Below are 44804 nucleotides of genomic sequence, written 5' to 3'. Positions count from 1 at the left end.
ATGGCGGGGCGTGCGGGAGCCGCCGGTGTCCCGGGCGGGGCTCCCGGCGGCTTGCCGGTGCTGGGGTCGGAAGGCTGGGACATCGGCGTCTTCTGGCGGGCCGCCTACTGGGCCACCGCGGGCAGGTCGTTGGTGTTGTGACCGGCGAGCCGCGTGTCCCGGTTCGCCTGGATGGACTTCTGGATGTCGGCCTCGGTCATGCCCGAAGACAGGGTGATGGTCGTCGACGTCTTCTGGCCCGTCTCCGTGTCACACGCGGACACGTTCACCAGGCCGTCGGTGTTGATCTCGAACGTCACTTCGATCTTCACCTCGCCGCGGTACCCGATGCGGAAGCCCGAGAACTCGAACTCGCCCAGCATCTCGCACTCGTCCGCGCGGTTGGACTCGCCCTGGTACACGCGGATCTTCACCTTCTCCTGCCCGTCGCGGCTGGTGGTGAAGGTCTTCGACCGGTCGATGGGCACCGGCGTGTTCTTGTCGATGATCTTCTCCGTGTACCCGCCCACCGTGCCGATGCGCAGCGTCAGCGGCGTGACGTCCACCAGGAACGTCTCCGTCTTGCTGTCCAGCAGCGCGTGCGACTGCAGCGCCGCGCCCATGGCCACCACCTGGTCCGGGTTGATGCCCTCCAGCGGCTCCTTCTGGAAGTAGTGCTTCACGGAGTTGCGGATGATGGGCAGCCGCGTGGGCCCGCCCACCAGGATGACCGCGTCGATGTCCGCCGCCGTCAACCGCGCGCTCTGCAGCGCCTCGTCGCACACCTTGAACGTGCGCTGCACCAGGTCCATCACCATCCGGTTGAACTGGTCCTGGTTCAGCGTGCCGCGCAGGTCCATGATGTTGCCCTGCGCGTCCTGGCAGATGCCCTGGCAGACGATGTCCGCGGTGCCCGTCTGGCCCACGTCGATCTTCGCCTTCTCCGCGGCCTCCTTCAGCATCTGCAGGCAGTACTTGTTCTGCCGCACGTCCAGCCGCGTCTTCGCCAGGAAGTCGTCCGCCAGCCACGTCATGATGCGGTCGTCGAAGTCGTCGCCGCCCAGGTACGTGTCGCCCGCGGTGGCCAGCACCTCGAACACGTCCTTGCCAATCTCCAGAATCGACACGTCGAACGTGCCGCCGCCCAGATCGTAGACGACGATGCGCTGGTTGACGTCCCGGCCGAAGCCGTACGCCAACGCCGCCGCGGTGGGCTCGTTGAGGATGCGCAGCACCTCCAGCCCCGCGATGCGGCCCGCGTCCTTCGTCGCCTGGCGCTGGTTGTCGTTGAAGTACGCCGGAACGGTGATGACCGCCTTGTTCACCTCCCGCCCGAGGTACGTCTCAGCGACCGCCTTCATCTCCTTGAGCACCAGCGCGCTGATCTCCGGCAGCGAGTACGTCCGCCCCCCCACGGCGATGCGCACCGAGTTGTTGTCGCCCTCGACGATGCGGTACGGCATCACCGCCTGCGCCTTCTTCACCTCGTCGGAGAAGTAGTAGCGGCCGATGAGCCGCTTGGCGGAGTAGACCGTCTGCTCCGGGCTGGTGATGATGTTCTTCTTCGCCGCGTTGCCCACCAGCACGGAGCCATCCTCGAGGAAGGACACGCAGGAGGCATGCGTCGTCTCGCCCCACTCGTTGGGGATGACGATGGGCTGTCCGTCCTGGACCACTGAGACGCACGAATATGACGTGCCCAGGTCGATGCCGATTGCGATGTCGTCCGCCATTCCGTCTCCGGTGAAGACCTGCACTCCAGGCCCGTCGGTGAAGCGCGGAGGTTAGGCGGCGAACCCCAGATCTGTCAACGATTCGAATCACTCAAAGTCCAGCCATTTCAAGGACTTAGCGAGTGAGCGAGGGGGCGTGCCCGCTGGCTTGAGGGGGGGCGGTGACGTCATTATCTATCCTTCGGAAGGGGGTATTCACACCTATGTCCGTCGTCTTCGCCGCCCTGACGTCCGACCCGAACCTGCTGCGCTGCGAGCTGCACAGGCTCGGCGGGCAGGTGCTCCTGCAGGGGGAGCAGCGTTCCAACGCCGTGGGGGTGGGTGCGTATGCGCAGGACGAGGTGCTGCTGCGCCGCTTCGCCAGCAACGGGGAGCTGGGCATGGACTCGCTCGCCCCGCCGCACGAGTCCGACGCGCTGCTGTTCCACGGCGGCCGGCTGCCGGTGGGGCAGTCGCTGGAGGACAACACCCAGCCGTTCCGCGCCCGCCGCTGGCTGTTCGCGCACCAGGGCGCCCTCAATGACTTCGACGCGCTGCGCGCCCCGCTGATGGCGTCGCTGCCGGAGCACCTGCAGCGCCAGGTGCGTGGCGGCACCGACAGCGAGGTGCTCTTCGCCCTTTTCCTGCGCCACCTGCGGGATGTGGGCCGCACGGATGACCCGCGGCTGGAGGCGGACGTCACCGCGCGCCTGCTGGCGGACACCGCGCGCGAGGTCATCAAGGTCGCCATCGACCATGGCGTCACGCGCGCCTCCACGCTCAACCTCGTGGCCACCAACGGCTACGTCCTCGCCGCGTGCCGCTTCGGCCAGGAGCCGCTCTTCTATTCGCGGCTGGAGGGCTCGGCGGAGTGCGACCTGTGCGGCGTGACGCCCGGCACGCCCGAGACGCAGCCCACGGTGGGCGCGCACCGGCGCCGCCGCACGGTGGTGGTGGCCAGTCACCTGAAGCGCCCCGCCGGCTGGGTGGAGCTGCCCCAGGGCACCGCCCTCGCCGTCGGCCCGGACCTGCAGGTCCACCACTTGAACGGTGCGTGAAAACCGGGGCGCCCCGGCTCCGCCGCGGGCGCTTCCGTCGCTGTTCCGCCCCAAGAGCAGGAAACCCTGAGCTTCCCGACCCAGGTCGGTGAAGCCGGGAATCAATTCGCAAAAACTCCGCATTGTGCCCGGACCTTCCAGGAACTGGAAGGGAGCGTGGGGGGTGTCAAGTGCACCACTTTACATTTTGGACACAATGGTGTTCTATTTTTGGGAGTCGTATCGAAAAATTCCGCCCGAGATAGATAGTGCCGGCCCCACTTTCCATATTCTCAGGTCCCGAGGCACCACTCTGCGTGGAGGTCCGACTGAAGTCGGACGCCGCGGTGGCCGCCTCGCTGGGACGACGCTTCGCGCGGCAGATGGGACTGCCGGCGCAGGCCGCCGCCGAGGTGGCGGTGGTGGTGAGCGAGCTGGCCACCAACCTGGTGCGCCACGCGATTGCCGGCGGCACGGTGGAGCTGTGGTGTGAGGAAGCGTGGCTCTTCATCCGCTCGCGAGACAGGGGCCCGGGCATGGCGGACCCCTCGCGCCTCTTCATGGGCCGTGAGGGCCGTCCCGGCCCGCTGCCCGGAGAGAGCCTGGGCGAGGGCGGCGCGGCGGTGATGCGGCTGACGGACGGTGTGCACGTGTGCAACCGCGAGGGCGGAGGCCTGGAAGTGCTCGCCCGCAAGAAGCTGGTACTCGACGACAGGAGGCGCTGGTGAGCAGGGGCTCGATGTGCGCGGACGTGCTGCGCGTCCTGCAGCAGTTCATGTCGGACACCGCCGCGCGGCTCGTGCTTCGCGGCACGCTGGAGCCACTGCGGCTGTCTCTCGATTCGGTGGGCGCGGCGGAGCTGCCCCGCGTCATCGAGGCGCTGGAGCCGGCCACGCGTCACTTCGTGGACCCGGCGCGCCGGCCGCAGCTCGCCGCGCAGCTGCGGACGCTGACGCAGCCGGCGGCGGGGGCTCCCGGGGCGTCCGCGTCCAAGGCCGCCGCGGCGGGCCCGGCGCTGCGCGCCACCACCTATCTGGTGCGCACGGAGGCGGACGCCAGCCACGCGCGGCTCGCGGCGCGCGCCATGTGCGAGACGATGGGCGGGCGCGGCTTCGAGTGCCAGAAGGTGGCCACGGCCGTCAGCGAGCTGGCGCGCAACCAGATTTCCTATGCCGGCGGCGGCACCATCCAGCTCACGCCGGAGCAGACGCCGCGGCGCCTCTTGCGCGTGCGCGCCGAGGACCAGGGCCGCGGCATCCCCGACCTGGAGAAGGTGCTGTCCGGCACGTACCGCAGCAAGACGGGCATGGGCCTGGGGCTGCTGGGCGTCAAGCGGCTGGCGGACAAGTTCGACGTGCGCACCGGCCCCAACGGCACCCAGGTGGACTTCGAGGTGTGGCTGTGAGGTTGTCCGTCGCGCACCGCTCGCGGCCGAAGCAGGGCGAGGTGGCGAATGGTGACGCGGCGCTGGTGCGCGAGGAGGGCGGGCACACCCTGGTGGCGGTGGTGGACGCGCTCGGCCACGGGCCCATGGCGGCCCAGGCGGCGGCCGAGGCGGTCCGGTGTCTGAACTCGCTGCCGCTGGGCACCGCGGTGGAGCCCCTGGTGGAGGCGCTGCACGCCGCCCTGCGTGGCGGCCGGGGCGCGGCGGTGATGCTGGGCCTCTTCGATGGGAAGAGGTTGCACTGTGGCGGGGTTGGCAACGTGGAATTGCGCACCAGCGGCACGAAGGTTCCGGTGCTTCCCACGCCGGGGGTGCTCGGCCAGTCCATGCGCACGCTGCGCACCGTCTCGGTGGCGATGGCCCCCGGGGACCGAATCGTGCTCTTCAGCGATGGGCTGACCTTCCGGGTGGACCTGGAGCCCGCCCGCAGGCTTTCTCCCGAGAAGGCCTGCGAGCTGCTGATGGAGCGCTACAGCCGACCGACCGATGACGCCACCGTGTTGGTGGCGGACGTGGAGACCGTATGAGCCAGGATTTCCTCCAGGCGCCCCCGCGCCCGGAGCGTGAGACCTCCCGAATCCCCATCATCCCCCTCTGGGGCAACCTCATCGTCCCCCTGCAGGGCGACATCACGGATGCCCAGGCCGCGCAGTTGAGCTCGGACGTGCTGCGCGACATCCAGCGCACCGGCGCGCGCGGCATGGTGGTGGACATCTCGGGCCTGTGGCTGGTGGACAGCCACCTGTGCGCGGTGCTGGCCCGGTTGGCCGCCTCCGCGCGGCTGATGGGCACGCGCACCGTGCTGTGTGGCATGGGCGCGGACGTGGCCCTCACGCTGCAGAGCATGGGCATCCAGATGGAAGGCGTGGAGACGACGCTGGGCCTGGAAGAGGGCCTGGCGCTGCTCGGCGTGAAGGTGGTGGGCGGCCGCACCGCCGCCTCCGAGCGCGAGGCCGCCCAGAAGCTGGCGGACGAGATGCTCGGCCTGTCCTCTCCCACTCCCCCGAAGTCCGCCTGAGAGCCTCCCCACACCCCATGAGCGCCCAGCCCAAGCCGTCCGACCTGCTGTCCGTCAGCCCCGAGCGCATCAGCCGTATCATCGACGTGCTGTCGATGATTTCCGTGGGTGAGTACTCTCCCGAGCGCACCACCATCCCCGTCCAGGACGCGGACGAGCTGGCCGCCCTCGAGGAGACGCTCAACGTCTTCACCCGCGAGCTGGCCAGCACGCGCCACGAGCACGAGGAGATGCTCAACCGCCTGGCGACGAGCAACCGCGAGCTGGAGGAGAAGCTCGCCACCATCGACCGGCAGCGCGAGGCCATCCGGGATTTGTCCACGCCCATCATCGAGCTGTGGGACGACATCCTCACGCTGCCGATTGTGGGCGTGGTGGACACGCAGCGCTCGGTGGAGATGACCGAGCGGCTCCTGCACCGCATCGTCCAGGGGAAGGCCCGCTGCGTCATCATCGACATCACCGGCGTGGAGGTGGTGGACACGATGACGGCCAACCACTTCATCAAGATGGTCAACGCCGCGCGCCTGTTGGGGGCGTACTGCGTGGTGACGGGCATCAGCCCCCTGATTGCCCAGACGCTGGTGCAGATTGGCGTGGACCTGCGCGAGGTGAAGACGCTCGGCAGCCTCAAGGAAGGCCTGCGCGAGTGCTTCCTCTACCTGCGCCAGCACTCCGGCGGCACCCGGTAGCGCCACTCCTCATTCGCGACGAGTCCAAGGAGAAGAGTCATGGGAAACGTGTGGACGCTGGGCCCGCATAAGGTGTGGTTCGAGGAGCCGGACACGGTGTGGCTCGCCACCGACGGCGTGTACGACATGAAGCTGCTGCAGGAGATGCGCGTGCTCGTCCTGGAGCTCAAGAAGACGCACCCGGTGCTCCATCACATCGTGGACGCGCGGAAGGGGAGCGGGATGTCGCCGGACGTGCGCAAGCTCATGGGAGAGCACCCGGACACGCTGCCCTTCGACAGCTCGGTGATGTACGGCTCCAGCTTCGCCATGCGCACCATGGTCAACATGATGTCGCGCGCCCAGGAGCTGCTGGGACGCAAGGCGACCATCAAGTTCACCATGGTGGCCACCGAGGAGGAGGCGAGGTCCTGGACCGCCGAGCAGCGCGAGGCCGCGCGCGCGGCGAAGGTGTCCTGAGCCTCACCGGCCCGGCCGGACCCGCGAGTACCGCGAGGAGCATCGTCATGGGGGTGATGTGGACGCTGGGGCGGAGCAAGCTCTGGTTCGAGGGGCCGGACACCCTCCGGCTCGCTGTCGTGGGTGTCTTCGATTTGGCGCTGGTGGAGGCCTCCCGCGCCGTGACGGCGGAGCTGCTGGCGCGGCAGCCCACGCTCTACCTCATCGCGGACCTGCGGCAGAGCTCCGGGCTCAGCCCGGAGCTGCGCAAGGCCCTCGCGGCGCATCCGGACGAGAGCCCCTACACGGGCATCGTCCTCTTCGGCGCCAGCCTCCCCGTGCGCACCGCGGGTGGTACGCGGAGCCACGCGACGGTGGCGCGCGGCACCCTGTCCTTCGCCCTGGTGGAGACCGAGGAGGAGGCGAAGGCCTGGGTGGCCGCGCTGCGCGAGGACGCGAGCGTGATGCGGGCCTCCTGAGCGGCGGCCGCCGCCGGAAGGCTTCGTCAGGCATTGACCCGGTGGGGCATGTGGATGACCCCTAGTACCGCGGGGCCGGGTAGGCGTTGTCTGTCATGCCTTGAGTGTGTCCGGGGTGTGACTGGCGGCGATGGCCTGTGCTGTCCTGCCGGGCATGATCATCGCCATCCCCCGTGAGACGGTGCCGGGCGAAAGGCGGGTCGCGCTCGTGGCGGAGAGCGTGAAACGCCTCGTCGGCAGGAAGCACGAAGTGGTGGTCGAGAGCGGAGCGGGCCTGGGCGCGGAGTGCTCCGACGAGGAGCTGCGCGCCGCCGGAGCGCGCATCGAACCGGATGCCGCCGCCGTCTACTCCGCCGCCGACGTGGTGCTGAAGGTGCAGCCGCCCGGCCCGGAGGAGCTGGCGCTGCTCAAGCCCGGCTCGGTGCTGGCGAGCCTCGCGTATCCCCTGGCGCAGCCGGGGCTGGCGCGGGCGCTCGCGGACCGGAAGGTGACGCTGCTGGCGTTGGACATGGTGCCTCGCACCACGCTGGCGCAGATGATGGACGTGCTCAGCTCGCAGGCCACCATCGCCGGCTACCGCGCGGTGCTGCTGGCGGCGGAGGCGCTGCCGAAGCTGTTCCCCATGTTGATGACGGCGGCGGGCACCATTCCCCCGGCGAAGGTGCTGGTGCTGGGGGCGGGCGTGGCCGGCCTGCAGGCCATCGCCACGGCGCGCCGGCTGGGCGCGGTGGTGGAGGCGTACGACGTGCGCAAGGTGGTGAAGGAGCAGGTGGAGAGCCTGGGCGCCCGCTTCGTCAACATCGACATCGAGGACGCCGCGGGCTCCGGCGGGTACGCGAAGGACTTGAGCGCGGAGGCGAAGAAGAAGCAGGCGGAGGCGCTGGCGGTGCACGTGGCGAAGTCCGACGCCGTCATCACCACCGCGCAGATTCCTGGACGGCGCGCCCCGGTGTTGCTGCCCGCGGACATGGTGCGGCGCATGAAGAGCGGCTCGGTGGTGGTGGACATCGCCGCGGAGCAGGGCGGCAACTGCGAGCTGACCCGCCCCGGCGAGCGCTACCGCACGGACACCGGCGTCACCGTCATCGGCGAGAAGAACCTCCCCAGCCAGCTCGCCGTGCACGCCAGCGCCATGTTCTCGCGCAACCTGGAGAAGCTGCTCGCGCACGTCACCGACAAGGACGGCGCGCTGAAGCTGGATGCGTCCGACGAAATCGTGAGGGGAATGCTCATCACCCGCGGTGGGGACGTCGTCCATCCGGCCGTGGCGGACGTGGCCCTGAAGGAGGCCTCCTGACATGTCCCTGACGCTCATCTTCGGGCTGTACGTGTTCTTCCTGGCCGCCTTCACCGGCTACCAGGTCATCTCCAAGGTGCCGCACCTGTTGCACACGCCGCTGATGGCCTTCACCAACGCCATCTCCGGCATCTCCCTGGTGGGCTCGCTGCTGGCGGCGGGCGGCCACTACGGGACGCTGTCCACGGTGCTCGGCGCGGTGGCGGTGCTGGCCGCCACCATCAACGTGGTGGGTGGCTTCCTCATCACCGACCGCATGCTCCGCATGTTCAAGAAGAAGGGAGGCACGCGGTGACGCTCTCGACCACGGAGACGTTCGTCCAACTGCTGTACCTCGCCGCGTCCATCCTCTTCATCCTCGGCCTGAGGGATTTGGGCGACGCCCAGACGGCGCGCCGGGGCGTGCTGCTGGCGGAGGTGGGCATGGTGGCCGCGGTGGCCGGCACGCTGCTGTACGGCGTGGCGGTGACCGGCGTCATCGTCCGGTGGGAGTGGATTCTCGTGGCCCTCCTCATCGGCTCGGCCATCGGCACGGGCATGGGCCTGTGGATTCCGATGACGAAGATGCCCGAGCGCATCGCGCTGTCGCACGCCTTCGGCGGGCTCGCGGTGGGGCTGGTGGGCGTCGTCGAGTACCTGGAGCACGGCGGCCCGAAGATGAGCACGCTGCAGGTGACGGCCACGGGGCTGGAGGTGGCGCTCGGCGCGCTCACCTTCACCGGCAGCCTCATGGCCTTCGGCAAGCTGCAGGGCTTCATCACCGGCAGGCCCGTCACGTACCCGGGGCAGAACGCGTCCAACGGGCTGCTCATCGCCGGCACGCTGGGGTTGATTGGCCTCCTGGTGTACCAGCCGGGCGCGGCCTGGGCCTTCTACGCCGTCGCGGCGCTGGGCGTGCTGCTGGGCGTGCTGCTGGTGCTGCCCATCGGCGGCGCGGACATGCCGGTGGTCATCTGCCTCCTCAACTCGTACGCGGGCCTGGCGGCGGCCGCCACGGGCTTCGCGCTGGGCAACAACGTCCTCATCATCTGCGGCGCGCTGGACGGCTTCTCCGGCTTCATCCTGGGCATGATGATGTCCAAGGCGATGAACCGCTCCTTCACCAACGTGCTGTTCGGCGCCTTCGGCGCGGAGCCGGAGGGCAAGGCCGTGGCGGCCGGAGCGGCGCCCACGGGCCCCGCGCCCAACGTGGGCAGCGTGGAGGAGGCGGCCGAGGTGCTCCGCGCGGCGCGCTCCGTCATCGTGGTGCCCGGCTATGGCATGGCCGTGTCCCAGGCCCAGCACGCGGTGCGAGACCTGGCCAACGCGCTCCAGTCGCAGGGCTGCGACGTGCGCTATGCCATCCACCCGGTGGCGGGCCGCATGCCCGGCCATATGAATGTGCTGCTCGCCGAGGCGAACGTCCCCTACGACCAGCTCTTCGACCTGGAGGTCATCAACGACGACTTCGGCGCCACCGACGTGGCGCTCGTCGTGGGCGCCAACGACGTCGTCAACCCGGCCGCGCGGAGCAACCCGAGCAGCCCCATCTACGGCATGCCCATTCTCGCGGCGGACTCGGCGAAGACCTGTCTCGTCCTCAAGCGCTCGCTCAACCCGGGCTTCGCGGGCATCGAGAACGAGCTTTTCGTCCGCTCCAACACCATGATGGTGCTCGGCGACGCGAAGAAGACCATTTCCCAGTTCACCGCCGCGCTGAAGGAGTAGCCGTCCGCGATGATTCGTGAAGCAGTGTCGGAGGATGCCTCGCTGCTCGCACGTCTGCTGCGAGACGCGTTCGAGGAGTACCGGGGGCGGTTGGAGCCGCCCTCCAGCGCCCATGGCAAGACGGAGGAGGTCGTCCGGCGCGAGCTGCACGACGGCGGCGCCCTCATCGCCGAGTCTCCCGCCGGCCCGGAGGGCTGCGTCTTCTTCCATCCCCGGGGAGACCACGTGTACCTGGACCGGCTGGCCGTGCTGCCGCCCTACCGGGGCCGGGGCGTGGCTCGCGCGCTGATGGAGGCGGTGGAGGCGCGCGCTCGTGACATGGGGCCCCTCCCGGTGCGGCTCAACGTCCGGCTCGCGCTGAAGGACCATCAGGAGTGGTACGCCCGGCAGGGCTACGCCTTCCTCCGCCATGGCACCCACGAGGGCCATGCCGCGCCCACGTACGTCGTGCTCGAAAAACGATTCTGATACCGGATTGCGGATGGCCTCCATGACGACGCCCGGCTCCTCGCAGCCTCCCGCCTCTTCCCAGCCGCTCACCCACGCGGAGGCGGTGGCCCGCGCGAAGGCGCTCGTGCCCCGGGTGCGCGCGCTCGCGGGAGAGGCCGAGTCGCGACGCCGCGTCCCCGAGCCGATGATTCGCGACTTCATCGATGCGGGACTGGTGCGGCTCCTGACGCCGCGCCGCTTCGGCGGCCACGAGCTGGGGCTGGACGCGTTCATCGACGCCACGCTGGAAATCGCGAAGGCGGATGGCTCGATGGGCTGGTGCTTCTCCTTCCTCAACATCCACTCGTGGCTGCTGGCGATGATGCCGGAGGCCGCGCAGCAGGAGGTCTGGAGCGCGGACCCGGACGCGTGCATCGCCAACGTCAACGTGCCCGGCGGGCAGGCCACGCCCGTCGAGGGCGGCTACCGGCTCACGGGCGTGTGGCCGTGGGCGAGCGGCATCCAGCACTGTGGCTGGGCCATTCTCGCGGGCATCGTCCCAGCCGCGGCCGGCGGTGAGCCCAGCCCTCCGGACGTGCGGCTGTTCGTGGTGCCCCGGGCGGACTTCCAGGTGAAGGACACCTGGTTCGTCGCCGGCCAGCGCGGCACCGGCAGCAACCACGTCGCCGTCACCGACGCCTTCGTCCCCGAGCACCGCAACGCGCGGCTGGTCGACGTGCGCGAGGGCCAGTCGCCGGGCTCGAAGGTGCACGAGGCGCCGCTCTACAAGCTGCCCTTCCTGCCGCCGATGGCGTCGTCCCTGGTGGCGCCCATCATCGGGGCCGCGCTCGGCGCGTACGAGACGTGGCGCGAGGCGACGCGCACGCGCTTCACCATGTACAGCCGCGACCAGGTCGCCACGCTGTCACACCAGCAGATTCGGATGGCGGAGACCTCCGCGGAGCTGGACTCGGCGCAGCTGCTGCTGCGGCGGGCGCTCGACACCCAGCGTCCCGGTGGAATGTTGACGCTGGAGCAGCGCGTGCGGACGCGCCGCGACTACGCCTACGCCGCCACCCTGTGCGTGCGCGCGGTGGAGCGGCTCTACACGGCCAGCGGCGCCGCGGCGAACTTCGAGAGCAACCCCCTGCAGCGCTACTGGCGCGACGTGCACGCGATGGCCGTGCACTCGGGCATCAACCCCGACGCGGCGGGGGAGAACTTCGGCCGGCTGGAGCTGGGACTGCCGCTGAACCCCAAGGACCCGCTGTTCTGAGCGGCCCGTGTCGGACGGTGGGGTGTTGTGGGTGGAGTGCGGCTTTTGTGCGCCGCCTCCATTCAGTGGGCCGGGCATGCCAGGATGGTGACGGAGATTTCCACTGACGCTCCGCCCGGAGTGGGCCTCATGTCCACCTCCGCGCAGCCACTCTCCGTTGACGAATCGGCCCCCGGGCATTCACTTGGGGGACGGTCAGCGGGTCGTGGCGTGGGACGTCATTGGGGTTCTGGCAAGGAGCGGGTGCATGGTGGGCAACTCAGGGGACGCTGGTGCCAACCTGGGAGGCTTCGGAGGAAGCCTCTCGACGGACGCGGACGCGGGCGTGGCGCCCGTGCTCGAGGATGTGTCGGACGCGGAGCTGGACGCGCTCGTCGGGAAGCTGCGCACGGACAAGAACCGCATCGCGCCCGCGGTGGCGGAGCCTCGCTCGCGCGAGGACATGCACGCCGAGCGGCTGCATCGCAGCCGCCCGCTGGTGTCCTCGGTGCCCGAGACAGAGGGGGTGTGCCAGGCCTGGTACGTCGGCCTGGACGACCAGGCCTCCGGGCCGCACGACGTCGAGGCGCTGAAGGGCTACTGGGAGCGGGGCGAGCTGGGCGCGGAGTCCCTCTGCTGGCGTGAGGGCTTCAGTGCGTGGATGCCGCTGTGTCAGGTGCCGGAGCTGGCGCGGGTGCTCGCGCCGCTGCCCCAGGCGCGCCTGCCCGCGCCGCAGGCGGTGCCGGCGGGTGGCGACCGCGTGGGAGACTTCGAGCCGAAGGGCGCCGAGGCGCTGCGCTCCCTGGTCGTGGACGAGGATGACCCGTTCCCGGAGCTGGACCTGGAGGCGGCGCGCGTGGACCTGTCCGCGCCCATCTCCACGAAGGAGCCCGTGCGCGGCTTCACCACGGAGGAGGTGCTGGGCATTCCGGCGGGCTTCGTGGTGGCGTCGCCCGGGGTTCCGGAGGCGCGGGACACCGTCGCGGCGGCCTCTTCCGGAGCCATTGAGGGACGGGCGCCTGTCGAGACGGCGGACCCGGTGGGGACGCACGCGGTGCTGGCACCGCAAGAGGGCAGGGGAGCGGCGCGGTGGCGGAGCGCCCTGTGGCTCGCGCTCCTGGGCGGAGTGTCGGGTGGCGTGACGGTCGCGCTCGTCCTGGCGCTGCTGGGCCGGCTGGACGGACACGAGCTGCTGACCCACCTCGTCTCGCGCGAGACGGCGGGCTCCTCCACCGCGGTCAATGCCGGGGCCACTCCGGCGAACACCGGTGCGACTCCGAGCACCGTGGGCGGTGTGCCCGCGGGCTCCGTCAACGCCGCGCCTGGAGCGACGAGCACCGGCCCGGTGGGCACGGCCGGTGCCGCCGCGCCTGGCGCGAGTGCCGCTCCTGGTGCTGTTGGGGCCACTGCGGCCGGAGCGACGGGCGCGGGTGCCACTCCTGGCGCTGTCGGTGCCACCGCGGCCGGAGCGACGGGCGTGGGTGCCGCTCCTGGCGCTGTGGGTGCCACCGCGGCCGGAGCGACTGCCCCCGGCGCGGGTGCGCCGCTCGTCGGCTCGATGGGCCTCGACAAGGGCGGAGCCGTCCCCGTGCTGAACGCGGCGCCTCGTGCCGCCACGTCCTCCACCGGCGTCGCGTCCGCGCCGAAGACGGAGCTGTCCACGGTGAGCCCGCCGTCGCGCGCGCCCGCCGCCCGCCCGGCCGTGTCCGCTGGCGCGCCCGTGCAGGAGAAGCGCCCGGCGGCCCCGCCGCCCGTGACGGAGGCCTCGTTCGCGTCGGACGACGATGACCTGGGCCTCGACGACATCCCGGCCGCCGAGGAGAAGCCCGCGGCGGCGCTGGGCCCCGACCCGGCCTACGACCGCGAGCTGTCGAATCCTCCGAAGGGCGCCACGAAGAAGGAGCGCACGGTGTACGTGCCTTCGGACCCGGCGACGCCGCCGGCCGAGCTCCCGCAGTCCGCCATCTTCGAGGTGGTGCTCGCCAACAAGGGAGACGTCACCGCGTGCGCCCGCGAGCAGCAGGCGGCCCCGAAGGAGGGCGGCCGCGTGGTGGTGCGCTGGACCATCCTCCCCACCGGCAAGGTGTCCGAGGTCGTCACCGAGACTGCTTCAATCAAGGGCACGCCGCTCGCGCGCTGCATCGAGGCGAAGGTGAGCGCGTGGACCTTCCCGAAGCACCAGGAGCAGGGAGCCCCGGTCCGTTTCCCGTTCGTGTTCTGACCATTTCGCGAGGAGCCGTGGATGCCTGCCTACGTGGTGGTCCAGCTCGCCATTCATGACGCGCAGACCTACGAGCGGTACAAGCAGCTCGCGCCGCCGTCGATAGCGAAGTACGGCGGCCGCTATCTCGCGCGGGGCGGCGCGACGCAGGCGCTGGAAGGCGTCTGGGAGCCGCCGCGCTTCGTCCTCCTGGAGTTCCCCAGCGTGGAGCAGGCCCGCGCCTGGTGGGCCTCGCCCGAGTACGTCGCGGCGAAGGCGCTGCGCCAGGCCAGCACGCACACGATGATGTTGCTTGTGGAGGGGCTGCCCGACGTCCCACCGGGACAGGGGACTCCCTGAGAGAGGGTTACCGGGAGGCCGGTTCGTCCGCACGGAGCGGGCCTCGGCGGGTCGTGGCTGTCCTCACCGGGAATCGGTCCGCTTGCGCCGGAAGAGATAGGCGTCGGCGCTTCGCACGTACCCGGAACCGCCCCGCGAGTGGGGCCGGCCCGGCTCCTTCGGAACCAGGAAGCCCGAGAGGTCTTCGGTGCGGAATTCGAAGTGGCCCCGGCGCTCCGTCACGACGGCGACCAACTCCAGCGTCTTCTCCGAGGCGGCCTCCGCCGCGTCGCCGTGGTGGTCATTGGTCAGGAGGAGCCCGCCGGGCTTCAGGTACTTGTGGCAGGCGCGTGAGATGCCTCCCGCGTAGAGGGCGAGCAGCAGGTCGAAGCTCGCTTCGGGGAGGGGCAGCGGCGTCGTGTAGTCCTGCTCGAGGAAGCGCACGTGGGCGTCCTGGCGATACTGCCGTCTGGCGCTGATGAGCCGCCGGACGCCTTCGACATCCGCGAAGAAGTCCCGGGCCAGCTCGTTCCGGTCCACATAGACGACGTGCTGGTAGAAGAACGACGGAGTGACGTGGAGGAAGCACCCGGGATACAGCACGGTGTGCGCCGCCGGCCAGGTCTCCCGCAGCAGGGCGAAGAGCCCTGTGCGTTCGAGCTGATGCCCGACGACATACGACTGGTAGAGGTCCGCGCTCTTGAGCATGGTCGGTCGGCTGCCTGTACCCCACGGGCCAGCATGGCCGCGTCTGACGCGCGCCCATTACCTCTGGCGTAATTGAGACACTTCTCCCCTCCGCGCAGATTGCTCTCGTGAGCGCACGGGAGCGGCGACCTTCGTCGCCGTCACGTCGGCGCCATTCCAGGGGACACCATCATGGACAGGCGAGACATGCTGAAGTCGGCGGTGGCGGCGGGTGCGGGCGTGGGCCTCATGGCCGGGGCGGACGAGGCCCTGGCGGCGGGCGCGAGGCCCGGCGAAGCGAAGGGCCGTCCCCACGGGGGGCCGTACATCCGCACCCGTGACGGCGTCGAGCTGTTCTGCCGGGACTGGGGCACCGGCAAGCCGGTCGTCTTCCTGTCTGGCTGGGCGCTCGCCTCGGACATGTGGGGCTACCAGATGGTGCCGCTGTCCGAGCGGGGCCTGCGCTGCATCGCCTACGACCGGCGTGGCCACGGCCAGTCCTCCGACCCGGGGCGCGGCTACGACTACGACACGCTGGCGGACGACCTGGCCGCGGTGCTGGACACGCTCGACCTGCGCGATGTCACCCTCGTGGGCCACTCCATGTCCGCCGGGGAGATGGTCCGCTACCTCACCCGGCATGGGGACCGCCGGATTGCCCGCGTCCTCTTCCTCGCTCCAGCGAACACGCCGTTCCTGTTGAAGACGCCGGACAACCCGGACGGCATCGACGCCGCCGTCTTCGAGCACCTGCGCAATAACGTGTTCCTCCGCGACTACGCGGGGTGGCTCTCGCAGAACGCCGACCCCTTCTTCGTCCCGGAGACGTCGGCGGCGATGAAGGACTGGGTCAAGGACATGATGCTCCGGACGTCCATGAAGGCCGTCATCGACTGCAACCGCGCGATGACGACGACGGACTTCCGCGCCGAGCTGGCTCGCATCCAGGTGCCGGCGCTCGTCATCCACGGGGACAAGGACGCGTCCGCCCCCATCGACTTGACGGGCCGGAAGACGGCGAAGCTCATCCCCGGCGCGAAGCTGAAGGTGTACGAGGGCGCGCCGCACGGCCTCTTCGTCACGCACCTGGACCGGCTGAACGGCGACCTCCTGGCCTTCGTGAAGGGCGAGGGCTGACCCGTGCCTCACGGTCCGCCGAAGAAGGAGACCTCCAGGAAGCGCACGTAGAGGTTGCAGGCGGCGTGGAAGAGGGCGGCGCCGAGGATGGTGCCGGTGCGCTCGCGCATCCACCCGAAGAGGAGCGCGGGGAAGAACACGGACAGGCGCCACGTCTGGAAGATGGCCAGGTGCCCGAGGGCGAAGAGCACCGCCGTCAGCCAGAAGGCGCGGCCCAGCCGGCCGCCCAGCACGCGCCGGCCCTGGGGCCACGCGTCGCGCAGCCGCGCCTGCATGTAGCCGCGGTAGAAGAACTCCTCCGGCAGCGCGACGACGAAGAGCTGGTCGACGACCCACTCACCGAAGCGCGGGGGCAGCCGGGGACGGAAGTGGCCCTCGCCCACCATGGGCGTCAGGTGGCGCGCCAGCGACTGGGGCAGGTGGGGCACCACCTCCACGAAGCCGGCGAAGGCGAGGAAGAAGAGCGGCCCGACGATGGCGGACATCACCAGGAACAGGCGCACGTCTTCGCGCCACCGGGACAGCGTCAACCCGTAGTCCCGGTAGTCCTCGTCCCGCCACCGCATGGGGATGAGCGGCAGGTAGAGGAAGCCCACCGTGGCCACCAGCTTGGGGATGCTGGTGCCGCCGAAGAGGAGGAACGCGGCGATGATGCCCAGGAAGCCCAGCGCCCACAGCCCCACCACTTCCTGCACGGCGCCCGGGCGTCGGGGAATCTCCATCGCCTGACTCATGTCCCATCCGCCGAGGCGAGCTGCACCTTCACCGCGCCCACGGGCAGCACCCGGCAGCCGCGCCGGTGCCGCTGCACCACCACCGCCACCAGCCGCCCGTCCGCGTCGAACACGGGGCTGCCCGCCGGCAACGCCAGGGGCACGTCGAAGAAGGGCGCGGGGGCGCCGCTGGCCTGCGCCGGCACGGGCCGCGCCGGCTGCCCCTTCGCCGCCGGCATCACGCCCACCACCCACCGCCCCGCGAGGCCTTCCCCGTCCTTCAGCAGCTTCACCGGCACCGCGGGGTAGGTGCCGTCCGGCGCGGCGACGAGCGCCACCTTGAGCGCCGCGCTCGCCAGCACCACCCGGGCGGGCAGGTCCTTCCCGTCATGCTCCACCGTGGCCGCGCTCAGCCCGACATAGTCCGCGCCCACCGGCTCCAGCGAGGTGAGCACCTGCCCGGCCGAGCCGACGATGACGCCCGGGCCCGTCTGCTTCGGCCCGCGCACCCGCACCACCGAGCGGGCGTGCAGCTCCATCACCCGCTGCAGGTCGGCGCGGGACGGACGGCCCTCTCCCGCGAGTGCGAGGGAGGGCAGGGCGATGAGGAGGAGGAGCAGCGGCGGCGGGCGGGGCATCGGCGGGCCCCGCAGCCTATCACCGGCGGGCGCGCAGCGCGGCGACGAAGCTGTCGGCGGGCAGGGTGTTGAGGATGTCGCGCTTTCGCGCCCAGCCCCGGCGGGCGGTGGCCACGGCGAAGGCCAGGTTGCGCAGGTCCTCCTGCCGGTGCGCGTCGCAGCTCACCACCAGTCTCACGCCCCGCTGCACGGCCTGGCGGACGTATTCGGACTTGATGTCCAGCCGCGCCGGCTTGCCGTTGACCTCCACGGCCACGCCGCGCTCGGCGGCCCGCTCCAGGATTTCCTCCATGCGCACGGGGTAGGGCTCGCGGCTCGGGAGGAGGCGGCCGGTGGGGTGCCCGAGAATCTGGAGGCACGGGTTGTCCAGCGCGTTGAGCAGCCGGCGCGTCATCTGGTCCTCATCCATGCCGTGCCGCACGTGGATGGAGCCGATGACCACCTCGAGCTGCTCCAGCACGCTGTCCGGGTAGTCCAGCGCGCCCGTCTCCAGGATGTCCACCTCGATGCCCTTGAGCAGGCGCACCCCGGGCACCGCCGCGTTGATGCGGTCGATTTCCTCCCACTGGCGCTGGAGGTCCTCCACCTTCAAGCCACCGGCGTAGATGGCCGCCTGGCTGTGCTCGGTGACGGTGAGGTACTTCAGGCCCAGCGCGCGCGCCGCGAGCGCCATCTCCTCCAGCGAGTTCTTCCCGTCGGACCAGGTGCTGTGCGCGTGCACCGCGCCCTGTACGTCCTCCAGGGTGACGAGGTCCTCGGGCAGGCGCCGCTCGCGCGCGGCCTCCACCTCGCCGTTGTCCTCGCGCAGCTCGGGCGGCACGTACTGCATGTCCAGCAGTGCGTAGAGGGCGGCCTCGTCCGTCACCGGCACCTTCGTGCCGTCGTCGCGTTGCACGCCCCACTCGGAAATCTTGAGGCCGCGCTCATGGCCCAGGTTGCGCAGGCGGATGTGGTGCGCCTTGGAGCCGGTGAAGTGGTGCAGGGCGGTGGCGTAGTCCTCGTCGGGCAGCACGCGCAGGTCCACCTGCAGGTCGCCCGCCGTCATGCGCACCGAGCACTTGCTGCCGCCCTTGCCCAGCACCGCCGCCACGCCCGGGGCGTTGGCCAGCGCGTCCAGCACGGGGGCCGCGTCCTTCGCGGAGGCGATGATGTCCACGTCCGCCACCGTCTCGGCGCGGCGGCGCACGCTGCCGCCGAGGCTGGCGCGCACGACGCCGGGGCTCGCCTTCACGTGCTCCAGCAGGGCCTCGGCCACCGGCAGCACGTCGCCCAGAAGCTTCCGCTCGCCGCGGGCGCGCCGGTACACGGCGATGCCCTCCAGCATCTTCGCCTCGCTCTTCTCGCCGAAGCCGCGCAATTGGCGCACGCGGCCCTCGCGGCAGGCGCGCTCCAGGTCATCGACGCTGCCCACCTGCAGCTCGCGCCACAGCGTGGCCACCTTCTTCGGGCCGATGTCCGGCAGCTTCATCAGCTCCAGCAGGCCGGGAGGGAACTTCGCCTTCAGCTCCTCCAGGTAGCCCAGCCGGCCGGTGGTCACCAGCTCGGAGATCTTCTCCGCGAGCGCGGGGCCGATTCCCGGCAGGCTCTCCAGGCGGCCTTCGGCCACCAGCGGGCCCAGCTCCTGGGGCAGCCCGGCGATGCGGTCCGCGCCCATCTCGTACGCGCGGACGCGGTAGCCGCTCTCTCCGTCGAGCTGGAGCAGGAGGGCGATGTCCCGGAGGACCTGGGCGACTGCCGCCTTGTCGACGGTTGATGTGATGACGTCAGGAGTCACGGGAGCAAAGGTAATGCCCTGGGAACAGGGGTGCAGGCCGGCCTGCATTGTGGGAAAAGAGACCGCGATGACGAAGATCAAGCTGGGGCCGGCGGACTTCGCCGAGCGGGAGATGCGCGGCTACGAAGTAGGCAAGCGCAACGTGTGTATCGCCAAGATTCACGGCCGCTACAAGGGGCTGGACGACTGGTGCAACCACGCCGGGTGTCTGCTGTCGGGCGGCCGCATCGAGGGCAACATGGTCGTCTGTCCGTGCCACGAAGTGGGCTTCGACATGGACTCGGGCCGGAACGAGACCTCCCCGGGCGTCTGTGACGACCAACCGACAGTCGCCGTCGAGGTCCAGGACGGTGCGCTCGTCGTCGACCTCCCTGAAAACACCTGACCGCGCGCCCCTGCGCGCACCGGAGCATCCGCCATGGCCCACGAAGGGCACGACCACGACCATGACCATGACCACGGTCATGGACACGACCACGGCCACTCTCATGACCACCGTCATGGGCACGACCACGACCACGGGCACTCCCACGACCACGGGCATGACCATGGGCACGGGCATGACCACGCCCATGCGCATGACCATGGGCACGGGCACTCCCACTCCCACTCCCATGACCACGGGCACCCCGGGCACGAGCATCACCACCACCCCCCGCACGCGCATGACCACGGGAGCGCGGGCTCCCATGTCTCGGCGGAGCACAAGTCGCGGGCGCCGGTGCACGTGAGCGCCTACGTGGTGACGTGCTCGGACAGCCGGGACGCCACGAAGGACGAGAGCGGGCGGGTGCTGCGCGATGCCCTGGAGTCGGCGGGCCACTCCATCGCCGGCTACACGGTGGTGAAGGACGACCCGGAGGCCATCCGCGGGGCGCTGGAGGCGGCGCGGGCCGCGGGCGCGCGGGCGGTGCTCTTCAACGGGGGCACCGGCATTGGCCGGCGCGACAGCACCGTGGAGACGCTCCAGGCCCTCTTCGAGAAGGAGCTGCCCGGCTTCGGCGAGCTCTTCCGGATGCTCTCGTACCGGCAGATTGGCAGCGCGGCGATGATGTCCCGAGCCACCGCCGGCACGTATCAGGGGATGATTCTCTTCGCCCTCCCGGGCTCGCCCCAGGCGGTCCGCCTCGCCATGGACGCGCTCATCCTCCCCGAGCTGGGCCACGCCGTGCGCGAACTGACGCGTTAGAGACGCTCGTATCGCCCTCCCGTCCGGGGTTGGGACGGCTCGCCGCTGTTTCAGGTACGGCGGTATTTCCCTGTTATCGCGAGAAATGTCACACTCGCGGTGAGGGCAGGGAATCACGAGCCTTCAGGTCCCGTATCAAGCCGTTCCCCCGCATGGCAGTGGAGAAGCGTATGAACGTGAAGCGCCTGGCTTCAGTCGTCATGGTGCTCGGTTGTGTCTCGGCGTTTGCGAAGTCCTCCGGGTCGCCGGCCCCGGAGGCGAAGGCCCCGGCGGACCGTGAGGTCTGGATTACCGTCGGCTCGGATGCCGCGCACATCGTGAGCGCGACGCTGGTGGGCTCGGGGCTCGCGGCTCCGGCGAAGTTGGGCCAGAAGGGCGAGGTCACCGCGTTCCGCGTGCGCGAGTCCGAGCTCAACCTCATCTCCCGGGCCATGCACGACCAGGTGAACCGGTGCAGCGGCTTCATGGCTCATGACAGCGAGGCCTCCGCGCTGGCGGCGCTGGACACCACGACGGCGACGAAGGCGATGCGCTCGCTGGCGGTGGACTACACGGTGGACAACGCCACGGCCGTGTACGCGCTGTCGGGGGGGCTCCAGGAGGCGAACATCCGAGATACCATCACCCGCCTGTCCACCGAGTTCACGACGCGCTACCACACGTCGTCGACGGGCACGGCGGCGGCGAACTGGATTCGTTCGCGCTGGGAGGGCCTGGTGCCCGCGGATCGCCTCAAGTCCACCACGAACCCCGCCGGTGACATCACCGTCGAGCTCTTCACCCACACCCCCACCCGGACGACGCAGCCGTCCGTCATCATGACCATCCAGGGCACCACGCTGGCGTCGGAAATCGTCGTCATCGGTGGGCACCTGGACTCCACCAGCTCGGGCAGCACGGCTCCGGGCGCGGACGATGACGCGTCGGGTATCGCCACCATCACCGAGGTGATTCGCATGGCGATGGTGCAGGGCTACCGCCCCCAGCGCACGGTGAAGTTCATGGGCTACGCCGCCGAGGAGGTGGGCCTGCGTGGCTCGCAGGAGATCGCCAACAAGTACAAGACCGATGGCCTCAACGTGGTGGGCGTCATGCAGCTGGACATGACGAACTACAAGAGCGCGTCGGCTCCGGCGGACGTGGCGATGATTACCGACAACACCAACGCGGCGCAGAACGGGTTCATCACCTCGCTCATCAGCACGTACTTCAACGGGCAGATTACGTGGTCCAACTCGTCGTGCGGCTATGCGTGCTCGGACCACGCGTCGTGGACGAACGCGGGCTTCCCGGCGTCGATTCCGTTCGAGACGCCGATGGGCCAGCACAACTCGGCCATCCACACGGTGAACGACACGCTGTCGCGCAGCGGGAACAACGCGAACCACGCGCTGAAGTTCGCGAAGATTGCCGCGGCCTACCTGGCCGAGCTGGCGAAGGGCACGGTGACCGTGACGGACACCACGCCTCCGGCGGTGTCGCTGACGGCGCCCACGTCCGGCGGCACGGTGAGCGGGACGGTGACGGTGACGGCGAGCGCCTCGGATGCCTCGGGCATCAGCCGGGTGGAGTTCCTGGTGGACGGGCAGGTGGTGACCACGGTGGTGGCCGCGCCCTACAGCTTCTCGTGGGACACGGCGGCACTGGCCAACGGCAGCCACACGGTGGCGGCGAAGGCGTATGACGGCGTGAACAACTCGGCGACGAGCAGCGCCGTCACGGTGACGGTGAGCAACAGCACGGGCACGGCGGGGTTCGACTCGACGCTGCAGGCGCCCCGGTGCGCCTCGGCGTCGTCCTCGTGTGACTCCGGCCTGCTGCTGAACGGCCGCGGCGGCGTGGGGCCCGAGATCAACACGCCGAACACGCTCAGGGACTCGTGCTTGGACGGCGTGTCGGGCGCGTACCACTCGGACGAGTCGAACGACCGCATCAAGGTGTCCACGGTGGACGGGACGCCGTTCGCTCCGGGCAAGACGGTGCGCGTCGAGGCGACGGTCTGGGCGTACTCCACGACCGCGGACAAGCTGGACCTGTACTACACGGGTGATGCGACGGCGGCGACCCCGACGTGGACGTACATCACCACGCTGTCGCCGCCCGCGAAGGGCGCGCAGACGCTGTCGGCGACGTACACGCTGCCGGCGGGCGCCGTGCAGGCGGTGCGCGCGCGCTTCCGCTACAACGGCAGCCCGGCCGCGTGCGGCACGGGCTCGTACAACGACCACGACGACCTCGTGTTCGCCGCGCAGTAGCCGTCTTCCCGCTCCCCTTTCCTCTCTCGGGAAGGGGAGCGGGTTCCCCGGTGGTCACTCCGTGACGGGCGCGGCCTCCCAGCCGTCGTATTCGCCCCCGTGCTCTCGCGCGAGCTGCTCCAGCGATGAGCGCGCGGCCTCCACGATTCGAGGCTCCAGGGGAAGGTGATGTGAGGCGAGGACGAGCCAGTTCACTCCGTCCGCGCCCAGGCGACTTTCGACGGTGAAGCCTCGCGCCTGGAGTTGCTGCGCGACCGCCGTGCCCACGTCCCTGGACGGGAAGTAGAGGTAGTGCTGGAAGCAGTGGGGCGTGCTCGGATTGGCGGTGGATTGGAGCAGTTCGCGTAGCGCGAGCGCTTCGGCTACCACGGCGGGAGTCGAGTCCGAACCTGCTTTGCCGGACATGTGCGGTGGGGCTTTCCTGTGTTCCACTGGCGCATGACCTCGAATCAGAGGAGGGCCCGCCCGGCGCTCCGTCAGGTGTGGGCCATCATTCTAGTGAGCCCATCAGGCGCAGGTGCCTCATGATTCAGTTCAGCGACCAAGAGATCGAAGGCGAGCGCCTGGAGCTGAACAGTAAGACGGAGCTCTATTACCTCGGGCACCACCTGACTCTGAGAAGGTGCAACCTCGTCATCAAGGTGCCCACGAGGGGCCTCGTCATCTCCAGGACCCAGCTCATCGACTGCACCATCGACGTGAAGCGGGAGCTCATCAACTTCCGTTGGGAGACGGTCATCCTGAAGGGCTGTCGCTTCACGGGCACGATGAGCGGCAATGACTTCGGTCGCTGGCCCTACGCGGACTAGCCCGAGCTCGGCGGTATCGAGGACTGTGATTTCACGGGCGCGCACCTGGATGGATGCCGCTTCGTCGACTGCGACGTCAGCTCCCTCCGCTTTCCGACGTGGCCCTGCTTCACCCTCTTCGACCCCGTGCGGAGGATCGACGAACTCGCGGCCATTCCCTGGCCGGGTCAGCTCGGAATCATCGTGCGCACGCTCTCCAAGTCCCCACCGTCCACCCGGGCCGTGACGCTCTCCGCGCCCAGGCTCGCGAAGGAGTTCGGCACCACGGAGGACGCCATCCGAGCCGCGCTGGACCGCCTGGACGGCGTGAAGCTGTAACCCCTCGGCCGTGACGGGAGAGCACTCGGGCATTGCCCCGCCCCCCATCAGCGGCGAGAGTCGGGAAGCCTGGGCGGCAGGCCGCCGTTCCAGGAGCATTTGGGAGCTTCCGACGTGACACCGCGCTCGACGAAGCGCACGGCCCGCTCCAGCGGGCTGACCGTCCAGGCCGCCGAGCGTCTGCGCCCGGCCCTGGACGCCTTCCTGGCCTCCACCGACACCCGCGCCCGCATCGGCTTCGACCCGGTGGAGTTCCCCCACCGCTACACGGACGCGCGCGACATCGAGGTCAGCGCCCTGCTCGCCGCCGCCCTGGCCTACGGCCGCGCGGACCTGTTCCGCCCCAAGGTGCACGCGCTCCTCGAGCGCATGGGGCCCTCGCCCGCCGCCTTCGTCCGCGCGCTCGACGTCCCCGGCGCCACCGCGCTCCTGTCCGGCTTCGTGTACCGCTTCAACGTGGGCACCGACGTCGCCGTGCTCCTGCTCGGCATGGGCCGCGCGCTGCGCGAGCACGGCAGCCTGGAGGCCCTCTTCGTCCAGGGCCTCGAAGCGCGAGGCACCCTGCACGGCGCGCTCGACGCCTTCACCACCGCCCTGCGCCAGGTCCCCATGGGCGCGCTGCGCGCCGCCCTCGGCCCCGAGCGCGGCCTGCACCACCTGCTCCCCTCGCCCCTGGGCGCCGGCGCCGCCAAGCGCCTCAACCTCTTCCTCCGGTGGATGGTGCGCGGCCCCGACACCGTCGACTTCGGCATCTGGAAGCGCGTGCCCCCCGCCGCGCTCCTCATCCCCCTGGACACCCACATCGGCCGCATCTCCCAGCACCTGGGCCTCACCCAGCGCAAGGACCTGACGTGGCGCACCGCCGAGGAGGTCACCGCCTCGCTGCGCGCGTTGGATGCCGCCGACCCCGTCCGCTACGACTTCGCCCTGTGTCACTACGGCATGAGCGGCGCCTGTCCCGCCCACCCCGTGCCGGAGAACTGCGCCCGCTGCCCCCTTCTCCCCACCTGCCGGGTGGGCCCCGGGGTGGTGGCATCACGGACCCGGCGGGTCCGCGGCACCTCCCGGCGGAAGGACGATTGAATACGCCGGGGAGGGGCGACGTTGACCGTTTCGCTCGGGGACGTTGCAATCCCGGGCGTGGCCCGGCGTCTGCATGAAGGACGCCAGGGCCGGTTTCAGGCAGGGGAGTGACTCGGTGCACGCGACGCTGGTGGCGGTGCCCTTCGCGGTGGCGGAGGAAATCGAGCGCAGGTTGCGCGAGTCCGTGGCCGGGCGGGATTGCCATGTGGTGTGCGTGCCTGGCGCCTCGGCGCTGACCCCCTGCTCGGTGACGGAGGGGCTGCTCGTGGCCTGGGACGCCGGTGGCCCGCTGGAGGACGCCTTCGACACGTGCCAGCTGCTGCACGAGGCCCGCATCCCCTCGCGCACCCAGCTCGTGGTGCTGACGGAGCGCGGCCCCGAGGAGACGGAGGCGCTCTCCGAGGCCGGCGCCGACGAGTGCCTCGTGCCGCCCGGCCCGAACTGGGGCGCGAGGCTGGTGATGCTCAAGCGCCGCATCGCCGCCGAGCGCGCGGGCGCCGAGGTCCAGTCCCTGCGCCGCGCCGGGGACTTCCTGCGCAGCGCGCTCGACGCGGTGCCGGACCCCCTCTTCGTGAAGGACCGGCAGCACCGCTTCGTCGCCGTCAACGCCGCCTTCTGCGAGGTCATGAGCTCCACCCCGGAGATGCTCCTGGGCCGCTCGGACTACGACTTCGTCCCCGCCCAGGAGGCGGACGTCTTCTGGCGCAAGGACGAGCAGGTCTTCCGCTCCGGCAAGCCCGACGAGAACGAGGAGGTGCTCACCAACCCCAAGGGCCGGGGCCACCGGGTGGTGACGAAGAAGGCCGCCTTCACCGGCTCGGACGGGGAGCCCTTCCTCGTCGGCGTCATCCGCGACGTCACGGACCGCAAGCGCCTGGAGTCGCAGCTCATGGTGGCCGACCGCATGGCCTCCGTGGGCACCCTGGCCGCGGGCGTGGCGCACGAAATCAACAACCCCCTGGCCTACGTCATCTCCAACCTCTCCTTCCTGCGCGAGCGCCTGTCCCAGCCGGAGCTGACGCAGGAGCAGTTCGTGGAGCTGCGCGACGTGGTGGCGGAGGCGGAGGAGGGCGCCGGCCGCGTGCGCGCCATCGTCCGGGACTTGCGCACCTTCGCGCGAGCGGAGGAGGAGCGGCAGGGGCCGGTGGACGTGTCGCGCGTGGTGGACGGCGCGCTGCGGCTGGTGCGCAACGAGCTGTCGCACCGGGCCCGGCTGGTGTGCACGCTGGAGCCGGTGCCGCGTGTGCAGGGCAACGAGGTGCGCCTGAGCCAGGTGGTCGTCAACCTGCTCGTCAACGCCATGCAGGCGGTGCCGGAACGCGGCGTGGAGGAGAACCTGGTGCGCGTCTCGCTGCGCACGGGGACGACGGGGCACGTGGAGCTGGAGGTCTTCGACAACGGCCACGGGATGCCGGCGGACGTGCAGCGCCGCATCTTCGACCCGTTCTTCACCACGCGGCCCGTGGGCGAGGGCACCGGGCTGGGGCTGTCCATCTGCCTCAGCCTCGTGCAGGCCATGGGCGGCACCATCGAGGTGACGAGCGCGCCCGAGTGGGGCAGCTCCTTCCGCGTGGTGCTGCCCGCCCTCGTGGCGGAGGTGGCGACCACGCCCGAGGGCACGCCCGCGCCCGCGCCGAACCGGGTGGCGCCCCGCAGGCGGCTGCTCCTCATCGACGACGAGCCCGCCGTGGGCAGCTCGGTGAGCCGGCTGGTGCGGGACGTGTACGAGGTGCGTGCCGTCCAGGACGCCCGCGAGGCGCTTCGGTTGTTGACCAGCGGTGAGCGGTTCGATGCCATCCTCGTGGACCTGATGATGCCGGGCATGAGCGGGATGGACTTCGTGACGGAGCTGGAGCGGCAGGCTCCGGAACTGGCGCTGCGCACCGGGCTGATGACGGGGGGCGCCTTCACCGCGCAGGCACGCGAGTTCGTGGGCCGCCACTCCTCTCGGGGGCTCCTGGAGAAGCCCTTCGAGCGGGACAGCCTGTGCACCTTCGTCGAGCACCTGCTGCAATGAGCCGGGCCGTCGCCGGGAAGGCGCTGGCCGCGTCGCTGGTGGCGCTGCTGGCGGTGGCGCTGTGGGCGGGGCCGGACTGGCTGCGCGGGCTGTCCTTCGTCGTGCGCGCCGCGGGCATGCGGGGCGATGCGGCCGAGGCCCTCTCGCGCTGGAACACCGAACCCTTCGACGTGAGCGACTTGCGGGTGCCCACGCGGCACGGGCCGGTGCGCGCGCGGCTGTACCGGCCCCGGGAAGGGTGGGGTGGGCGCACGGTGGTGCTCACCTCGGGCGTGCACGCGGACGGCATCGACGAGCCGCGCCTGGTGAAGCTCGCGGGCGACCTGGCCTCGGGCGGACACACGGTGCTCACCCCCGAGCCCGAGGATTTGCTGCGCTACGAAATCACCCCGCGCCTGCCGGACATCCTCGAGGACGCCGCCCTGTGGGCCTCGGGCCAGAAGGAGCTGGCGCCCGACGGGAAGGTGGCGCTGTTCGGCATCAGCTTCTCCGGCGGGCTGTCGGTGGTGGCGGCGGGGCGGCCCGCGCTGAAGGACCGGGTGGCGGCCACGCTCTCCTTCGGCGGGCACGGAGACCTGCCCCGGGTGCTGGCCTTCCTGTGCACGGGGGCGCTGCCCGACGGCAGCCGGATGGCGCCGCACGACTACGGTGTGGTGGTCATCCTCCTCAACGTGGCGGACCGGCTGGTGCCGCCCGAGCAGGTGGAGCCGCTGCGCGCTGGCATCCGTACCTTCCTGCGCGCCTCGCACCTGACGCTCACCGACGGGGCGAAGGCGGAACAGACGTTCGCCCGGGCGCGGGCGTTCCAGGCCGAGCTGCCCGAGCCGGCCGCCACGCTGATGGGGCACGTGAATGCGCGGAACGTGGCGGCGCTGGGGCCGCTGCTCCTGCCGCACGTGAAGGGCTTCGCCGCGGACCCGTCGCTGTCACCGGAACGCTCGCCGCCGCCGGGTTCGCCCGTCTACCTGCTGCACGGCGAGGGGGACACGGTGATTCCCGCCATGGAGTCCGTGCTGCTGGCCCGGGCGCTGCGGCCGCACACCCACGTGGAGCAGCTCGCCACCCCCCTCATCTCCCACGCGGAGGTGGACCGGCAGGCGAGCCCCTCGGATGTACGGCGGCTGGTGGGATTCTGGGCGGACCTGCTCGACGAGTAGCTTGGGCCAGCAACGAACCTGTTTCACGAATACGGAACGGCCGGGCGGGCGTCTCGCAGCGAACAGGGGCGCACGTGCATGGCTTCCGGATTGAGGCGCCGGATACATTGTCCGGCGCCATGAGCGTGAGCCTCCGCGATGTCCTCACCGGCGAGGACGTCTTCGGCTACATCCACCGGGTCCAGGGTTTCTTCGACCAGCGCCTGTACCAGCAGGTGCTCGGCGCGGCCAACGCGTTCAAGGAGGGTGACGCGGCCCTCGGCATCGCCGCGGCGGACGAGACGTCCCGCGCCAATGCCCGCGCGCTCCTGTCGCGTACGAAGCTGGGCGACCTGCACGCACATCCTCCCTTCGAGGACCGGCTCCATGTCTTCATGCTGGAGGGGCTGGACGTGGCGCGGCTCTCCCGGCTGTCGGAGTGGACGCTGGGGCAGCTCAAGGGCTTCCTGCTGACGGCGCCGGAGGCGGAGGTCCACGCCATCCTCGGAGGGCTGGGCAGCGACGTCATCGCCTGTGTCGTGAAGCTGATGAGCGACGCGGAGCTGAAGGCGGTGGGCTCGCGCGTCTTCCACCCGCTGCCGGGCAGCAAGCTGGGGGCGAAGGGCTACCTCGGGGCGCGCATCCAGCCCAACTCGCCCACGGACCACCCGGACGACATCCGCTGGCAGGTGTTCAACGGCTGGTCCTTCGCGGTGGGGGACGTGGTGCTGGGCACCAACCCGGTGTCCTCCGTGCCCGCGTCCGTGGCGGCGGTGGAGGCGGCGCTGCACGACATCCTCGTCACCTTCGGGCTGACGGAGGTGATGCCCCACTGCGTGCTGTCGCACATCGACGTGCAGGCGCAGGTGGAGGCGCGGCAGCCGGGCACCACCGGCATCTGGTTCCAGAGCCTCGCGGGCAACGAGGCGGCCAACCGCACCTTCGACGTCACCATCGAGAAGATGGTGGCGTACGCGGCCCAGCGCACCGGGAAGTACGGCCTGTACTTCGAGACGGGGCAGGGCGCGGACGCGACGAACGGGCACCATTACGGCTGCGACATGCTCATCCACGAGTCGCGCAAGTACGGCTTCGCGCGGGCGCTGAAGGCGCGCGTGGCGCTGGCGCAGCTCGGGGCGGGGCGGGCGCCGGAGCCGTGGGTGCATGTGAATGACGTGGCGGGCTTCATCGGGCCGGAGGTGTTCCGCACCCGCGAGCAGCTCGTGCGCTGCTGCCTGGAAGACATCGTCATGGGCAAGCTGCACGGGCTGATGATTGGCCTGGACGTGTGCTCCACGCTGCACATGGACGTGTCGCTGGACGACTTGGGCTGGTGCCTGGAGCAGGTGGCGCAGGCGGGCCCCGGCTACCTGATGGCGCTGCCCACGCGGAACGACCCGATGCTCAGCTACCTGACGACGGCGTTCCAGGACCACGTGCGGCTGCGGGAGAAGTTCGGTCTCAAGGTGGATGACCGGATGTGGGCCTTCTTCCAGGCGCTGGGCGTCATCGACGCGAGCGGCCGGCCCACGGAGCACTTCGGGGACCCGGCGTGGGTGTACCTCCAGTACCGGCGGCGCAAGGGGGACACGCGCCCGGACGCGGAGGTGCTCGCGGAGGCGAAGCGCGAGATGGCGGCGGTGCGCGAGCGCAGCGTGCCGCTGGCGGTGGGGCACGGCGAGCAGGTCTGGGACCTGGAGCCGTCGCTGGAGCGGGAGCTGCGCTCGCTGTACGAGGACGCGAAGGCGGGCATCTGGTCGGAGCTGTCGGCGGACCTGGTGGCGCGGCTGCCGGACGTGGTGGAGCTGCGGACGTGCTCGGAGGACCGGCGCGACTACATCCTGCACCCGCCCTCGGGCGAGCGGCTGGACGGGGCGTCGGAGCTGGCGGTGCGGCTGCTGCGGCTGCGGCAGGCGGGGCAGTGGGACGCGCAGATTGTCATCTCGGACGGGCTGGATGCGCGCTCGCTGATGGACGAGGGGCACCTGTTGCCGTTCCTGACGGAGCTGCGGCGCGAGCTGACGGCGGCGGGCTGGAGCGTGGCGCCCGAGCACCTGGTGGTGAAGTACGGCCGCGTGCGCGCGGGCTACCAGGTGGGCGAGCTGCTGTTCGGGGACACGGAGGAGGCGGCGCCGCGGGCGCTGGTGCACGTCATTGGCGAGCGGCCGGGCTCGGGGCACCATGCGTTCTCCGCGTACCTGAGCGCGCCGTCGGCGCGGGCGTGGGGGCAGCAGGGCCGCGTGGACCACGACATCACCCGGCTGATTGCCGGCATCTCCGACACGAGCGTGCGGCCGGAAGCGGCGGCGCGCGAGGCGGTGCGCATCCTGGCGGAGCTGGCCGCGTCCGCGCGCACCGAGCCGCCTACGGTGGGTGGCTCCGTGGAGGCGCGGGGGGCCCTGAGCTGAGAGGCTGTCGCCGGAAGTCGACAGGGGTGGTCCGCGACGGGATGCTGCTGGCTTACCTCGGAGCGCTTCTGGAGGACGCGGCATGCTGCTGGAGAACAAGGTCGCCGTGATTTACGGCGCGGGCGGTTCCATTGGTGGCGCGGTGGCCCGTGCCTTCGCGCGCGAAGGTGCCAGGGTCTTCCTCGCGGGACGGACCCAGGCGAAGCTCGACACGGTCGCCGAGGGCATTCGCGCCCAGGGCGGCGTGGCGGAGACCGCCGTCGTGGATGCCGTCGATGAGCGGGCCGTGGACGCGTATGTCGAGAGTGTCGTCACGCGGGCCGGACATGTGGACATCTCGTTCGATGTCATCGGGTACGGAGACGTCCAGAAGCCGCTGATGGAGATATCCGTCGATGACTTCCTCCAGCCCATCACCATCGCCATGCGGACGCACTTCGTGACGATTCGCGCGGCCGCCCGGCACATGCGCGAGCGCAAGTCGGGTGTCATCCTGACATTCGGCGGCTCTGGCCCCCAGACACTGCCCGGACTGGGGGGCTTCAAGGTCGCGCTCGACGCCATCGAGGGCCTGCGCCGTCAGTGGGCCTGCGAACTCGGGCAGCATGGCATCCGCGTCGTCACCCTGAAGACCGGTGGCATCCCCGAGTCCATCCCTGAGTCTTTTGCCGGGAGGGAGGAGATCGCCGCGAGCATCCAGCAGGGCACCCTGCTGAAGCGGGTTGCGACGCTGGCCGACGTGGGCAACGTGGCCGCCTTCGTGGCGTCGGACCTGGCGCGCACCATGACCTCCACGGAGGTCAACATCTCCTGCGGCGCCATTGTGGACTGAACGGGCGAACGGCTTGGAGGCCTCGCGCCACCGTCAGCTCCGGGCGGCGATGCTCGCGGCCGTGCGCACGCCGCCCACCGCGGTGGCCAACGTGCTCTGCCCGGGGAACACCGAGTCCCCCACCAGCCACAGTCCGTCCAGCACCTGCATGGGCCCGAGGTTCCGGTAGTTGGCCAGCCCCGCGCGTCGGGGCACGCCGCCCACCGCGCCGCCCTCGCGCTGCGTGAAGCGCTGATAGGTGCGCGGTGAGGCCGTCATCGTGTGCGTCAGTCCCGCCATCCACTCGGGCGCGAGCTGCTCCAGGCCCTGGTGCATGCGCGTCTGGATGCCGGACAGGTAGTGCCCCTGGTCCTCCGACGTCATCCGCGCCAGTGCCTTCAGCGGCACATGCGTGGACACCGTCACCGTGCGGTGCCCGGCGGGTGCGCGGCCCTCGTCCGCCGCGCCGCTGATGGACATGAACAGGTGGTTTCCCTCGATGAAGGGTGCGCCCGTGTTCCGCACCAGCTCCAGGTGGTGCGCGCTGCCGTTCTCGTGCTCCGGCGCCCGAACCACGAGGTACAGCATCGCCGCGCCCCAGCCCTCCTCGATGCGCTCGGACAGCGCGCCCAGCCGGGGGAGCTGCTCGGGAGGCTGGCCCAGCAGTCGCGTCACCCCGCGCGGCAGCAGGTTGGCCACCACGTGTCGCGCGCGCAGCTCGCCTTTCCGCGACGATACGCTCCAGCCCCCTGGAACCCGCGTGAGCGACTTCACCCGGTTGGCGAGCAGCACCGTGCCGCCTCCCGCCTCCACGGCCCGGGTCAGCGCCTCCGCCAGCCGGCCGATGCCGCCGCGCACGTGGCCCGTGCCGCGCCAGTAGTAGTCCATGGCCGCCAGCGCGAAGAGGGACTCCGCCTCGCCGGCGCTGCACTGCACCGTGATTTGACAGAGCGCGTCCAGGTACGTGCGCAGCGGTGTGAAGCCCGAGAGGCCCAGGTGCTCCAGCACCGCGCCGAGGGGACGTCCCATCCAGCGCAGCAACTGCGCGTACTGGAAGGCGCGGCCCGCGTGGCGCAGCAGGGCCTTCACGTCGAGCGGCGGTAGCAGGTCCGGGTCATCGAACAGGGGCCACAGCGCCCCGGCCACGCGGGCCTGCAGGGCGAACAGCCGCCGGATGCCGGAGACGGGGGCGCCGGGCAGGGCGCACAGCGAGTCGATGAAGCGGGCCCGGTCCCGGTGCACGGGCAGCCGCAGCTCCGGCGTGCGCAGCTCCACCACGGGGTCCAACCAGTCCACCGTCACGGCCATGCTGTGCTCGCGAATCCAGCGGCCGAAGAGCTGGTGAGGTTCGAAGCCGGAGAACAGCGTCGCGCCCGCCTCGAAGGCGTGGCCCTCGCGTCGGAACGTGCTGGCGCAGCCGCCGGGATAGTTCAGCGTCTCGCACAGCGCGACACGAGCGCCCCGTCGCGTCAGCTCCAGCGCCGTGGCGAGCCCGCCGAAGCCCGCGCCCACCACCACCGCGTCGTACCAGGTGCTCGACATCATCCAAGGCCGGGAACCCGCGGCCGGGTCCTCGGGCCCGCGGTACCGCCACCGTGGCCCGGAGCGGCGTCTGCGCTACTAACGAGCCCCACCTGCCCGCGCGAGCCTTTCCACGATGGGAGACGGGCACCCGGCCTCCCGGCGCCAGGGACGGCGAGGGAGCACCCCGAGCTAAGCGCCCTCTTCCAGGAGAGGGTGTTTGAACTCGCACAGCTCCTGGCCCCATCACCGGAAGCCGGCCGAGTCGTTCCAATCGGACACGGGGATGAAGCGCAGTCCCACCGGTGGTGGTGTGAGACTCATCGCCCGGTCCACGACGCTGCGGTGGAAGAGGTGCACCACTGCCTCCTCCAGGCGAAAGGCGAGCCGTTCTTCTAGCGGCACGGCGCCGAGCACGTCCTCGTCCAAGACGAGCTTGTCGATGCCCAGCACGCCCCCATCGTCCTCGTCGAGGCTGAGCACCGAGCGCGCCCGGTCCACGCACGAGATGCGCCTCCACATGTGGACCAACCAGTAGCGCAGCACCGTCTCGCCCACGTGGACGTCCGCGGGGACCCACTGCACGCCGGGAAGCTCGAGCTGCGCCAATGCCTCCATGAGGCGTCGCGACACCACCGGCGCCGGCAGGCTGTGGTGGTCCACCATGATGGGCTTGCTGGGCACTGGCTCGCCCAGCTTGAGTTGCACCGGCTCGCGTACCTCGACGGCCCTGGACTTCAGAAAGGGGAGGGAGTCCTGGTCCCATGCCAGCAACGGGTGCTGCTGCGAGCGTGCGCGCATTAGGACGAAGTAGTCGGTTTGCATGGTTACGCTCCCACCTGTAAGGGGCGTGCGGCGAGCGGCCGGCCCGTCTTCCCGTGGACGATGCCGTGCTTCCGCTTCTGCGTACACATCCGGCGAGGCTTGTCCTGGATGCTGGTGGCGTCAGCGCAGCCGACGCCGCCCTCCTGGTAGTCCAGGCCATCGCTGCTGAGCGTCCACTGCCCCCGCGCCACCTTGCCCATGATGTCATGGCTCAGCTTGTCCAACTTCCTGGTGAGCGAGAGCGGATTGGCGCAGCACGCCCCCTCCGCGACGGACTCCGCGACGCGCGCCAACTTGGCCTTCACTGCGTCCGGGTACGCCATGTCCAGGTCGAGGGCCCAGCCGTGAGCGTGGTTTCCGCGGTGGACCGGGACATGGAGCTCGCAGGCAGCGTCCATCCGAGAGGGCAACATCACGCCGTTCTCCGCGCGGTTGATGTCATAGCCGAACTCACGGCAGAGCCGCGCCCACCTCTCGTCGTCCGCCATCGCCTCGGAGCAGATGAGGTGGTGCGCGGCGATGGACCAGCGCCCCGTGTACCAGTCGTGCGTCTCCGGCTCCCGCCCGTTCAGGATGGCCTCGCTGAGCCACATCGAGTTGCCGATGTGGCTGCCCCACTCCGGTGCGAAGGGATGCCCCGGCTTCCCGCAGTACTCGCAGGGAGGTTTCTTCGGGGGCTTGGGCCCGTCTCCCGGCTGGGACTGGAGGAACATGACGCGGCGGCCACGAATGATGACGGGCATGGAGGGAGCAGACCGCCATGCCCGCCAACCCATGAATTGCACCCAGGGGCATCACGTCATGCGATTCACGACAAGATGGGCACCCGGCCTCCCGGCGCCAGGGACGGCGAGAGAGCACCCTGGGCGGTGACACTCGCCGGGAGTACGGTGGAGCCCGGCTACGAACATGGACAAGAGATTTTTCAAATTCAGGTGGGAGTCCCCGACCCGATTCAGCGACGAAGAATTCGAGTCCTTCGACTTCTCCGGCACGGATTTCACGGGCGTCTTCTTCATCAACTCCACCTTCAAGAACTGCCTCTTCGAGAAGGGGACACCCGGCAATCTCGCCTTCTTCGGCTGCGACTTTCGCGACTGCACCTTCACCGGGTTCGATTTCAGGCGTATCAGCGTCGGCGCCGAAGGCGGCTTGTTCGAAGGCTGCCAATTCAAGAAGTGCAACTTCACCGGCCGGCACTTCGAATATCCGCACTTCGAGAACTGCGATTTCGACCACTGCAAGCTCAAGGGCGTCAACTTCAACGACGCATCCTTCTCGCGCTGCAGGTTCATCGGGAAGATTGAAGACTCCACCTTCAACGGCCTGTATCACAAGAAGTCGACAGGCCACCCCCCGCTGCGGGAAGTGGACTTCTCCAAGGCCATCCTGGGCGACTTCGTGACCTTCGAGAACTGCGACCTCTCCACTTGCATCCCCCCGGAAGGGCGCGAGTTCTCGGAGCTCCTGTATCAAATCTATAAAAACAAACCCGGCATCCTGAGCACCGGGTCTCCGGACCGGATCGTCATACAGGGTTGATGGGGGCCCCGCCTGAGCCATGCGCCCCGACGGGGCCTCATTTCGGGTGCGCCCTTGCCTAGAGTGACACGCAGTTGGGATATGCCGGATTGCGCACGTAGGATTCCCAATTGGGAGCGTAGCCGCTCGCCTCCCCATACCAGCAACCGGCGCTGTAGGCTCGGATGACGTATCCAGGGCAGGACGTGATGGTGCCAGACCCGCTCGCCGGACACCGCCACTCGGCGGTGCCTGGATTGGGCCCGCGGAGTCCTCCGACCACCCGGATATAGCTGACGGCCGGCGAGCACGTCGCGCTGATATCCGTGCGCACGTACTTCACGTTGTTGCTCCACCAGATGTAGGGCCTACCCGGGGAGACCGAGCACGTGGCCATGGCGGAGACCTCCTGGTCATCCACGGTATCGACTGGCATGTCTGAAGTCGCCGGTCCGCCGCACCCAGACAGAACGAGACTCGCTCCTCCGAAGACAAGCCACCAAGGCATTCTCATGTTTGCCCCCTGCGTTGAGCCGTCATTTTATTTCACTGGCGGTGAAGTGTGCTTCTTTCAACGGAGCAAAGCAAGCGGCAGGTCCCGTCCGGGTGGCCATGAGCTGAAGGCGAGCGGGCACGAAGGCCCGCCCGGCCCTCACGTCCCAGCGCTCAGCGATACATCAGCGCCTGGTTGTCCATGCGCGCGGCCTGTCCCGGGGTGAACTCGTAGATGCAGGCGTCGTCCATGCTGCCCATGTAGTTGTGAATCGGGTCCAGGCCCGGGGACACGCAGGTGTCCCGCCCGTCGGCGCAAACGGAGGCGGGCATCGCCAGCGGCGTATCCGCCACGCCGTCATCCGACGTGCAGCCCGTGGACGTGTGGCTCAGCCCGAGCCAGTGCCCCACCTCGTGCACGGTGCTGTCGCCCTCGTTGTATGGCGCCGCCGTGCCGCCCGGCAGCGTCGTGTACAGCATCACCACGCCGTCGTTCTTCGGATTGCCAGCGTAGCTGGCGGGGAATGTGGCCCACCCGAGCAGCCCGCCGCCGGGCCGCGCCGTGTACAGGTTGAGCGACTCCTTGCCGCCCCGGCGCAGCGTGGTCTTCGCGTTCCGCTCCGCCGTGCTGCCCGGAGACATCAGGAACCACGTCGAGTTGGTGGTCCGCGTGATGGTCTGCAGCTCGAAGTAGAAGGGCGTGTCGCGGAACGCCGTGTTGAGCACGTTCAGCTGCTCGAACACCATCGAGTCCGGGACGTCCCCGTTCGACAACCCCGTCCCGCTCCGGAGCACGTGCACGTACGTGGGCACGCGCACCGAGCCCGGCAGCCGCATCGCCCGCACGGAGCGCTCCGCGCCAGGGTTCACCTCCGTGGGCTGCTCCGTGGCACACCGCGCCGCCATCGCTTCCGTGGGCGCGTCGTCCACCATGGGCTCCAGCTCGCCACCACAGCCCCAGGCCAGCATGCTCCCGACCACGAGCGCCAGCGTGCCGCCTCGCTTCATGACCTGCTTCCGCATGACTCCTCCTGTGTGTGCCTCTACGGCCGTGAATCGGAGAGGACCGTACTCTCCGCCACACAGGAGAAACGAGGCGCACCGCGACAGGTCGTGTCTTTTCATTTCGGGTGCGCGCTGACCCAGGTCCGGAGGCGTAGACTGGGAGGGCTGCTTCCACTGAAAGGCCCTCCGCTTGCGCCGCTCACTCCTCGTCCTTGGCTGCGTGCTCGTCCTGGGCTGTGCCTCCACGCCGAAGTCGAAGCCCGCCGCCGCCGCGCCCGCGGAGGCTCCTCCGCCCCCGGCTTCCGCTCCGAGCGCCACACCGGAGTCGCCGCGCTACCTCACCCCGCAGCAAATCCTGAAGCGCCTGGAGGACTCCCAGGTCGCCTACTCCGTGGAGGGCAAGGACTCGCCGCCGGGAGGCTGGGCGGACGCGCTGTGGCCCCAGCGCGTGAAGGCCGTGGACTACCCGCGCGTGGTGGTGCGGGGCGGCGAGCGCGTCATCCAGCCCTGGCCGGAGAACCCCCAGGCGAAGGCGCTGTACGACGAGGCCGAGCCCCACTTCCAGGCGAAGCGCTACGACGAGGCCGCGAAGCTCTACACCCGCGCCACCGAGGTCTGCCCGGACTGCTACGTCGCATGGATATTCCGGGGCGACGCGGCCTACTTCGCCGGCGACCCGGGCACCGCGCTGGGGCACTACCGCAAGGCGCTTGCCATCAACCCGAATGACCACCGCTCGTGGTTCTTCCTGGGCAACGCGCTCGTGCAACTGGAGCGCTACGACGAGGCGCTGGAGGCGTGGGCCATGTGCCTGACGCTCAACCCGCGCTACCCCGTCATCCGCCAGTTCTTCCGCAACAACGCGAGCCTGGGGCTGGTCATCAACGAGGACGCCATCGTCCCCCGTGGCTACGCGGAGCGCACGCCCCAGGGCATCTCCATCCAGTTCGACCCGGACCACGACCCGGCGTGGCTCGCCTTCGCCAACTGCAAGGCCTTGTGGCTGGGCGAGCCGTCACACCGTCAGGAGATGACCGGCACCACCAAGGAGCACTTCACCTCCGTGGAGGAACTGGAGTGCCTGGGCTCCGCGCTCGCCGTCCACATCGGCCAGAAGGAGCAGGGGAAGACGGAGTCGTCGGACCCCACGCTGGACCGGCTGTATGTCATTGCCCAGGACGGCATGTTGCTGGAGGCCGTGCTCTTCGAGGTGGGGGCCCGCGTGCACCCCCAGCTCGTGCTCACCATGGAGGAGTCCTCCCGCCAGCGCCTCAAGACCTACGTGCTGGAGCACGTGCTGGTCCCCGTGGCGCGGGCGGGGAGCTACGACCTCTAGCAGGAGGCTGCGTCAACGGGCACGAAGACGAACCGAGGAGATTTGGGGCTGGATGAAAACGGTCGAGCTCCAGCACGCCCCGCGTCCAGGTTGTCTTCCTCGTCCATGTCAGGTCGTGTGGTTTTCCCGAAAACAGTGAAATCCAGACATGCCATGCAATGGCTTCACGCCAGGATCGGGGATATCCCTTAGGCGATCGATTTCAAAAGGCAACTTCCTGAAACGGAGCGTATGGGAATGCATTAGAGTCGCGGGCATGCGATTCTCCCACTCCTGGCTGCTCCTGCTGCTCGTCCTCGCTGGTGGCTGTGATAATCCACGCGGACTGAGCGTGACCCTTGTCACCCCCGAAGACGCCACGTCCACCCGCGACACCGTGACCGTCCAGGTGACGAGCACCGGACAGCCCGAAGAGATCGAGCTGCTGGTGGATGGCGCGCTGCTCGCCCCGCTGTCCGCCCCGTACACCTATGAGTGGGACACGCGCGCGCTGCCCGAGGGCATGTACGTGCTCACCGCGCGCGCCCGGCGCGCGCGCCAGGAGGCATTCAGCCTGGGCCACCGGGTGATCGTGGACCGGACGGCGCCCCAGGCGATCCAAGGCACGCCCGAGCCGGGAAACACCAACGTCTCCGTGCACGCGACCCTCGAGGTGCGCTTCTCCGAGGCGATGCGTCCGGAGTCCTTCACGCGCGAGACGGTGCGGCTCGAGCGTGATGGCAAGCCGGTGGAGGCCACCTGGACCCTCGAAGAGGCGAACACCGTGCTCAAGGTGAAGCCCGCGGCGCTCACCGCGCCGGCCGCCCTGACACTGCATCTGGACGCGGGCCTCACCGATCCGGCGGGCAACGCGCTCGTGCTGCCCGAGCAGCCCTGGACGTGGCGCGTCCCCCGGCTGTTGAGCGTGGGGGCCCCCGCCATCCTTGGTCGCGACGCGCGCGGGATGGCGCTCGACCCCGCGGGATTCCCCGTGGTGGCGCGACTGGTGGACCTCTGGCCGGACGTGCAGCTCTTCCGGTGGACGGGCTCGGCCTGGGAGCCGCTGGCCCAGCGCGCCGCCGGCCCCGCGGACTATGCCCCCGGCAACTACCGGACCGCGCTTCGGTTCGATGGCGCGGGCCAGCCGGTGCTGGCCCTGGATCAGAACTGGGGCACGTTCCACTCGGGCTTTCACAATGCCCTCACCGTGCAGCGCTGGACGGGCTCGGCCTGGGAGCCCCTGGGGCCGAAGCTCGTGGACGCGAGCCTCGTCGGCCTGCACCTGGACGCCACGGGCGCTCCCGTGATGGCCTGGACGCAGACCGTGTGGGACGGAACCCGCTGGAAGAGGATGCCGCACGTGCAGCGCTGGCAGGACGGCGCCTGGTCCCCCCTGGGGACGCTGGATAACCCGGTCGCGGCGTTCGCCATGGGCGAGGACGGCACCCCCGTCGTCGCGCTCGTCGAGCAGCCCGTGGCCCCCGAGGGCACCACCTTGCAGGTGCTGCGCTGGACGGGTCTGGCCTGGGAGTCCGTGGCCGGGCCGGTCTCGACGGGCGGCCCGACGCCTGCTTCGCGCTTCGCCCTGGAGTTGGATGCCGTGGGGCGGCCGGTGGTGGCCTGGTTGGAAGGCACCACCCTGCGCCTGGTGCGCCTCGAGCAGGGCGCCTGGACTCCGCTCGCCCACCTGGAGGGCGTCAACCAGTTCGACAGGCTCCGGCTGGACACCACGGGCGCGCCCGTCGTCCTGGTGGGCCCGGTCGAGGGCGACGCGAAGTCCCTCCAGGCCCTGCGCTGGACGGGCTCGGCATGGGACGACCTGTCCGGCGTCTTCGTGGGCACGAATTACGAGGGAGCGGGACAGCTGGAACTCGATGCCCAGGACCGCCCGCTGGTCCTGTCGGGCGAACTTTGGGTGCCCAACCTCTAGTCCGGAGCACCGGGTGGCTCCTGGTGCTCGTCCTCGCTGGTGGCTGTGAGCCACGCCTGCACGGCCCCTCCAACGGCGTGGCGCACAGCCAGGCGGTGCAGCAGCTCGACCGGCCCGTGCCCCAGCTCCACGCCGCACCGGGCAGAGACGCTGGAGGGGCACACTGAGGGCACATGAGGCCACGCGGCCAAAGAAAAAGCCCAGCAATCCGGTGAGATTGCTGGGGGTGCGTACCGGCTGGGGCGAGGACGTCTCCTCCGGCCACCTCTTCGCCTTTGTCGGCCGGCGGGGCGACCGGGTCAAATGCGCCTGGCCCGGTTCCGTGACTCCGCCCGTTCAAGTTTTGGCGCATCACACCGGCCCGCCAAGGCAACAACCGGCGCGAACGCATCCATCAGACAGAGCCTAACGCGGCAGCTTGAGCCGGATGGTGAAGACGTAGGACACGCTCACGGGCCGGCCCTGGAACGTCACCGGCCGGTAGCGGCGGCTGTGGAGGGCATCCACCACGGCGGCGTCCATGTGCGCCAGGCCCTTGATGATGCGGCAGTCGCGCACGGTGCCGTCCACGGCGATGACGCACTTGGCGATGAGCGTGCCCTCCACGCGGGCCACGCGGGCCTCGGGCGTGTAGTCGATGTTCTGCCCGCCCACGAGCACCGGCGGCGTCATGCCCGAGCCGAAGGGGAGGACCTCCGTGCCCGTGCCACCCTCGCCGCCTCCCGTGAGGCCGGGGATGAGCGGCACGCCGATGGCCGTGCTGTTCGGGTCACCATCCGGGTGGCCGCCCACGATGCCTTCGCCCCCCGTGTGCGCCGTCTCCTCGGTGTCGCCAGAGCTGGTCGGCGCGGGGTCGGGCTCCACGGGCGTCGGGTCCGCGGGCAGCGGCTGCACCTGCGTGGGGATGCGGTCCCTCTTGGGAGGACGCGGCTTGGGAGGCGTGGTGGGCTTCGGCCCGGCGGGAGCCGGAGTCCCCTTGGCCAGGTTGGGGCCCTGGGCCAGCTTGAGGATGTATTCCTTGTCGGGCTCGGGGGGCGGCTCCGAGGGGCGGGCGGAGATGAAGAGCACCCCCACGAACAGCGCCGCGTGCACCCCGAAAGACACCCACATTCCCGCGCCAAGACGTCCTGCTCGCTTCGGCTCGATGACCGACTTGAACATAGCGGCTGCTCCTCCAAGGAAGGGCGCCCCCGGTGACGTCCGCACCTCACGGACCGGCACCGACGTGGGCTGGCTTTGGAGCGCCCCATCCACGCACGATTCAAATTACGGATTCGCAATCGCGATATGGCGGTGAGTTGTCCATGTGTTGGTCACGGTTTTGTCATGAGGGTTGCTCGCTTGCTTCAATGACTGTCACCGTGAAACAGCACCGCCCTCCAACCCGGGTGAGCGGGGGAGGGCGGCCTTGGGCAGACATCGTGGATGGGCGGAGTCGGGACGCTACTTCGCTGGCGTGAGCCGGACGGTGAAAGTGTATTTCACCTCCACCGGCGTGCCCTGGAACATCACCGGCGTGTAGCGCCGGGCCTGTAGAGCCTTCACGACGACGTCATTCATGGGCTCCACACCCTTGATGACCTCGCAGTCCCGGATCCGACCCTCGCGGGTGATGACACACTTCGCAATCAGGGTTCCCTTCGCGCCCGCCGCGATGGCCTCGGGGGTGTACTCGATGGGCGGACCCTCCAACAGCTTGGGAGGCGTCATGGGTGGGAAGCAGAGGAAACCCTCGAACACGGGGGAGGTGTCATCGGAGTCGCCCTCGCCGGGAGTCGTCGCCCGCGCGGGGTGCGCACAGAGGAGCGACACCGCGACGAACAGGGCCACGCGGCCTCCCCTGGACAACGCTCGTCGTCCGGTGGCTGACTCACCCATGCCGGAATCCCTCCTCGACACACGTGCTCGGGGCTCGGTGTGTCTTGCCCCGTTGGATGTCATTGTGGGCACCGCGAGTCCCGCAAGGGCGGAGGGACGGCCATCACATGGTCATGGTTCTGTCATGACGTCTGCCCGGCCGCCCCCGCGCCCGCCGCCGGCCTACCTCGGCAGCTTGAGCTTGACGGTGAAGCTATAGGACACGCTCACGGGGCGGCCCTGGTACGTCACCGGGCGGTAGCGCCGGCTGTGGAGGGACTCCAGCACGGCCTCGTTCATGTGCGGCAGACCCTTGATGACGCGGCAGTCCTTCACCTGCCCGTCCACCGTGATGGTGCACTTGGCGACGAGCGTGCCCTCCACGCCGGCCGCGAGCGCCCCCGGCGTGTACGCGATGGGCTGGCCTCCCAACATCACTGGCGGCGTCATTCCCGGACCGAAGGGGTGGAGCTCCTCCGTCTGTGAGTACGACGACACGAGCTGGTCCATCAGGACGTCCGTGACGCCGATGGGCCCATCCACCGGGGGACAATCCGTCGACCCCGCGGGGTGTCCGGTGGCCCCGTCATCACTGGACGCCGCCTGCTCGTCCGTGAGGGACGAAGTCGCATCGGGCTCGGCGGGAAGCGGCTCGGCGGGGAGCGCCTGCACCTGCCGCGGCGCCGTGTCCCGGCGGGTCCGTGGCTTCACGGCCTGCTTCGGCTGCGCGGGCGCCGGAGTCCCCTGGGGCGCTGCCGGCGACATCGGCACCACCCAGGGACGCCCCTCGAACGGGTCCGGCTCGGGCGCGGGCGGAGGAGGCCGGGCGGAGATGAAGAGCACCGCCACGAACACCGCCGCATGCACGCCAATGGACAACCAGACACCCGCGCCCAGACGTCCCGCCCGCTGCCGCTCCATGACTGAATTGAACATCTCCGGATGGCTCCCCTCCGGACGTGCGCTCCGGAACTCGGAGTGCTTCGTCCCAGCTGGAGTCACCCTACGCAGTCACGAAAGTGGAATGGCCGGGGTCCGGCCATCGCTTCGTCATCGTTCCGTCAAGGCGAGGAGAGGACTTCCAGCCGGTAGCCGACGCCGCGGATGGTGTGGATGCTGAAGCCGGAGGCGCTCGTCCAGCCGAGCTTCTTCTTCAGGCTGGAGACGAAGTTGTCCACCGTGCGCGGGTCCACCACCACGTCCCGGCCCCACACCGCGTCCAGGATTTCTCCCCGGGGCAGGGCCCGGTCCTTGTGGCGCAGCAGGAAGGCCAGCAGGTCGAACTCGGTGCGCGTCAGCTCCACGTCCGTGCCGTCCGGCCGCGTCACCGCGCGCCGGCCCAAATCCAGCGTGAAGCCGCTGAACGTCATCACCTGGGGCGGGGGCGTGCCGGCCCGGCGCACCAGCGCGCGCACCCGGGCGAGCAGCTCCCGCAGCCGGTAGGGCTTGGTGAGGTAGTCCTGCGCGCCCGCCTCGAAGCCGCGGAGGATGTCGTCCTCCAGCGAACGCGCGGTGAGCATCAGCACCATGCTCTTCACGCCCTGGCTGCGCAGCCGGCGGCAGAAGCTGTAGCCGTCCTCGCCCGGCAGCATCACGTCCAGGATGAGCAGGTCGAACTCGCGCTCGCGCAAAAGCGGCTCGGCGTCACGGGCGGACGGGGCCTCGGACACCGCGTAGCCTTCGTCCTGCAGGTTGTCGCGCAGGCCGATGCGCAGGTGCGCGTCGTCCTCGACGATGAGCACGGTGGGGCGGGTGGAAGGAGGCGGGGTCGCGGTCGTCATTGTTGCTGCGGCTCGAGGAAGGTCAGGGCGAACGTGGTGCCCTCCGGCCCGGAGGATGCTACCTGGATGTCGCCGCCGTGAAGCCTCATGATCTTCCGGCACAGTGCCAGCCCCAGGCCACTGCCATGCACTTCCGGTCCGGGCTGGGTCAGCCGGTAGAAGTCCTGGAAGACGTTCTCCCACTCGGCCACGGGGATTCCGATGCCGTTGTCCTTGAAGAGCACGGTGCAGAAGTGGCCGGGAATCACCTGGGCCTGGATGGAGATGACCACCGGGTTGCGCCGATTGTAGGCACACGCGTTGCGGCCCAGGTTGGCGAAGAGCAGCCGGAGCAGGGACGGGTCGGCCTCCAGCTCGGCGTCGCCCAGGTCGGTGGTCAGCTCCAGCGGCACGGTGGTGGCGCTGGCCAGGTCGTCACGCAGCGGATTCACCAGCTCCTCCAGCCGCATGCGCGAGGTCCGCAGCTTCCAGCGGCCCTTGTCGATGCGGTTGAAGGACAGGATGTTCTCCACGAGGAAGTGGAGCCCGTCCGCGGCCTGGACGATGCGCAGCGGGTAGTCCCGCACCTCCGGGGACTGGGACAGCTTGCGCTCCAGCGTCTCGCCGAGCAGGCGGATGGAGGCCAGCGGCGTGCGCAATTCATGGGAGACGGTGGCCACGAAGTCGCTCTTCAGCTCCAGGTAGCGGTACTTGCGCTGCTGCGACACCAGCGACAGCGCGAAGATGGCCACGGCGAGGAAGCCGCACACGGCCACCAGCACCGTCTTGAGGCCGTAGCGCGCCTCGATGTCCGCCTCCGCGCGGGCCCACTGGGGCATGTCCACCTCCAGCCGCACCGCGTGGATGGGCTGGATGGGGCCCCCGGGCTTGAGCCGCAGCCGGCCGTCCGCGTCGAAGAGGCGGCGCGCGCGCATGTCGTCGGCGATGGGACGCAGGAGCGCGTTCACGTCCACGGCGATGCCGTACATCGCCTCGCCCCGCTGCTCCAGGTACCACTGCTCGCCCAGCAGGATGGGGCCTTCCAGCCCGTCGGGCGTAATCAGCATGCCGGCGCCCACCTCGGTCGCCCGGTCGATGAAGTCGTCGACGGGCTCTCCCAGGGTGGTGCTCAGCCAGACGATGCGCTCGTGGAGGAAGTCGAAGTCCGTCTGGGTGAAGTGGGAGCGGTCCCTCAGCAAATCGCGCTGGAGCCCCGCTCCGCGCGCGAAGCCGCCGAAGTCCTCCGGCAGGCCCTCGCGCAAGAGCGCCCGGACCAGCGGCATGGTGGCGGGGCCCCGCTTCAGGCGCTCCACCGCGAGCAGCAGGAAGGGCAGCTCCTGCGCGGGCGTGAGCGGGTTGGCGGAGTGGTAGCGGAGCAGGTCCTCCGTCAGCGTGGTGGCGCCCCGCGTGTCCCCGGCGGTCAGGGCGGCCTCCACCGCGCGCAGCCGCGCCAGCCGCTGGTCCCACCTTCCCGCGGGCGCGCCGTCCTTGAGGCGCTGGGCGAGCAGGTCGTACGTGTCGCGCGCGGGCGACTGGGTGCCGGGCCTGGGGCGGGTGAGGCGGGGGAGGAACTGGTG

45 protein-coding genes are annotated in these 44804 nt (G+C 70.1%); 29 read left to right on the top strand and 16 right to left on the bottom strand.

Features of this window, described 5'->3' with window-relative positions:
• Positions 1–104: 104 nt before the first annotated feature.
• Complete coding sequence (dnaK, locus tag HG543_RS15765) at positions 105–1712, bottom strand: molecular chaperone DnaK (protein ID WP_169345584.1); 1608 nt, start codon at positions 1710–1712, stop codon at positions 105–107.
• A 203-nt stretch (positions 1713–1915) separates the two neighbouring features.
• On the opposite strand from dnaK, the gene HG543_RS15760 reads away from it, so the two are divergent.
• From HG543_RS15760 to HG543_RS15690, 15 genes are all read left to right on the top strand, one after another.
• A complete protein-coding gene (locus tag HG543_RS15760; RefSeq protein ID WP_169345583.1) occupies positions 1916–2749 on the top strand; it encodes a class II glutamine amidotransferase in 834 nt (277 codons plus the stop codon).
• 296 nt (positions 2750–3045) lie between these two features.
• Positions 3046–3456, top strand: coding sequence for an ATP-binding protein (locus tag HG543_RS15755; RefSeq protein WP_343073371.1), 411 nt, complete (start codon positions 3046–3048; stop codon positions 3454–3456).
• Positions 3453–4133, top strand: coding sequence for an ATP-binding protein (locus tag HG543_RS15750; RefSeq protein ID WP_169345582.1), 681 nt, complete (start codon positions 3453–3455; stop codon positions 4131–4133). Before HG543_RS15755 ends, HG543_RS15750 begins: the two co-directional genes overlap by 4 nt.
• Positions 4130–4699: a SpoIIE family protein phosphatase gene (locus tag HG543_RS15745; RefSeq protein ID WP_169345581.1), complete on the top strand. Its 570-nt coding sequence runs from the start codon at positions 4130–4132 to the stop codon at positions 4697–4699. The genes HG543_RS15750 and HG543_RS15745 overlap by 4 nt, the downstream gene beginning before the upstream one ends.
• Positions 4696–5190 carry an STAS domain-containing protein gene (locus tag HG543_RS15740; protein WP_169345580.1) on the top strand — a complete coding sequence of 165 codons (495 nt, stop codon included), beginning with the start codon at positions 4696–4698 and terminating at the stop codon, positions 5188–5190. The genes HG543_RS15745 and HG543_RS15740 overlap by 4 nt, the downstream gene beginning before the upstream one ends.
• 17 nt (positions 5191–5207) lie before the next feature.
• A complete protein-coding gene (locus HG543_RS15735) occupies positions 5208–5882 on the top strand; it encodes an STAS domain-containing protein (RefSeq protein WP_169345579.1) in 675 nt (224 codons plus the stop codon).
• A 39-nt stretch (positions 5883–5921) separates the two neighbouring features.
• On the top strand, positions 5922–6341 hold the full coding sequence (locus HG543_RS15730; protein ID WP_169345578.1) for a hypothetical protein: 420 nt from the start codon (positions 5922–5924) through the stop codon (positions 6339–6341).
• A 47-nt stretch (positions 6342–6388) separates the two neighbouring features.
• The gene (locus HG543_RS15725; protein ID WP_169345577.1) at positions 6389–6799 is read left to right on the top strand and encodes an STAS/SEC14 domain-containing protein; all 411 of its coding nucleotides are present in this window, start codon (positions 6389–6391) and stop codon (positions 6797–6799) included.
• A gap of 130 nt (positions 6800–6929) precedes the next feature.
• On the top strand, positions 6930–8096 hold the full coding sequence (locus HG543_RS15720; RefSeq protein ID WP_246357055.1) for a Re/Si-specific NAD(P)(+) transhydrogenase subunit alpha: 1167 nt from the start codon (positions 6930–6932) through the stop codon (positions 8094–8096).
• A gap of 1 nt (position 8097) precedes the next feature.
• On the top strand, positions 8098–8391 hold the full coding sequence (locus HG543_RS15715; protein WP_169345576.1) for an NAD(P) transhydrogenase subunit alpha part 2: 294 nt from the start codon (positions 8098–8100) through the stop codon (positions 8389–8391).
• Positions 8388–9803: an NAD(P)(+) transhydrogenase (Re/Si-specific) subunit beta gene (locus tag HG543_RS15710; protein WP_169345575.1), complete on the top strand. Its 1416-nt coding sequence runs from the start codon at positions 8388–8390 to the stop codon at positions 9801–9803. The genes HG543_RS15715 and HG543_RS15710 overlap by 4 nt, the downstream gene beginning before the upstream one ends.
• Positions 9804–9812: 9 nt before the next feature.
• On the top strand, positions 9813–10271 hold the full coding sequence (locus tag HG543_RS15705; RefSeq protein ID WP_169345574.1) for a GNAT family N-acetyltransferase: 459 nt from the start codon (positions 9813–9815) through the stop codon (positions 10269–10271).
• Positions 10272–10293: 22 nt separating this feature from the next.
• Positions 10294–11508, top strand: a complete 1215-nt coding sequence (locus HG543_RS15700) for an acyl-CoA dehydrogenase family protein (RefSeq protein ID WP_169345573.1) — start codon at positions 10294–10296, stop codon at positions 11506–11508.
• 247 nt (positions 11509–11755) lie between these two features.
• Complete coding sequence (locus tag HG543_RS15695) at positions 11756–13708, top strand: AgmX/PglI C-terminal domain-containing protein (protein WP_169345572.1); 1953 nt, start codon at positions 11756–11758, stop codon at positions 13706–13708.
• A gap of 21 nt (positions 13709–13729) precedes the next feature.
• Positions 13730–14047, top strand: coding sequence for a DUF1330 domain-containing protein (locus HG543_RS15690; RefSeq protein ID WP_169345571.1), 318 nt, complete (start codon positions 13730–13732; stop codon positions 14045–14047).
• Between the two features lie 63 nt (positions 14048–14110).
• Here HG543_RS15690 and HG543_RS15685 read toward each other — a convergent pair whose 3' ends face one another.
• Positions 14111–14734 (bottom strand): class I SAM-dependent methyltransferase, encoded by a 624-nt coding sequence (locus HG543_RS15685; RefSeq protein WP_169345570.1) that lies wholly within the window; start codon positions 14732–14734, stop codon positions 14111–14113.
• A gap of 171 nt (positions 14735–14905) precedes the next feature.
• Here HG543_RS15685 and HG543_RS15680 point away from each other — a divergent pair, with 171 nt between their 5' ends.
• On the top strand, positions 14906–15850 hold the full coding sequence (locus tag HG543_RS15680; RefSeq protein ID WP_246357054.1) for an alpha/beta fold hydrolase: 945 nt from the start codon (positions 14906–14908) through the stop codon (positions 15848–15850).
• 8 nt (positions 15851–15858) lie between these two features.
• On the opposite strand, the gene mrtX is transcribed toward HG543_RS15680, so the two are convergent.
• Genes mrtX through polX form a run of 3 tightly spaced genes read right to left on the bottom strand, consistent with a single transcriptional unit; the run spans position 15859 to position 18975 of the window.
• Positions 15859–16584 (bottom strand): myxosortase MrtX, encoded by a 726-nt coding sequence (mrtX, locus tag HG543_RS15675; protein ID WP_169345569.1) that lies wholly within the window; start codon positions 16582–16584, stop codon positions 15859–15861.
• Positions 16581–17201: an MXAN_2756 family trypsin-like serine endoprotease gene (locus HG543_RS15670; RefSeq protein ID WP_169345568.1), complete on the bottom strand. Its 621-nt coding sequence runs from the start codon at positions 17199–17201 to the stop codon at positions 16581–16583. The genes mrtX and HG543_RS15670 overlap by 4 nt, the downstream gene beginning before the upstream one ends.
• 19 nt (positions 17202–17220) lie before the next feature.
• Positions 17221–18975, bottom strand: a complete 1755-nt coding sequence (polX, locus tag HG543_RS15665) for a DNA polymerase/3'-5' exonuclease PolX (protein ID WP_343073370.1) — start codon at positions 18973–18975, stop codon at positions 17221–17223.
• Between the two features lie 67 nt (positions 18976–19042).
• Here polX and HG543_RS15660 point away from each other — a divergent pair, with 67 nt between their 5' ends.
• From HG543_RS15660 to HG543_RS15645, 3 genes are all read left to right on the top strand, one after another.
• Positions 19043–19360, top strand: a complete 318-nt coding sequence (locus tag HG543_RS15660; RefSeq protein WP_169345566.1) for a Rieske (2Fe-2S) protein — start codon at positions 19043–19045, stop codon at positions 19358–19360.
• 336 nt (positions 19361–19696) lie between these two features.
• Complete coding sequence (locus HG543_RS15650) at positions 19697–20164, top strand: molybdenum cofactor synthesis domain-containing protein (RefSeq protein WP_169345586.1); 468 nt, start codon at positions 19697–19699, stop codon at positions 20162–20164.
• A gap of 170 nt (positions 20165–20334) precedes the next feature.
• Entirely contained in the window at positions 20335–22419 is a 2085-nt protein-coding gene (locus HG543_RS15645) for a M20/M25/M40 family metallo-hydrolase (protein ID WP_169345565.1), read from the top strand.
• Positions 22420–22473: 54 nt separating this feature from the next.
• Here HG543_RS15645 and HG543_RS15640 read toward each other — a convergent pair whose 3' ends face one another.
• Positions 22474–22824, bottom strand: coding sequence for a ribonuclease E inhibitor RraB (locus HG543_RS15640; protein ID WP_169345564.1), 351 nt, complete (start codon positions 22822–22824; stop codon positions 22474–22476).
• Positions 22825–22943: 119 nt separating this feature from the next.
• On the opposite strand from HG543_RS15640, the gene HG543_RS56810 reads away from it, so the two are divergent.
• The 7 genes from HG543_RS56810 (at position 22944) to HG543_RS15610 (ending at position 31022) form a co-directional block, all read left to right on the top strand.
• On the top strand, positions 22944–23228 hold the full coding sequence (locus tag HG543_RS56810) for a hypothetical protein (protein WP_343073369.1): 285 nt from the start codon (positions 22944–22946) through the stop codon (positions 23226–23228).
• A gap of 183 nt (positions 23229–23411) precedes the next feature.
• Complete coding sequence (locus HG543_RS56805) at positions 23412–23546, top strand: hypothetical protein (RefSeq protein ID WP_343073368.1); 135 nt, start codon at positions 23412–23414, stop codon at positions 23544–23546.
• Between the two features lie 156 nt (positions 23547–23702).
• Positions 23703–24629 (top strand): TIGR02757 family protein, encoded by a 927-nt coding sequence (locus HG543_RS15630; protein ID WP_169345585.1) that lies wholly within the window; start codon positions 23703–23705, stop codon positions 24627–24629.
• A gap of 115 nt (positions 24630–24744) precedes the next feature.
• Entirely contained in the window at positions 24745–26646 is a 1902-nt protein-coding gene (locus HG543_RS15625; RefSeq protein ID WP_343073366.1) for a hybrid sensor histidine kinase/response regulator, read from the top strand.
• Positions 26643–27803, top strand: a complete 1161-nt coding sequence (locus tag HG543_RS15620; protein ID WP_211193950.1) for a dienelactone hydrolase family protein — start codon at positions 26643–26645, stop codon at positions 27801–27803. The genes HG543_RS15625 and HG543_RS15620 overlap by 4 nt, the downstream gene beginning before the upstream one ends.
• 119 nt (positions 27804–27922) lie before the next feature.
• A complete protein-coding gene (gene eutB / locus HG543_RS15615) occupies positions 27923–30190 on the top strand; it encodes an ethanolamine ammonia-lyase subunit EutB (RefSeq protein ID WP_169345561.1) in 2268 nt (755 codons plus the stop codon).
• Positions 30191–30272: 82 nt separating this feature from the next.
• Positions 30273–31022 (top strand): SDR family NAD(P)-dependent oxidoreductase, encoded by a 750-nt coding sequence (locus HG543_RS15610; protein ID WP_169345560.1) that lies wholly within the window; start codon positions 30273–30275, stop codon positions 31020–31022.
• A 33-nt stretch (positions 31023–31055) separates the two neighbouring features.
• Here the strand turns inward: HG543_RS15610 and HG543_RS15605 are convergent, their stop codons facing one another.
• From HG543_RS15605 to HG543_RS15595, 3 genes are all read right to left on the bottom strand, one after another.
• On the bottom strand, positions 31056–32546 hold the full coding sequence (locus HG543_RS15605) for a phytoene desaturase family protein (RefSeq protein ID WP_169345559.1): 1491 nt from the start codon (positions 32544–32546) through the stop codon (positions 31056–31058).
• Between the two features lie 222 nt (positions 32547–32768).
• Positions 32769–33347 (bottom strand): imm11 family protein, encoded by a 579-nt coding sequence (locus HG543_RS15600; protein ID WP_169345558.1) that lies wholly within the window; start codon positions 33345–33347, stop codon positions 32769–32771.
• 2 nt (positions 33348–33349) lie between these two features.
• On the bottom strand, positions 33350–34090 hold the full coding sequence (locus HG543_RS15595; RefSeq protein WP_169345557.1) for an AHH domain-containing protein: 741 nt from the start codon (positions 34088–34090) through the stop codon (positions 33350–33352).
• A gap of 166 nt (positions 34091–34256) precedes the next feature.
• On the opposite strand from HG543_RS15595, the gene HG543_RS15590 reads away from it, so the two are divergent.
• Entirely contained in the window at positions 34257–34889 is a 633-nt protein-coding gene (locus HG543_RS15590) for a pentapeptide repeat-containing protein (protein ID WP_169345556.1), read from the top strand.
• A 58-nt stretch (positions 34890–34947) separates the two neighbouring features.
• On the opposite strand, the gene HG543_RS15585 is transcribed toward HG543_RS15590, so the two are convergent.
• Positions 34948–35304, bottom strand: a complete 357-nt coding sequence (locus HG543_RS15585) for a hypothetical protein (RefSeq protein WP_169345555.1) — start codon at positions 35302–35304, stop codon at positions 34948–34950.
• Between the two features lie 230 nt (positions 35305–35534).
• Positions 35535–36383: a zinc metalloprotease gene (locus HG543_RS15580; protein ID WP_169345554.1), complete on the bottom strand. Its 849-nt coding sequence runs from the start codon at positions 36381–36383 to the stop codon at positions 35535–35537.
• Positions 36384–36555: 172 nt separating this feature from the next.
• Between HG543_RS15580 and HG543_RS15575 the strand changes: the two genes are divergently transcribed.
• Together HG543_RS15575 and HG543_RS15570 are read left to right on the top strand one after the other, a co-directional pair.
• On the top strand, positions 36556–37701 hold the full coding sequence (locus HG543_RS15575; protein WP_169345553.1) for a tetratricopeptide repeat protein: 1146 nt from the start codon (positions 36556–36558) through the stop codon (positions 37699–37701).
• A 256-nt stretch (positions 37702–37957) separates the two neighbouring features.
• Positions 37958–39610 (top strand): Ig-like domain-containing protein, encoded by a 1653-nt coding sequence (locus HG543_RS15570; RefSeq protein WP_169345552.1) that lies wholly within the window; start codon positions 37958–37960, stop codon positions 39608–39610.
• 405 nt (positions 39611–40015) lie between these two features.
• On the opposite strand, the gene HG543_RS15565 is transcribed toward HG543_RS15570, so the two are convergent.
• The 5 genes from HG543_RS15565 to HG543_RS15545 form a co-directional block, all read right to left on the bottom strand.
• Positions 40016–40771, bottom strand: a complete 756-nt coding sequence (locus HG543_RS15565) for an energy transducer TonB (protein ID WP_169345551.1) — start codon at positions 40769–40771, stop codon at positions 40016–40018.
• A gap of 282 nt (positions 40772–41053) precedes the next feature.
• Complete coding sequence (locus HG543_RS15560) at positions 41054–41440, bottom strand: energy transducer TonB (RefSeq protein ID WP_343073365.1); 387 nt, start codon at positions 41438–41440, stop codon at positions 41054–41056.
• A 210-nt stretch (positions 41441–41650) separates the two neighbouring features.
• On the bottom strand, positions 41651–42403 hold the full coding sequence (locus HG543_RS15555) for an energy transducer TonB (protein WP_169345549.1): 753 nt from the start codon (positions 42401–42403) through the stop codon (positions 41651–41653).
• A 125-nt stretch (positions 42404–42528) separates the two neighbouring features.
• Positions 42529–43248, bottom strand: coding sequence for a response regulator transcription factor (locus HG543_RS15550; RefSeq protein ID WP_169345548.1), 720 nt, complete (start codon positions 43246–43248; stop codon positions 42529–42531).
• On the bottom strand, positions 43245–44804 hold a 1560-nt coding region (locus tag HG543_RS15545; RefSeq protein WP_169345547.1), incomplete at its 5' end, for a sensor histidine kinase. The genes HG543_RS15545 and HG543_RS15550, both read right to left, overlap by 4 nt.

This window comes from Pyxidicoccus fallax (assembly GCF_012933655.1).
GTDB lineage: Bacteria > Myxococcota > Myxococcia > Myxococcales > Myxococcaceae > Myxococcus > Myxococcus fallax.
Note: the sequence above shows the minus strand (reverse complement) of the source record. Positions and strands in the feature narration are given on the sequence as shown.

Excerpts from the sequence above, each read along its gene's own strand:
- mrtX (WP_169345569.1), bottom strand. The coding sequence starts at position 16,584 with ATGAGTCAGGCGATGGAGATTCCCCGACGCCCGGGCGCCGTGCAGGAA.
- HG543_RS15685 (WP_169345570.1), bottom strand. The coding sequence starts at position 14,734 with ATGCTCAAGAGCGCGGACCTCTACCAGTCGTATGTCGTCGGGCATCAG.
- HG543_RS15600 (WP_169345558.1), bottom strand. The coding sequence starts at position 33,347 with ATGCAAACCGACTACTTCGTCCTAATGCGCGCACGCTCGCAGCAGCAC.
- HG543_RS15550 (WP_169345548.1), bottom strand. The coding sequence starts at position 43,248 with ATGACGACCGCGACCCCGCCTCCTTCCACCCGCCCCACCGTGCTCATC.
- HG543_RS15715 (WP_169345576.1), top strand. The coding sequence starts at position 8,098 with ATGTCCCTGACGCTCATCTTCGGGCTGTACGTGTTCTTCCTGGCCGCC.
- HG543_RS15730 (WP_169345578.1), top strand. The coding sequence starts at position 5,922 with ATGGGAAACGTGTGGACGCTGGGCCCGCATAAGGTGTGGTTCGAGGAG.
- HG543_RS15555 (WP_169345549.1), bottom strand. The coding sequence starts at position 42,403 with ATGTTCAATTCAGTCATGGAGCGGCAGCGGGCGGGACGTCTGGGCGCG.
- HG543_RS15620 (WP_211193950.1), top strand. The coding sequence starts at position 26,643 with ATGAGCCGGGCCGTCGCCGGGAAGGCGCTGGCCGCGTCGCTGGTGGCG.
- HG543_RS15660 (WP_169345566.1), top strand. The coding sequence starts at position 19,043 with ATGACGAAGATCAAGCTGGGGCCGGCGGACTTCGCCGAGCGGGAGATG.
- HG543_RS15735 (WP_169345579.1), top strand. The coding sequence starts at position 5,208 with ATGAGCGCCCAGCCCAAGCCGTCCGACCTGCTGTCCGTCAGCCCCGAG.
- HG543_RS56810 (WP_343073369.1), top strand. The coding sequence starts at position 22,944 with ATGATTCAGTTCAGCGACCAAGAGATCGAAGGCGAGCGCCTGGAGCTG.
- HG543_RS15640 (WP_169345564.1), bottom strand. The coding sequence starts at position 22,824 with ATGTCCGGCAAAGCAGGTTCGGACTCGACTCCCGCCGTGGTAGCCGAA.
- HG543_RS15725 (WP_169345577.1), top strand. The coding sequence starts at position 6,389 with ATGGGGGTGATGTGGACGCTGGGGCGGAGCAAGCTCTGGTTCGAGGGG.
- HG543_RS15690 (WP_169345571.1), top strand. The coding sequence starts at position 13,730 with ATGCCTGCCTACGTGGTGGTCCAGCTCGCCATTCATGACGCGCAGACC.
- HG543_RS15590 (WP_169345556.1), top strand. The coding sequence starts at position 34,257 with ATGGACAAGAGATTTTTCAAATTCAGGTGGGAGTCCCCGACCCGATTC.
- HG543_RS15565 (WP_169345551.1), bottom strand. The coding sequence starts at position 40,771 with ATGTTCAAGTCGGTCATCGAGCCGAAGCGAGCAGGACGTCTTGGCGCG.
- HG543_RS15605 (WP_169345559.1), bottom strand. The coding sequence starts at position 32,546 with ATGATGTCGAGCACCTGGTACGACGCGGTGGTGGTGGGCGCGGGCTTC.
- HG543_RS15700 (WP_169345573.1), top strand. The coding sequence starts at position 10,294 with ATGACGACGCCCGGCTCCTCGCAGCCTCCCGCCTCTTCCCAGCCGCTC.
- HG543_RS15580 (WP_169345554.1), bottom strand. The coding sequence starts at position 36,383 with ATGCGGAAGCAGGTCATGAAGCGAGGCGGCACGCTGGCGCTCGTGGTC.
- eutB (WP_169345561.1), top strand. The coding sequence starts at position 27,923 with ATGAGCGTGAGCCTCCGCGATGTCCTCACCGGCGAGGACGTCTTCGGC.
- HG543_RS15695 (WP_169345572.1), top strand. The coding sequence starts at position 11,756 with ATGGTGGGCAACTCAGGGGACGCTGGTGCCAACCTGGGAGGCTTCGGA.
- HG543_RS15570 (WP_169345552.1), top strand. The coding sequence starts at position 37,958 with ATGCGATTCTCCCACTCCTGGCTGCTCCTGCTGCTCGTCCTCGCTGGT.
- HG543_RS15720 (WP_246357055.1), top strand. The coding sequence starts at position 6,930 with ATGGCCTGTGCTGTCCTGCCGGGCATGATCATCGCCATCCCCCGTGAG.
- HG543_RS15705 (WP_169345574.1), top strand. The coding sequence starts at position 9,813 with ATGATTCGTGAAGCAGTGTCGGAGGATGCCTCGCTGCTCGCACGTCTG.
- HG543_RS15645 (WP_169345565.1), top strand. The coding sequence starts at position 20,335 with ATGAACGTGAAGCGCCTGGCTTCAGTCGTCATGGTGCTCGGTTGTGTC.
- HG543_RS15680 (WP_246357054.1), top strand. The coding sequence starts at position 14,906 with ATGGACAGGCGAGACATGCTGAAGTCGGCGGTGGCGGCGGGTGCGGGC.
- dnaK (WP_169345584.1), bottom strand. The coding sequence starts at position 1,712 with ATGGCGGACGACATCGCAATCGGCATCGACCTGGGCACGTCATATTCG.
- HG543_RS15670 (WP_169345568.1), bottom strand. The coding sequence starts at position 17,201 with ATGCCCCGCCCGCCGCCGCTGCTCCTCCTCCTCATCGCCCTGCCCTCC.
- HG543_RS15740 (WP_169345580.1), top strand. The coding sequence starts at position 4,696 with ATGAGCCAGGATTTCCTCCAGGCGCCCCCGCGCCCGGAGCGTGAGACC.
- HG543_RS15760 (WP_169345583.1), top strand. The coding sequence starts at position 1,916 with ATGTCCGTCGTCTTCGCCGCCCTGACGTCCGACCCGAACCTGCTGCGC.
- HG543_RS15610 (WP_169345560.1), top strand. The coding sequence starts at position 30,273 with ATGCTGCTGGAGAACAAGGTCGCCGTGATTTACGGCGCGGGCGGTTCC.
- HG543_RS15595 (WP_169345557.1), bottom strand. The coding sequence starts at position 34,090 with ATGCCCGTCATCATTCGTGGCCGCCGCGTCATGTTCCTCCAGTCCCAG.
- HG543_RS15585 (WP_169345555.1), bottom strand. The coding sequence starts at position 35,304 with ATGCCAGTCGATACCGTGGATGACCAGGAGGTCTCCGCCATGGCCACG.